Origin of the sequence: Streptomyces sp. NPDC005202 (genome assembly GCF_040608235.1) — a bacterium.
Classification (GTDB): Bacteria; Actinomycetota; Actinomycetes; order Streptomycetales; family Streptomycetaceae; genus Streptomyces.
This window is the reverse complement of record NZ_JBEXHW010000012.1, coordinates 1-56830: the sequence shown is the minus strand read 5'-3', so window position 1 is coordinate 56830 and position 56830 is coordinate 1. Positions and strand designations below refer to the sequence as shown.

The following is a 56830-nucleotide window of genomic DNA, read 5'->3' as shown; positions in this document are numbered from 1 at the left end:
CAGCCAGGCCTGACCGTCGGCGCCCCACAGCACGTTGCCGTTCCACAGGTCGCCGTGCAGCCGTGCGGGCGGTTCGGCGGGGCCCGCCAGCTCGGGCAGCCGCTCCAGGACGCGTTCGACCACGGCCGCCTCGGCGGAGCGCAGGGTGCCGTCGTCGACCGCGCGGCGCAGGTAGGGCAGCACCCGGTGCTCGGCGTACCAGCGCGGCCAGTCGCTGCCGGGGGCGTTGCGCATCGGAGCGAGCCCGATGTACGCCTCCTCGGGGCCGCCGGGCGGCGGGGCGCCGAACGCGGGCGCGCCGGCGGCGTGCAGGGCGGCGAGGTCGCGGCCGAACCGGACCGCCGCCTGCGGACTCGGCCGGCCCGACGGGATCCGGTCGGTCACCAGCCACCGCCCGTCCTCGCCGTGGACCGCAGGGACCCGCACCGCGCCCGCGTCGGCGAGCCAGCGCAGTCCCGCGGCCTCGGCCCGCACCGCGCCGGGAGTGTCGCCGCGCTTGACGACCACCACCTGCCCGCCGTCGAGGGTGACCTCGGCGAGCGATCCGGACAGCGGGCGCTCACCCATCACCGGACGCCCGGTCAGCCGGGCCGCCGCGGCGCCCGGGCCCTTGCCGCGGCCGGTCACCGGACGGGCGGTCATGACGCGAGACGCTCGCGCACCCAGGCGAGCAGACCGGGCACCGCGGCTTCGATCATGGCCAGCACCTCGTCGAACCCCTCCGGGCCGCCGTAGTACGGATCGGGTACGTCCAGATCGCCCGTCGCGTCCGGATCGAAGGACCGCAGCAACCGCACCCGGGACGGGTCGTCGACGAGGCGGCGCAGTGCCTTCTCGTGACCGCGGTCCATGGCCAGGAACAGATCGGCGTCCAGATGCTCGGCACCGACCTGCGCGGCGAGGTGCTCGACCGGGTAGCCGTGCCGGGCCAGCACCTCTCCGGCCCGCTCGTCGATGGGCTCCCCGACGTGCCACGGGCCGATGCCGGCGCTGCTGACCCGCACCGCCCGGTCCAGCCCCGCCCGGCGCAGGTGCTCGGCGAAGACCAGCGCGGCGGACGGCGACCGGCAGATGTTCCCGCTGCAGACGAAACAGATGTGCACGGCCCCAGGGTACGAGTGCCGTCCGGACACCGCCCGCGCCGGGCGCCGGGGCGACCTCGGTCGGCCGGACGACGTCCTTTGACCACCTCGGGTGGCCCGGCCGGGACCCGGACCTGCTCCTGGCGACGAATGCCGGCCACGGTCGGCGTCACGATGTGACGGGCGCCGGTGTGGGGTGCGCCGGGGTGGGGGCTGGTGTGGCGGGTGCCCGTCGCCGGGGGTGGGGGCGGGTGTTGGGTGTGCCGTAGCCGGAGCGGGGGCCGGCGCGGGCCGAGTCCGACGTGCGAGCCCGCCCGAGGTTGCGGGTTGCCGGACGAATCTGCGCGACCTTGTGAGTGAGGCGGGTCACTCTGGGTCTCTGCCTTCACGCGGAGAGACAGCACCCGCCGGGCGAAGACGCGCGGCGCGAATTCGGTTGCCACGGGGTCGGCGGCTTGGGAGAAGATGCCCAAATCGGACGCGGTGAGTACGGCCGTCGCGGGCGAACCGCGGCTGATGGACCCCACCGTGCGGGCGTCACGGTCGATGGCCCGGGAGCTGCTGGACCCGGAGTTCGTCGAGGTCGGTGCCTCGGGGCGGCGATGGACCTATGACCAGATGCTTGCCGCGTTGCCGGAGATGGCGGGCAGTTCTGAGGACCGTCCCTGCTACGAGCCCTTGGACATCACCGGCGTCCTGCTGGCGCCCGGGCTGGTGCACCTCACCTACGGGACCACGATCAACGGCCGGCGGACACGCCGCAGTTCGCTCTGGCGCAGACGCAGCGAGGGGGCGGGCTGGCAGATGTACTACCAGCAGGCCACGCCCGTCCCGCCGGAGATGGAATAAGGCGGCAGAGCCGGACACGCCTCCCGAACCAAGGCCGTCAGTCGGTGAGTAGGACTCGGGCTGCTCCGCCGCGGCGGCCGTGAGCTTGGCGTCGAGCGGTGCGGGGAGCCGGGCGACGAGATGACCTCTCCCCGGACGCGCCGGCGGTGATCGGTCCACGCGCGTGCAGAGTGGCGGTCAGCCGGACCTCTCCCCGGACGCTCCGGACGCGCCGGCGGTGATCGGTTCACGCGCGTGCAGGTGGTAGAGGTGGAAAGCTCGCCCGATGACTGGTTGTGCGACGTTACGCACCCTCACGCCGCCGCTGGTCATGCCGTTCTCCGTGCCGGCGTGCGCGTGCCCGTGGACGGCGAGGTCGGCGCCGGCCGTGTCGATCGCCTCGGCGAGCAGGTAGCTGCCGAGGAACGGATAGATCTCCAGGGGTTCGCCCGCGAGTGTCTCGGGCACGGGGGAGTAGTGGGTGAGGGCGACCCGCACGTCGCAGCCCTGCTCCTCCAGCTGTTCCAGGGACGTACGCAGCGCGTCGGCGCAGCGGCGTGTGTACCGGACGAACTCTTTCATCAGCGGCTCGCCGAACTCGTCGGCGCTGCGGCCGACGAATCCGCCGCCGAACCCCTTGGTGCCGGCGACGCCGATGCGCTCGTCGCCACAGGCCACGACGGTTCCGCGCCCCTCCAGTACCTGTGCGCCGACGTCCTCGAGGATGGCGGTGACCTCCTCCGGCCTCTCGTGGTGGTGGTCGTGGTTGCCGAGGACCGCCACGACCGGAACCGCCAGGTCCTGGATCTCCCGTGCCACCACCCGGGCCTCTTCCGGCGTGCCGTGCCGGGTGAGGTCCCCGGCCAGCAGCAGGACGTCGGCGCACTCGGGCAGCGTCTCGAATGCGGGACGGAGCACACCCTGGCTCTCGGTGCCCATGTGGATGTCTCCGACGGCTGCGATCCGGATCATGCAAGGTCCTCCGCGTGATCGGGAGAGGAGGTGTCGCTGACCACGACGTCGCAGTGCACGGGGTGCCCGGCCAGTTCCTCGTTGACGATGCGGCAGATCTCGTCGCGGCAATGCGCGGAAGGAACCGTGCCGGTCAGCAGCACCGCCTCGCCGCGCACCTCCAGCCGTACGCCCAGCTCTCCCAGGGGTCCGCCGGCGATGCGGTCCCTGAGATGGGCGACGCGGTACTCCAGGTTCTGGGCCGGGGGAGCGGCCGGTGCGTGCTCTCCGCCGTGGTGGGTCATGGCTGCTCCTCTTGCGGGGCGATGACGTTCAGGCGTTCGAGAAGGAAGAAGAAGGCGGCGGGCATGGGCTCGTCCCCGCAGGCGTGTCGGACGCGGTCCCAGTCGACCTTCTCGCGCAGCGCGCGTGCGATGGGCAGGACGGCGCCGAAGTCGCAGTGGTGTTCGGAGAAGGCGGCGATCAGGCTCCACAGCAGGTCGGTGGGCGCCAGTACGGGCATGTGCACCGAGTCGACCGAGAGCTCCTCGGCCCGGTTGAGCATCGCCGGGGAGACGGGCTGGTGGGCCAGCTCGAAGATGATGTCGATGTCCTGGTCGAAGCACTTGGCCTTGAGCAGCCAGTCCTCCGGCGGCGTGTAGACCGTCAGGCCGCCTTCGCGAAGGGTGTCCGCCACCGCCTCGGCGTCCTCGGGCCGCACGCAGAAATCGGCGTCGTGCTGCAGGTTCTCGCTGCCGCCGTGGGCATAGACGGCGACGCTTCCGGCCAGTGCGAACGCGTGCCCCTTCTTCTTGAGGAAGGCGCCCACCTGCTTGGCGGCCTCCAGAATCGCCTGGTTGCGATCACGGGGCAGCGTCTGCCCCTTCGGCTGCGGTTCGTGCGGCGACGGTTGCTCGGCCCCGCCCGGCGCCAGACGAAGGTCGGGGAGTCCCGCTCGCCGGGCGGGCGCCGCGTCACCTTCGTTGCGTGCCATGACCACTCCGTTCACCGAACCGAACAGTCGGCTGCCTGTCGGGGCCTGGATGGCCTCGCATGCTCCCGTCGGGTACCCGACGCCCCCGCTTCGACACGGCACGGGACTGTGCGGCTGCCGTGATCGCTCGAGGGGCGGCGTGGCATGCCGTACTCGTGAGTCGGGGGCGGTTTTGCGGCTGTCGGTCCGGCGTTGCGGTGCACGAGATGACCCGCTCCCGGACCGGCCGGCCAGCCGGTTGCGGCCGACCTCGCTCGTGGCCCGGGCATGTGAGGGTCAGGCGGTGCGCAGGGTCTTCTTGGCGAGTTCGTAGGCGGGGAGCATCTGATCGTGTTCCTCGGTGTCCAGCCCGCCGAGGTGCAGGACGACCGGTCCCTGGGGAGTGGTGACGGCGAGGGCGCGTTCCTTCTTGGACTCGTCCAGGATCTTGCTCGTGCAGAGGTACTCGACCTCGACGCCGGTGAGGCTCCCTGTCCTGAACGTGCGGTACTTCTCCTGTCGCGTGGAGCCCTCGGCCGCCACGAAGGCCTTCAGCACCGTGCGCGAGTCGTCGCCGCTCCGGTCGCCGGTCCAGACGCGCAGGAAGCCGATGTGCCCGGCGGGTTTGGCGTCGATCTCGCAGGCTGCGGTGAGGAGCGCGTCCGCGACCTCTTCGGGCATTCCGGAGCCGTCGTCGGCGGCGGTGCCCTCGGCCGTACCGGAGTCGACGGCCTTCGCCTTCCAGTCCTCGGCGACGTCGAAGGTGACCGGGAGCTCACAGGCTGAATCGGAGGACCCGATGGTCCCGCCGCTCCTGGCGGCCTGGCCGGCCGCACCCGCTGCCGCCGTCGCCGACGCGCTCGTGCCCGCCGTCGCGCCTTCCTGCTGTGTCTGCGAGCAGCCCGTCAGCACCCCGCCCAGCACCACCACGGGGACCAGGCCCCGCCACACCGTCCCCGCCCCGACCCGCACGGCGTCTCTCCCCTCGCTGCAGGCGGATCACTGTAACCGAGGCTGGTTCTGCATGCCTTGAGTGCCCGGGTGTGGGTACGCGCAGGGGCGGTTGGAGCGGCCGGGCACGAGGGGAGGGGACGAGGTGACGACTGCGCCCCCGGCGCTGCGGAGCCCGGTGGGGCGGTACGACGGCTCCGCACGGGCCGTACCGGCTCGCCAGTTCACTCCCTCGTTGCGCCCTCACCATCGGGGCCTGGAAGGGCACCGAGGCCGCCCTCGAGGCCGCCGGCGTCCCCACCCGACGCGCCCGGCGTGATCCTCGGTGACACCGGGACCGCCACCCTGGAGCAGCTCACCGAGCTCCTGGGAGCCCATCGTGTCTGGGAACGCTTCACCGCCACTGCCTGACCGGCACCCACCGGCCACCTCGACACGCACTGTCACTCCGAGCCGCCTCTGCTCGATGTGGCCGAAGCCACGTCCCGGAGGCGGCTTGGGCCGTGTCGCTCGCCCCGGGGCGCGAGCTACCGTTTCACGAGCCCTTTTGTCCGTGTTCCAGTTTGTCCGTGTTCCAGCTCGAACGGCCCGGTAGTGCTCGAAGATCTCTCGCCGCTCATCGCTGCGACCGCCCAATGGCTGACCAGTGCGTACCCGTCGTCCGGTGGCGCGCTGGCCTCCGTCCTGTGTGAGGTGCAGGCGCGCCAGGCGGTGACGGTCGCGGCCTGGCTGCGATATCCGACGCCGATGGACGCCGCGCTGGTCGGGATGGCCGGCCCCGGGGGCTCCGCCCGCCTGGACTGGATCAGCGGCGCCGACGGCGTCGAGGGCGACGACCCGGACGCGTACGCATGGCGCACCTGGGTGGACGAGGTCGTGGCGAGCTGGGCCGCCTGCCTGCTCACCGACCCCGAACTGGTTGGCCTGGCGGTGGCCGCGGTCGCCGACAGCGCCCACACGGCGGGTACGCCGATCGAGTTCCGGCGCCTGGTCGAGCCCGACGAACGCGACCGGCGGGCGGCGGCGCTGCTGCGCCACCCCGACCTTCTCGCGCCGGTGGCCGCCCTGCACCGCGCCGAGCTGCTGGACCGCCTCAGTCCGGAGCAGCCGCTCGCCGCCTGAGACATGAAACGGCCGTTCCGCCCTGGGTTCGCGACCTCCGGCACGCGGTCCGACCCTCGGCTCGCGGCCTCCGGCTCGCGGTCCGACCCCCGGCTGGCGACCCCCGGCTCGCGGCCTCCGGCTCGCGGTCCGATCCCCGGCTCGCGGCCTCCGGCTCGCGGTCCGATCCCCGGCTCGCGACCTCCGGCTCGCGGTCCGATCCCCGGCTCGCGACCTCCGGCTCGCGGTCCGATCCCCGGCTCGCGGCCTCCGGCTCGCGGTCCGATCCCCGGCTCGCGACGTCCGGCGTTGCGGCCTGACCTTCGGCTTGCGACCTTCGGCTTGCGACTTCCGGCTCGCGGTCCGATCCCCGGCTCGCGGCCTCCGGCTCGCGGTCCGATCCCCGGCTCGCGGCCTCCGGCTCGCGGTCCGACCCTCGGCTCGCGGCCTCCGGCGTTGCGGCCTGACCTTCGGCTTGCGACCTTCGGCTTGCGACTTCCGGCTCGCGGCCCGATCCCCGGCTCGCGGCCTCCGGCTCGCGGTCCGATCCCCGGCTCGCGACCTCCGGCTCGCGGTCCGATCCCCGGCTCGCGGCCTCCGGCTCGCGGTCCGATCCCCGGCTCGCGGCCTCCGGCTCGCGACGTCCGGCGTTGCGGCCTGACCTTCGGCTTGCGACCTTCGGCTTGCGACTTCCGGCTCGCGGTCCGATCCCCGGCTCGCGGCCTCCGGCTCGCGGTCCGACCCCCGGCTCGCGACCCCCCGGGCTCGCGGCCTGCGCCGCGCGGGTACCAGGGCCGCCCCAGCGGTCACTACCAAGTAGCTCACCGGCGCCCCAGCGTCTCGCCCAACGCCTCCTGCGCGGCGTTCAGCGCCGCAGCGCGGTCGTCCGGGACCAGGCCGATGCGGGTGCGCCGGTCGAGGAGGTCGGCCTCGTCGAGCGCACCCTCGTGGCGTACGGCCCACACGAGTTCGGCGTGAGTGACGGGATGGCCCTCCAGGACGGGTTCGCGCAGGCGTGGATCGTGTGCGCCCAGGGCGTGGACGGCCGGCGCCTCGGTGCCGTAGCGCCGGATCAGGCGGCGCGGTGCCTCCAGGGCGGCGAGGACGTGCGGTGCTGCCGCGCCGACGAGGGGGACGGAGGCGGTGGGGGAGGGGCCCGCGGCGAGGCGGTGGGTGGCGACGGCGGCGTCGACGGCGTCCTCGGCCATGCGCCGGTAGGTGGTGAGCTTGCCGCCGACCACGGTGATCACGCCGTCCGGCGAGGTGAGCACCGCGTGCCTGCGGGAGATGTCGGCGGTACGGGGCGCCGCGCCGGAACCGGCCGTCGGCGTGGTGTCCAGCAGCGGACGCAGGCCCGCGAAGGCGCCCACCACGTCGTTGCGGTGGACCGGGACGTCCAGGGCGGAGCCGAGGACGTCCAGCAGGAAGCCGATGTCGGTCTCGGGCACCTCGGGGACGTCCGGGATGCCACCCTCGACGGGTTCGTCGGTGAGACCGACGTAGACCCGGCCGTCGCCCTGCGGCAGGACGAGAACGAAGCGGTTGGTCTCCCCGGGGACCGGGATGTGCAGGCCGGCGGGCAGGGGACCGAGGTGGTCCGACCGCAGGACGAGGTGGGTGCCGCGGGAGGGCCGTACCCGGATGCCGTCCACCAGGCCGCCCGCCCACACGCCGGAGGCGTTGATCACGGCGCGGGCCCGGATCTCGCCCTCTTCGCCGGTGAGTTCGTCGCGTATCCGGGCCCCGGACCGGGTGAGTTCCAGCGCCCGCACCCGGGTCAGGATCCGGGCGCCGTGTGCCGCGGCCGTGCGGGCGATCGCGGTGACCAGGCGGGCGTCGTCGGTGAGGCGGCCGTCCCAGGACAACAGGCCGCCGCGCAGGCCGGTGCCGCGCAGGGCGGGGGCGAGGTGGCGGGTTTCCACCGCGGACAGCCTGCGCGGCGCCGGCAGGGTGGCGCGGGCGGTGCGCGCCGACAGGCGCAGGGCGTCGCCCGCGCGGAAGCCCGCCCGGGCCAGGGCGGCCTGGCCGCGGGAGACCAGAGGATTCAGGGGCAGCACGAATGGCTGGGCGCCGACCAGGTGGGGAGCGGTGCGCTCCATCAGCACACCGCGCTCCACCGCGCTCTCGTGGGCGACATCCAGCTGGGCGGAGGCGAGGTAACGCAGTCCGCCGTGGATGAGCTTGGAGCTCCAGCGGGAGGTGCCGAAGGCCAGGTCGTGGGCGTCGACGGCGGCGACGGTCAGTCCGCGGGCCGCGGCGTCCAGGGCGACTCCGGCGCCGGTCGCGCCCAGGCCGACGACCAGGACGTCCACGGGCGGACCGCCGACGGTGCGGGCCAGTTCAGCTGAGCGGCGGGCGGCGGTCAGGGACGATCCCGGAGCCGGGTGCGCCGACGTGGCGGGGCTGCTGCCGGAGGTCATGGCGTCAGGGTCCTCTCCAGGATCGTCCGCAGTTCTGCGAGGAAGGCCTCGGTGGTCAGGTCGGGGTCGTCCTCGTCGGTCATCGTGCGCAGCGACAGGGTGAAGGACTGGACGATCAGGAGCAGGGAGCGGGCCTGTCGTTGGGGGTGGCCGGGGCGCACCGATCCGTCGGCGTGGCCTTCGCGCAGGGCGTCGGCGAGCAGGCCGAGGAGGGCCTCCTGGCTGGCCCCGCGCCGGTCCAGCACGTAGGGGAGGAGCAGCTCGGGGTCGACGTCCACGATCTTGCGGAAGAGCGGATGGGCGCGGAACGCCTCCACGCCGGCCACGAGCCCGTCGACGATCAGTGTGCGCGCGTCCGTCTCCGGGCGGCGCTCGGGCATCGACCCGGTGGCCACCGCGACCCACTCCCGGGTCATCAGGTCGCCGACCAGGGACCGCACGTCGGGCCAGCGCCGGTAGAGCGTCATCCGGGAGACGCCCGCGCGGCGGGCCACGTCGGTCAGGGTGGTGCGGCGGACACCCACGGCCAGGACGCAGTCGCGCACGGCGTCGAGTACGGGATCGCTGTCCGAGGTGTTGTGACGAATAGGCGTCATGTGTCACAGTGTAACGCCCCGTGGGGCTGTGCAGGAGAATCCCTGCGGAACGCCGCAGGAGCGGAACGGCGCAGGACACGGCGGCACCCTTCGACACGACCGGTGAGGAACAACCCCCATGGACATGCTGTGGAGCGGCTGGGGCGACCCGGCCAAGGCCACACCGCTGCCCGACACGGTGATCGGCCTGCTGCGCGATCTGCTCGGGGTCAAGCCCCGCGGCACCGAACCGGTCGCCCTGGACCAGATCCCCGTTCCGGAGTCGCCACTGGACCCTGCCGCCCGCCGGGCCCTGCTCGACGCCGTCGGCGACGAGGCGCACGTGCGCACCGACCCGGAGAGCCGGATCCGCCACACCCGCGGCAAGTCGACCCCCGACCTGCTGCGGATCCGCGGCGGCGACGTCGCCGACATCCCGGCGGCCGTGGTCCTGCCCGCGAGCCACGACGACGTACTCGCCGTCCTGAGGGTCTGCACCGAGCACGACCTGGCCCTCGTCCCCTTCGGCGGCGGCACCTCCGTCGTCGGCGGCCTCGCCCCCGAGCGGCGGCGCCCCTTCGTCGCGCTGGACCTGCGCCGCATGGACGGCCTGCTCGCCCTCGACCCCGTCTCCCGCACCGCCACCCTGCAGCCCGGGCTGCGCGCCCCGCAGGCCGAAGCGCTGCTCGCCGAGCACGGCTTCACCCTCGGCCACTTCCCCCAGTCCTACGAGTGGGCCACCATCGGGGGATTCGCCGCCGCCCGCTCCAGCGGACAGGCGTCCGCCGGCTACGGCCGGTTCGACGAGATGGTGCTCGGCCTCACCCTCGCCACGCCCGAGGGCACCTTCGACGTCGGCCGCGCCCCGCGCTCGGCGGCCGGACCCGACCTGCGCCAGCTCGTCCTCGGCTCCGAAGGGGCGTTCGGCGTCATCACCTCGGTGACCGTGCGCCTGCGCCCGGTCCCGCAGACCCGCGTCTACGAAGGCTGGCGCTTCGCCTCCTTCGACGAGGGCGCGGCCGCACTGCGCCGCCTCGCCCAGGACGGGCCACGGCCGACCGTGCTGCGCCTGTCCGACGAGACGGAGACGCTCATCGGCCTCGCCCAGCCCGACGCCATCGGCTCCGCGGGCGCGCAGCAGGCCGCCGGATGCCTGGCGATCGCCGGCTACGAGGGCACCGCGGAGGACACCACGTACCGCAGGGAGCGGGCGGCGGCCGTCCTGCGCGAGGGCGGCGGCACGTACGTCGGTGAGGAACCGGGAGAACGCTGGGCCCACGGCCGCTACTCGGCGCCGTACCTGCGCGACTCCCTCCTGGACGCCGGCGCGTTCGCCGAGACCCTGGAGACCGCCGCCTTCTGGTCCCGCATCCCCGAGCTGTACGCCTCCGTCCGCGAGGCGCTCACCGCCACGCTCACCGACGCCGGCACCCCGCCGCTGGTGATGTGCCACATCTCGCACGTCTACGAGAACGGCGCCTCGCTGTACTTCACCGTGGTCTCGGCCCAGGGCGAGGACCCCGTGGCGCACTGGGTGCCCGCCAAGCGTGCCGCCAACGAGGCGATCATCGCCGCGGGCGGCACGATCAGCCACCACCACGGTGTGGGCACCGACCACCGCGACTGGTACGTCCGGGAGGCCGGAGAGCTCGGCATCGAGGCCCTGCGGGCCGTGAAACGCCGACTGGACCCCGCGGGACTGCTCAACCCCGGCGTCCTCCTGCCCCTCGACTGACACTCCGCCACACCACCCGCCCACGACCCCGCTTTCCGCCCCGGAGGCTCACCGATGCGACAGTTCACCGCCATCGTCAATCCCACCGCGGGCGGATCCAGCGGGGCCGCGGCGCTGCTGCAGGTGGCCGGACTCCTCCGCGAGGCGGGGGCCGAGCTGGAGACCGAGTACAGCCGCAGCCTGGCCCATGCGCAGGACCTCGCCCGGCAGGCCGGAGAGCGGCAACGCGTTGTTCTCGCCGTCGGCGGCGACGGCATCGCCGGCGGCATCGGCGGGGCCCTCAGCGGCACCGGCACCCTCTTCGGCCTCGTCCCGGCCGGCCGCGGCAACGACTTCGCCCGCGCACTCGGACTGCCCGCCGACCCGTCCGCGCTGGCGCGGATCCTGCTCCACAACACCCCGCGCCTCGTCGACACCATCGAGGTGGAGTCGGCAGTCCACCGCCGCACCGTCGTCCTCGGCAGCGTGTACGCGGGCGTCGACGCGCTCGCCAACCGGCACGCCAACCACGCCAAGCTGCTGCGCGGCGCCGCCTCCTACTACGCCGGCGGACTGCGGGCCGTCGCCACATGGCGTCCGGCCACCTACCGCGTCACCGTCGACGGCGAGGAACACACGTACCGCGGCTACACCGTGGTGGCCGCCAACTCGGCCTATTACGGCTCCGGCCGCATGATCGCCCCCGGCGCCCGCCTCGACGACGGACTGCTCGACGTGGTGGTGATCCGTGAGGCGCCGCGCCGGCTCTTCTTCACCCTGATGAACGAGCTCAAGTCGGGCGCGCACATCGACCGGCCCGAAGTGCGGATCCTGCGGGGCAGGGAGATCCACATCGCGGCCGACCGCGACGTGCCCTACGGCGCCGACGGCGAGGTCGAAGCCGTCCTCCCCGTCACGGCCCGAGTACTCCCCGGCGCGCTCGCCGTGCTGTGCTGACCGCCGTGCCGCCACTGCGCCGGACGCACGGAGCCAACTCGCCGGGGCGGTGCTTCCGGAGGCTCGACCAGTCCGTGGCCGACGAACCCCACGCCCCGTTCGGCGGCGTCAAGGCCTCCGGGTACGGGCGGTTCGGCGGGTGGTGGGGCATCGAGGCGTTCTCCAGCACCCGTTGGGTGACCATCGCGACCCAGCAGGCGCACTACCCGTTCTGATCAACGGGGTGCGAGTCGGACTCAGGCGCAGGTCCAGGCCGACATCCCCTGGAGGGCGGCCAGCCGCCTGGCCACGGCGATCTGTTCGCCGCGGGTGGCCAGGTCCGGCCGTGGGGCGTACTTCAGGCCACCGGCTGCAACCCAGCTGGACTGGCGGAACTGCAGCCCGCCGTAGTACCCGTTGCCGGTGTTCGCCCTCCAGTTGCCGCTGGACTCACATGCGGCGATGGCATCCCAGTTGGGACGGACACCGCCGGACGGGAGCGCTGTTGCCGCCGGTCCGGCGGACAGCGCCGTGGCGGTCGTGAGCAGGAGCAGTGCCGTCCGGACTCCGCGGCGACGACCGTGACGGCTGGTGGCCATGCCGGTGTTCTGCTGCAAGATCATGTTCATACAGTTACATCGCATGAACAGGAAGTAGGGGAGTGACGCGCCGGATCCCGGGACCGTCCGAGGCGTGGGCGGGGGCCGTCGGCGTCGAGAGCGGGGTGAGGGTCGCGCATGACGTTCAAGAGTCCCGTTCACCGCGGCGGCCCCAGACGCGGCCGGTTCGAGCAGTTCGCCGAGTATGCCTCATGCTTCACCAGCTCCCCGGTCTTCTTCCTGGTCTGCCTGCTCCTGGTCGGCCCCTTCGCCGCCGCCTACATGGCCCACCTGCGCATCGAACTGCTGCTGCTGGCGGGCGAGTCCATGACCGCTGTCGCTGCTGCTGCTCGCGCTGTTGAAGAACGCCGAGATGCGCGCCGAGCACGCGATACAGCGCAAGCTCGACGCGATCTCCCGAGCTCTGCTGGAGATGAACAAGGACGACAGCAGCAGCGCCTTCGAGAACCTGAAGAATTCGATCCGGATGGAGGAAGAGACCTGACGGAGGCGGGCGAAACGCCGTCGCGGTCCTTCCCGGCCCCCACCGAACCGGCGAACATGCCGCGTCATGGACATTCTGCTCGTCGCCAGCGCTTTCAACAGCCTTTCCCAGCGCGTCCACGCCGAACTGTCGGACCACGGGCACCGGGTGGACGTCGTGCTCGCCCCGCACGGCGCCGAGGCGATCCGTACCGCCGCACGCGAGAGGCGCCCGGAGCTGATCATCGCGCCGATGCTGAAGACGGCGCTGCCCGAGGACGTGTGGCGGGAGCACACCTGTCTCATCGTGCACCCGGGGCCGCCCGGCGACCGCGGCCCGTCGTCCCTGGACTGGGCGATCGCCGAGGAAGCAGCGTACTGGGGCGTGACAGTGCTACAGGCCGAGGCGGCCATGGACGCGGGCGACGTCTGGGCGGCGGTGCCGTTCGAGGCGGCCCCGGTGGGCAAGAGCGACCTGTACCGCAACGAGGTCTCCGACGCCGCCGTGGCCGCCGTGCTCGTGGCCGTGCAGCGGTACGCCGACGGCTCCTTCAAACCGCAGCCGCAGAGCGGTCCCTCGATCCGCGTCGTGTGGCGCGACGTCCTGCGCCAGGAGCAGCGGCGCATCGACTGGGAGAGGGACAGCACCGAGACGGTGCTGCGCCAGCTCCGCGGGGCCGACTCGCAGCCGGGGGTACTGGACGAACTCCTCGGCCGGGAGGTGTTCCTGCACGGCGGCCACCCCGAGGACCAGCTGCGCGGACGCCCCGGCGAGCTGCTCGCCACGCGGGCGGGAGCGGTGTGCCGGGCCACCCGGGACGGCGCCGTGTGGATCCCGGAACTCCGGCCGCGGAAGAGCTCCGGCGACCCGGCGCCCTTCAAACGCCCGGCCGCCTCGGTCCTCGCCCCGCTGTCCCTCCCGGAGGCGCCCCTACCGCTCGAACTGCCCGCCCAAAGGCGCACCTGGTCCGACATCCGCTACCGGCAGCGCGGCGACGTCGGCTTCGTGATGTTCTCCTTCCCCGGCGGGGCGATGAGTACCGACCAGTGCCGCAGGCTGCTCGCCGCCTACCGCTATGCGCTCACCCGCCCCACCTCGGTGCTGGTGCTCGGCGGAGCCCGGGACTTCTTCTCCAACGGCATCCACCTGAACGTCATCGAGGCGGCCCCCGATGCGGCCGCGGAGTCGTGGACCAACCTCAACGCCATGAACGACCTGGTGGAGGCGGTGCTGCGCACCACCGACCGGCTGGTGGTCGCCGCGCTCGGCGGAAACGCGGCGGCCGGCGGCGTCATGCTCGCGCTCGCCACGGACGAGGTGTGGTGCCGCACGGGCGCCGTCCTCAACCCGCACTACCGGAGGATGGGCCTGTACGGCTCGGAGTTCTGGACGTACAGCCTGCCGCGCCGGGTCGGCGCCCGGACGGCCGAGCGGCTGACGACCGAGGCCCTGCCGGTGAGCGCCGCCGGCGCGGCCGCCCTCGGACTGGTGGACCGTCTGGTGCCCGTCCCGGCACGGGAGTTCACCGCCGAGGTCGACCGCATGGCGGCCGCGCTCACCGAAGCTCCGGACCTCGGGCGGCGCATCGCGGCCAAGGCGGCGGCGCGCGAGCGGGACGAGGCGGTACGGCCCCTCGCGGAGTACCGCCGCGCCGAACTCGTCCGCATGCACGAGATCTTCTTCGACCCCCGGGCCCCCTACCACGCGCTGCGCTCGGCGTTCGTCCGCAAGGTGCCGAGCGGCTCCGCCCGTCCCCTGGCCCCGGCCGACGCGCCGCTCACCGGGGGCACCCGGTGACCCCTCCGCCTCCCACGCGTCTGCTGGTCGCGGGCGTCGGCAACATCTTCCTCGCCGACGACGCCTTCGGCCCCGAAGTGATCCGGGCCCTCGACTCCCGCCCCCTGCCGGCCGGGGTACGGGTGAGGGACTTCGGCATCCGCGGCCTGGACCTCGCCTACACGCTGCTGGACGGATACGACACCGCCGTCCTGGTCGACGCCGCACCGCGCGGCCACCAACCCGGCACCCTGTCCCTGATCGAGCCGGAACTCCCTGACGGCACGGCCGCTGCGGCCCCGCCGGAAGCCCACGGCATGGACCCGGCCAAGGTGCTCGCCCTGGCCGCGCACCTGGGCGACGGGCCGCTGCCGCGCGTCCTCGTGCTCGCCTGCGAGCCCCAGGTGCGGCCGCGGGGCGACGAGGACGTCGTCGCCGGGCTCAGCGCGCCCGTGCGGGAGGCCGTGGACCGGGCCGTGGAGGCGCTGCACACCATGGTGCCGGTCCTGCTCTCCGACCCCGCGGCCACACCGCCGTTGGGCCACCCGAAGGAATCCGCACAGCCGCACACGGCTCGTCTCCCGTACCTCGCGGCCGACGGACCCGAGGATCCGTAGAGGGCGGACATCCGTTCGCCCCGAGCCGACTACGAGGAGCAGCCCATGTGCCGGTCCGTCGACGTGCAGCAGGCCGTCCTGGCGAAGAACGACGACCTGGCCGCGACCCTGCGCAGCGACCTGGCCCGGCAGGGCGTGACCGTGGTCAACCTGCTGTCCAGTCCCGGCAGCGGCAAGACCGAACTCCTCGGACGGGTCCTGGCCCGCGCGGTCGAGCGGGGCGTCCCGGTGGCCGCGCTGACCGCGGACCTGGCGACCGAGAACGACGCCCGCCGGCTGGCCCGTTCGGGGGCGCCGGTGCAGCAGCTGCTGACCGACGGACTGTGCCATCTGGAGGCCCGGCAGCTGCGCGGCCGGCTGGAGGGCTGGCTGCCGGCCGGCACCGCGGTGCTGTTCGTGGAGAACGTCGGCAACCTCGTCTGCCCGGCGTCGTACGACCTCGGCGAGACCCTGCGCATCGTGCTCATGGCGGTGACCGAGGGCGAGGACAAGCCGCTGAAGTACCCCACCGCGTTCGGCTCCGCCCACCTGGTCGCGGTGACCAAGACCGACCTGGCCGAGGCCGCCGGCTTCGACGAGGCCGCCTTCCGGGACCATGTGCACCGGGTCAACCCCGGGGTGGAGATCGTACGGTCCTGCGCCCGCACCGGCGACGGCGTCGACACCGTCCTGGAACGGGCGCTCGCCGCCCGGAGCGGGGCTCCGCCGCACCGGCCTCCCCTCGCGCCGCACCCCCACGGCCACGTCCACGGGCCCGCGGACGGGGACGCCGGGAGCGGCCACGCCGAGCACCCGCAGTCGGCCGCCACCCGCGCCTCATGACCGCACCCACCGCCGGTGTCGTACGCCGCCGGCTCACCGTGCACGGCACGGTGCAGGGGGTGGGCTTCCGGCCGTACGTGCACCGGCTGGCCGCCGACCTCGCGCTCGCCGGGTTCGTGAGCAACACCGCGAGTGGCGTGCTGATCGAGGTGGAGGGCCCGCCGGACGGCGTCGCACGGTTCTGCGACCGGCTGGCCGAACAGCCGCCGCCGCTGGCCGCCGTGACCGGCATCGGACTCGAGGACGTCCCTGCCACCGGTGCCACCGACCCGTTCACCATCCGGCCCTCCGAGCAGACCACGGGGCGCACGCAGCTCCCGCCCGACACCGCGACCTGCGCCGACTGCCTGCGGGAGTTGGCCGATCCGGCCGACCGCCGCCATCGGCATCCGTTCATCACCTGCACCCACTGCGGTCCCCGCTTCACCATCGCCACGGCCATGCCGTACGACCGGGTGGCCACCACCATGGCCGGCTTCCCGATGTGCCCCGCCTGCGCCCGGGAGTACGGCGACCCCGCCGACCGGCGCTTCCACGCCCAGCCCGTGGCCTGCCCCGACTGCGGCCCCCGGCTGCGCCTGGTGCCCGCGGACGGCAGCGGCGTACGCCCGGCCCGGGACGCGGACGCCCTGGCGGCGGCCCGGGCGCTGCTGGCCGCCGGACGGATCGTCGCCGTCAAAGGCATCGGCGGCTACCACCTGGCCTGCGACGCCACCGACGCACGGGCGGTCGCCGCGCTGCGCACCCGCAAGGCGCGGGGCGGCAAGGCGTTCGCCGTGATGTGCGCGGACCTCGCCACCGTGGAGCGGATCGCTGTCCTCACCGACGGCGAACGGACCGCGCTCACCAGTCCCCGGCGGCCCGTCGTGCTGCTGCGACGGCGCGCGCGGGAGGGCGGCCTCCGGCTGGCCCACGAGGTGTGCCCGGGCAGTCCGCACGTCGGCGTGATGCTGCCCTACACCCCGGTGCACACCCTGCTGTTCGGGCTGCCCGGTGACCCCCCGGGCCCCCGCGTGCTGGTCATGACCAGCGGCAACCGCTCCGGGGAGCCCATCGTCACGGACGACGAGGAGGCGCTGACCCGGCTGGCCGGGCTGGCCGACGCCTGGCTCGCCCACGACCGTGCCATCGCCTCGCCGTGCGACGACTCGCTGCTGCGGGTGCGCCCCGACGGCACCGAGCAGGTGCTGCGGCGCTCCCGCGGTTACGTACCCCGCCCGCTGCGCCTCCCGCTCGCGGTGCGTCCCGCGCTCGCGGTGGGCGGCGACCTGAAGAACGCCCCGTGCGTCGGCGACGGCGACCACGCCTGGTTCGGACCGCACATCGGCGACATGGGCGACCTGGCCACGCTGGAGGCAGCCCGGCGCGCGGAGCGGCAGCTTCTGCGGCTGACCGGGGTCGACCCCGTACTCGTCGCCGCCGACCGGCACCCGGGCTACCACTCGGCCGGGTGGGCGCGCCGGCGCGCCGCCCGGCTGCCCGCTCCGCGGCCCGTGTTCGTCCAGCACCACCACGCGCACATCGCCTCGGCGATGGCCGAGCACGGCCTCGACGGCACCGTGCCCGTGATCGGCGTCGCGTTCGACGGCACCGGGTACGGCGACGACGGCACCGTCTGGGGCGGCGAGGTGCTGCTCGCCGACTACGCCGGCCACCGGCGCTTCGCCCACCTGACCCCGGCCCCGCTGCCCGGCGGGGACGCGGGAGTTGCCAACCCCTGCCGTCTGGCGCTGGCCCGGCTGTGGGCCGCCGGCCTGCCGTGGGACTCGGACCTGCCCAGCGTCGCAGCCTGCGCACGCGAGGAACTGCCGGTTCTCGAGCGGCAGTTGACGCGCCAGGTGGCGTGCGTGCCGACCTCCAGCATGGGACGGCTCTTCGACGCCGTGTCCTCCCTCGTGGGCGTGTGCCACCGCGCGGGATACGAGGCGCAGGCCGCGCTGGAACTGGAGGCCGCGGCCGCGGCGGCGTGGGATGCGGAGACGGCGGCGTACACCTTCGGCATGACCGTCGGGGCCACCGGCCCGGGCCCCCTGGGGTGCGACCCGGCACCGGTGCTGCGGGCGCTCGTCGCCGATCGGCGCCGCGGCACCCCGGCGCCCCTACTCGCGGCCCGGTTCCACCGGGGTGTCGCGCGGGCCGTCGTGGAGATCTGCCGACGGGCGCGCCGGGCCACCGGCCTGACCACCGTGGTCCTCAGCGGGGGTGTCTTCGCCAATGGCCTGCTGGAGGAGGAGTGCACGGCGCTGCTGGCCGCGGACGGCTTTACGGTGCTGCGCCACGGCGAAGTCCCGCCGAACGACGGCGGGCTGGCGCTCGGGCAGCTCGTGGTCGCCGCCCACGAGCGACTGGACGGGCGGCGCCTCGGGGCCGCCCGGTGAGCCGGCGGGGCCGACCGGTGAGTCGGCGGGGCCGACCGGTGAACTGCCCGGCCGCAGACAGCACCGATGGGAAGGGCCGGCGGACCGCAGACAGCGCCAATCGGGAGAGCCGGCGGACCGCAGAAGCGCCGATCGGGAGAGCCGGCGCAACCCAGACAGCGACGAGACGGAGTGACCCATGTGTTTGGCAGTGCCCGGCAAAGTCGTGGCCATCGACCACCGCGCCGACCCGCTCACCGGACTGATCGACTTCGGTGGGGTGCAGAAACAGGCGTGTCTGGAGTACCTGCCCGACGTGCGGGTCGGGGAGTACGTCATCGTCCACGTCGGGTTCGCCCTGCAGCGCCTGGACGAGGAGTCGGCCCGCGCGTCCCTGGAGCTGTTCGCGCAACTGGGGCTGCTGGAGGAGGAGTTCGGCGACGCCTGGGAGCAGGCGGCGCAGCAGGCCGGGAGCGCCGCGCCGCACGCCCGCGCGGCGGCGGAACGCGAAGAGAGCGGGAGTGAGGCTTGATGAAGTACATCGACGAGTTCAACGACCCCGGTCTGGCACGCCGGCTGCTGGACGAGATCCGCGCGACGGTCACCCGGCCGTGGGCGCTGATGGAGGTCTGCGGCGGCCAGACCCATTCGATCATCCGGCACGGCATCGACCAACTGCTGCCGGAGGAGGTAGAGCTGATCCACGGCCCCGGCTGCCCGGTGTGCGTCACCCCGCTGGAGGTCATCGACAAGGCGCTGGAGATCGCCTCCCGTCCCGGGGTGATCTTCTGCTCGTTCGGGGACATGCTGCGGGTGCCGGGCACCGACCGGGACCTGTTCCGGGTCAAGGGCGAGGGCGGTGACGTACGGGTGGTGTACTCCCCGCTCGACGCCCTGCAACTCGCGCGCAAGCACCCCGACCGCGAGGTCGTCTTCTTCGCCATCGGCTTCGAGACGACCGCACCCGCCAACGCCATGGCCGTGCACCAGGCCCGCCGCATGGGCCTGGCCAACTTCAGCCTCCTGGTGTCCCACGTACGGGTGCCCCCTGCCATCGAGGCCATCATGACCGCCCCCACCTGCCGGGTGCAGGGCTTCCTCGCCGCCGGCCACGTGTGCAGCGTGATGGGCACCGCCGAATACCCGGAGCTGGCCGAGCGGCATCGCGTCCCCGTCGTGGTCACCGGCTTCGAACCGCTGGACATCCTGGAGGGTATCCGCCGCGCCGTCCACCAACTGGAGCGCGGCGAGCACCGGGTGGAGAACGCCTACCCCCGCGCCGTGCGCGAGCAGGGCAACCCGGCCGCCCTGCGCATGATCGAGGACGTGTTCGAGGTCACCGACCGGTCCTGGCGCGGCATCGGACGCATCCCCGCCAGCGGCTGGCGGCTGACGGACGCCTTCCGCGCGTACGACGCCGAGCACCGCTTCGACGTCACCGGCATCCGCACCGAGGAACCCGCCGTCTGCCGCGCGGGCGAGGTGTTGCAGGGACTGATCAAGCCCACCGAGTGCTCCGCGTTCGGCACCACCTGCACCCCGCGCACCCCGCTCGGGGCCACCATGGTCTCCAGCGAGGGCGCCTGCGCGGCCTACTACCTGTATCGCCGGATGAACGGCCCGGCGCCGCAGGGCTCCCGGGCCCCGCACGAGGAGATGAACCCCGTTGGCTGAACTGGCTTCCGCGGCGGCCACGGCCCCCGTCGACCCCGCGAACTGGACCTGCCCCGCCCCCTTGCGCGACCAGCCGGTCGTGGTGATGGGGCACGGCGGTGGCGGCGCCCTGTCGGCCGAGCTGATCGAACACATCTTCGCCCCGGCCTACGGCAACGCCACCCTCGCCGCGCTCGGCGACTCGGCGGTCCTCCACCTGGGCGGCGCCCGGCTGGCGTTCTCCACCGACGGCTACGTCGTCAGGCCGCTGTTCTTCCCCGGTGGCAGCCTCGGCGACCTGGCGGTCAACGGCACCGTCAACGACCTGGCGATGAGCGGCGCCCGGCCCGCCTACCTGTCCGCGGCCTTCGTGCTCGAGGAGGGCGTGGAGCTGGCCGTGGTGGACCGGATCGCGCGCGCCATGGGTGCGGCGGCCGAGGCGGCGGGGGTCACCGTGGCCACGGGCGACACCAAGGTGGTGGAGGCCGGACACGGAGACGGCGTGTACGTCACCACCGCCGGGGTGGGGCTGGTACCCGACGGGGTGGACATCCGCCCGCAGCGTGCGCGGCCGGGGGACGTCGTCATCGTCAGCGGTCCGATCGGCCTGCACGGCGTGGCCATCATGAGCGTCCGGGAAGGCCTGGAGTTCGACGTCGAGGTCGCCAGCGACACCGCGTCCCTGGCGGACCTGGTGGCCGCCATGCTCTCCGTCACCCCGGACATCCATGTGCTGCGCGACCCCACCCGGGGCGGGCTCGCTGCGTCCCTCAACGAGATCGCCCGCGCCTCCGGCACCGGCGTCCGGCTGCACGAGCGCGCCATCCCGGTCCCGGACGCGGTCGCCAACGCCTGCGGATTCCTGGGCCTGGACCCGTTGTACGTCGCCAACGAGGGCCGTCTCGTCGCCTTCGTACCGCGCTCGGAGGCCGAGGCCGTCCTGGCGGCGATGCGCGCCCATCCGCAGGGCGCCGACGCCGCGCTCATCGGCGAGTGCGTCGCCGAACACTCCGGCATGGTCGTGGTCTCCACCGGCCTCGGCGGGACCCGGGTGGTGGACCTGCCGCTGGGGGAGCAGCTGCCGCGCATCTGCTGAGCCGGACATGAAAACCCGCCCGTGTACCGGACATGAAAACCCGCCCGTGTACCGGACATGAAAACTCGCCCGTGCACCGGACGAAGACCCCGCCTGTGCACCGGGCATGAAGACCCCGCCGGCGCGTCGGGCGCCGACGGGGTCGGCCTTTGCCGGGCGGCCCGTCAGTGCGGTGGCCGTGCCTGCGCGGGCTCGACGGCAGTGATCTGCAGTTCCCGTCCGCTGCGCAGCTCCTGTGACGGGCGGTCACAGCGCGGGCACCAGAAGAACGGCGGCATACCCACCGGGAACTCCTCGGCGCACGGGTCGCAGTAGGCCCGGGCGGTGACCTGCTCGATGACGAGGCGGGCCGAGGCGAGGGCGGTGCCGTCGCGAGCCACCTCGAAGGCGAAGCTCAGGGCGTCGGGTACGACGCCCGCCAGCTCGCCGACCCGGACGGTCACCGCCGAGACGGCGTCCGCCCCGTCGGCCCGTGCGATGTCGTCGGCCTGTTCCACAATCGCGGTCGCGATCGACAACTCGTGCACGGTCGGCTCAGGGGTACCGGTGGCCTGCGCGGAAGCCCCCGGTCATGCGCCAGATCCGGATCTCGCGCACCATGCCGGGGATCTCCCAGACGAGCAGTGCCAGCGCCAGGCCGGCCACCGCGGCGGCCTGTGCCTTGAGCACCCTCCGTGTCGTCGTCCCGGCTCCCACGCCTGCGCCCGCGGCGGCCGCCGCGGCCTTCCTTCCTGCTGCTTGGACCTTCATTCCGGCCACTCCCTGCTGTCTGTCATCCCGGCTGTCTGTCATCCCGGCGAGATGTTCGGCATGATCTTCAGGAGCGTGTCATGCCGCTTCCAATGGATCCCGGTGGAGCGGCGCGCATCCGCTGTGCCGTCCTCGTGGTGTCCGGTCTGGTGGTGGTACGGCCCTTTGTTGCCCTGGTGCAGACCGGGCACGTGCGTGGGCGTGTCCGGCTTCGCCTGAGGCCGGCCGACTCTGATGCTGCCCATGGGGTGCTCTCCTTCCTCGCCTCCGCCCGCCCCGCCCTCGGGGCGGTCCGGTGGAGTGCGTGCTCATGGCCGCTCGGTGAGGTCCGCGAAGAACCGCTCGACGGCCGGCCACACCCGGCCGCCACCGGACAGGCCCTGCCACTCCCGGCGTACGACGGCGACCATCCGGAAACAGTCGTCGATCGGCGCGATCCAGTGGTGGTCGAGGCCGCGGACGGTGTTCACCAGCAGCGCCTCCACCTCGGGTTCCACGGAGGCGAGCGCCGGACACCCGGCGACCGCCTGCTGCCAACCGGCCGTGTCCACCTCCCATCGCATCGCCCCCGCGGGGCTCGGGCCCTGGGCGGTGACCGTGCCGTCGTCGTGCGGCACGAAGAACACCAGGCCGACCGGTACGCCCAGGGCTTCGGTGTCGACCCGGGGGAGCCGGATCCGACGCCGGGGGACGAGCCGGTACCGCCCCTCGCCCGCCCCGTCCTCGGCGAACAGCACCGAGCAGGGGCCGCAGGCGCACTGCACCTCCTGCTGCCCGGTGTCGTACAGGTGGGCGTGCTCGTCGGGCACGGGTGCGGCGCACAGGTCGCACACCTCCGCCTCGGCCGTCGCCGTCCCGTCGGCAGAGGAGCGGATGACGCGGGCCAGCGCTCCTCCGTCCACGGTCACCGCGCCTTCTGCGGCTGAGGTGCGCCCCGGCGGGCCAGCGCGTCCAGCGGTACGAACGCGGGAGCCGCCCGCCGAGCGGGCGCGCTCGGCACCGGCTCCACCGCCTGCAGCTCCGGAGCGACCGCGAGGACCGCTTCTCGGACCGCCTCGGTGACGTCGGACGTCCCGCCGCCACACCCGGAGCCGCACCCGCCGGCCGCCGTCAGGCGCACGCGGGCCACCTGTCCGTCCACGCCGACCCACTCCACGTCGCCGCCGCGTTCGCGCACCGCGGGACGCAGCCGTTCGACCGCGCGCGCGGCCCGGCGCTCGGCGGGCTCGGGATGGATCGCATGCAGCACCAGCAGGTGCCCCAGCAATTCGTCGTCGGCCAGGCATTCGGCCAGCTGCCCGTCCGCGTGGTCCGTCACTCGGGCCAGCGCCTCGCCGTAGACCTCGGTCAGGAGCCGCACCGCCTCGATCGCGGCGCGTCCAGTCGGACCGGGCCTGGACTCCAGCCCTTCCAGCAGCTCGTCGAGACGGGCGAGCCGCGCCTCGACGGCACGGTCCGCGAGCCGCCCGGTGGGGCCGGCCTGTCCGGCGTCAGCCATGGTTCGCTCCGTACGTCGGCGAGTGCAGGGTGGTCAGCGTCTTCCCCTTGCCGACGTACATGTGCACGCCGCACGGCAGACAGGGGTCGAAGCTGCGCACGGTGCGCATGATGTCGACGCCCTTGAAGTCGTCGGGCCCGTTCTCCTCGAAGATGGGCTGGCCCTGCACGGCGTCCTCGTACGGTCCGGGGGTGCCGTAGATGTCGCGGGGGCTGGCGTTCCACGGGGTGGGCGGGTACGGGTGGTAGTTGGCGATCTTCTTGTCCTTGATCACCAGATGGTGGGACAGGACGCCGCGCACCGCCTCGTGGAAGCCGCAGCCGATCGCCTCGTCGGGCACCTCGAAGTTCTCGAACACCTTGGTGTCGCCGGCCCGTACCAGCCCCATGGCCTCTTCCAGGAACTGCAGGGCCATGGCGGCCGCGTAGGCGACGAAGTACGGCCGCGCGCGGTCCCGTTCGATGGTGTTGCTCCACTGCGGGATCCGCCACTCCAGCGTGGTCTCCGGCAGCCTCTCGCCCTTGGGCAGCGAGATGCGCACGCTGTTGCCGGTGGCCTTGACGTACGGGGTGTCGACCAGCCCGCTCAGCGCGGTCGACCACAGGCGGGCGAGCGGGCCGCCGCCGCTGTCGAGGGCCAGGAGTTGGCCGCTGGTCCTGTCGTGCCAGCGCGGGCTCATCACCCAGCTGTACTTGTCGTCGAAGTTGCGCTTCTGCGGCACCGGGACGGTCGTCTGGTTCCACGGGTGACGCATGTCGATGGGGTTGCCGAGCGGGTCGTGGGTGACGAAGGGCTGCTCGTTGACCCAGTCCTCGTAGTACGAGCTGCCGAGCAGGATGCGCAGGCCGAGGTTGATGTCGATGAGGTTGTTGGTGACCAGTTCGCCGTCGACGATGACGCCCGGGGTGACGTACATCGCCTTGCCCCACTCGTTCATCGTCTCGTAGCGGTAGTCGACGACGTCGGGGTTCTGCCAGGCGCCCCAGCAGCCCAGCAGGATGCGGCGGCGGCCGACCTCCTCGTAGCCGGGCAGCGCCTCGTAGAAGAAGTCGAAGACGTCGTCGTTCATCGCCACGGCCTTCTTGACGAAGTCGATGACGCGCAGCAGCCGGCTGAGGTAGTCGGTGAAGGTGTTGGGCTGCGGCATCGTGCCGACGCCGCCCGGGTACAGCGTCGACGGGTGGACGTGCCGCCCCTCCATCAGGCAGAACATCTCGCGGGTCACCCGGCTGACCTTCAGGGCCTCCTTGTACACCTCGCCCTCGAAGGGGTTGAAGGCCCGCATGATGTCGGCGATGGTCCGATAGCCGTGGATCTCGCCGCGGGGTGCGTCGGTGCGCTCGGCGCGGGCCAGCACCCCGGGGTTGGTGGCCTTGACCATTGCTTCGCAGAAGTCGACGAACACCAGGTTGTCCTGGAAGATCGTGTGGTCGAACATGTACTCGGCCGCTTCGCCGAGGTTGACGATGTGTTCGGCCAGTCGCGGCGGTTTGACGCCGTAGGCCATCTGCTGGGCGTAGTCGGAGCACGTGGTGTGGTTGTCGCCGCAGATGCCGCAGATGCGCGAGGTGATGAAGCCCGCGTCGCGTGGGTCTTTGCCCTTCATGAACACCGAGTAGCCGCGGAACAGCGACGAGGTGCTGTGGCACTCCACGACTTCCTGGTTGGCGAAGTCGATCTTCGTGTAGATGCCCAGGTTCCCGATGATCCGGGTGATCGGATCCCAGGACATGTCCACGATCTGTGGGGGCTTGCGCCCCGTGGGCCGGGCCTCGGTTGTGGTCATCGGCGTTGCTGCCCCTTGCTGTCCGTGTTCCGTGGGTCTGTGGTGGAGTGGTGCGCGCCGCGCGGCATCAGGGCCGCCAGTGCGGGTCGTAACCGCTGGTCAGCTTGCGTTTGTTGTGGCGCCATTTGGGCTCGTGGTTCACCATGTTGTTCGTCAGGCCGCGCAGGCGGCGGATGACGGCCCCGTACGGCTTGATGGCCAGCGACGACAGCGTTCCGCCGGGCGGCTCGTCCATGAACGGCATGAAGGTGTCGGGGAAGCCGGGCATCGTGCATCCGATGCAGATGCCGCCGACGTTCGGGCAGCCGCCGATGCCGGCCATCCATCCGCGCTTGGGCACGTTGCAGTTGACGACGGGACCCCAGCAGCCCGTCTTCACGAGGCACTTGGGCGAGTTGTAGTCCTTGGCGAAACTGGCCTGCTCGTAGTACGAGCCGCGGTCGCAGCCCTCGTGCACCGTCTTTCCGAACAGCCACTGCGGGCGCAGCATGTGGTCCAGCGGGGGCGGGGGAGCGGAGCCGGCCGCGTGGTGGAGGACCCAGACCAGGGTCTCCATGAAGTTCTCGGGCTGGATCGGGCAGCCGGGCACGTTCACGATGGGCAGGCCGCCCTGGGACTTGTAGTCCCAGCCCAAGTAGTCCGCGAGGCCCATGCATCCGGTGGGGTTGCCGGCCATCGCGTGGATGCCGCCGAAGGTGGCGCAGGTGCCGGCGGCCACCACCGCCCATGCCCTGGGGGCCAGTTGGTCGATCCACCAGTTCAGGGTCTGGGGCTCCCCAGTGTCCGGATCGTTGCCGAAGGACGTCCAGTAGCCGTCGCCCTTGATGATGTTCTGGTTGGGGATCGAACCCTCGATGACGAGGATGAACGGCGACAAATCACCCCGCGCCGCAGCCCGGTACGGGGCGAGGAAGTCCTCACCGCCCAGGCTCGGCGAGAGCACTTTGTTGACCAGGTTCACCTTCGGCAGGCCCGGGATCAGGCCGAGCACCAGGTCCTCGATGGAGGGCTGGGCGGCGGCCGTCAGTGAGACGGTGTCGCCGTCGCAGCTCATGCCTTCGGAGATCCAGAGGATGTGGATCTCGTCGAATCCCTTCCGCTCCTCGGCCCGGCTGGGTTCGCGGCTTACGTCGGTGGTGCCGCTCTGAGTGGTCATGTCATCGGCCTCCGCTGCAGGTGGTCTCGGAGTCGGTCGTGTGTCGCGCTCGAAGGTGCAGCGGGAGCCGGTGCCTGCGGCTCCTCCGGTGCGTGAGCGGGCTCCAGCGGCTCGACTTCGTCGGGCCGGAAGTAGTGGAAGCGGCCGTACCAGCCGTTCAGTTCGGACGCGGGATCGTCGTCGAGGGTGACGGCGAGATGCACGCTGCCGTCGACGTCGTGGAAGACGGCGGCGACCTGTGCGGTCCGCCCGGCCAGGAACATGTCCTGGGCGTCGGCGCCCCGGCCCCGCGGGCAGAGCCGTACGCGGCTGCCACCCCCGACGGGCACGCCGTCGACGAGCACCGTGTCGGTGGTCGGGGACAGGCCGTCATCGGCGCCTTCCTGCCACCAGGCGGGTCGCTCCACGGTGGGGGCGGAAGGTGTGACCGGGGCCAGCGAGCGAATGGCGCCGTGCAGCCGGGCGAAGACCTCCGACGGCATGGTCTCGACGCGGTCGAGGATCTGGGCGGCCCGCGGGTCGGTGGCGCGTGCCTCGCGCTTCTCCTCGTCGGTCAGCAGCAGCGTGCGCAGCGTCAGGATCTCGTCGATCTCCGCGGCGTCGTGCAGATCCCCGGGGCTCTCCGGCGCCACCTGGGGGTGGTCGGGAAGGATGATCGGCGAGGAGAGCAGGACGGGTCCCGTTCCGCCGTCCTGCGGGCCCGGGGCGTCACCGGTGCCGGTCCGGCCGGTGGGCGGGTCACCGCCGAGGACCGGGAAGGTGAACGCGTTGCGACACGCGCGGGCGGGCTCGTGCAGGTCCGCGGGCGGGTCGATCAGCGACACGAACTCCACGTCCTCGCCGCCGATGAGCGTGTGCGTGGCGATGAGCGCATGGCGCAGGGCCTCGTCGCGGGCGGCCTGCGGGTCCGGCGCACGCCCCGTGTTCTCGGTCCGCACCCGGAGCCGGCAGACGTCCTCCGTCAGCCGCTCGGTCACGAGCGCGACACGCGCCCGGACCTCCGTACGTCGCCGCACCACCCGCCCGTCGCCGCCGGGCAGCGACTCGGTCTCCTCACCGGCCGCCGCTCCCACCGGAACGGTGAGCTCGCGCCGCAGGAGGTCGTCCAGCCCTACGACGAGGTCGGTCTCGCGCGGCACCGCCTCGTCGAAGGTCAGATGCGCCGCGCCGTCGCCCGTGTGCAGTGACTCGACCGCACGGTGCCGACCGTCCTGGCCGGTCTCCTCCACCTGCTTGTGCTGCATCTGCAGGTAACGCACCGTCACCCGTACGACCGCACCGGGCCGCCGGATCCGCAGCAGGCACTCGGTCTGCTGGTACCAGGAATCGGCGGAACCGGACACACCGGGCGCGACGGGGCCGTCGCGCTCCACCCAGTTCTGGGGCAGAAGCACCCCGAACTGCCACCGGACCCGGTTCTTGGGCGACGACCGGCGGTACGGGTAGAGCAGGTAGCCCTCGTAGAGGACGGCGTCGGCAACCGCGCTCAACTGCTCGAACGGACGCCCGTATCGGCCCGTGGGTACGGCAGCGTCGTCCACGGCAGCAGCGCAGCGAACGCCACCCTCGACCACAGCCTCCGGCATCCCGCCTCCTCACGATCGCACGTGCGTCATCCCTTCCACCACAGTCACACCAGTCACGCTTCCTCGCCCCTCCGGCCCACTCGGGTTGGGCCGTCCAGGGGAACGAGGGCGTCGGCAGGCGGGAATGCGGGCCGGCGGGGGCAGCAGGCCGGCGACGGCGACCGGGGATCGCCAGGCGCGGGCGCGTGCCACGAGCAGCGGCTGGAAGAAGCCCGTGTCCTCGGGCGTGCGCCACTCGGTGTTGACGAACCCCGCGTCGGCCGCGAGGCCGGTCAGCCGGTCCCGGCCGAGCGCCCAGTACGTGGTGCGGCGGACCTGGACGTGCCACTCCCCGTCTGCCGGACGGAGTTGGAAGAGCTCCAGGTCGTTGTGCTCACCGTCGTCGTGCCAGTGCCAGAGCTGGAAGGTGATGGTGCGTTCGGCGCTGCTGCCGGCCGGCTGGTGCACCTGCGGGGGCGTCGAGGCGGGGCGGTCGCGCAGCAGCTCGTCGTAGGGACGGGTGCTGACCAGCAGCCGGCTGGCGGAACGCAGCACGCGGTGCATCTCGGCCGGCGCGGTGTGCACGTCGTGCTCGGTCACGAGGTGGGGCAGCGAGGTGGGGCAGCGAGTTGTCGGCGCAGACGACGGCGTTGAACCGGCCGTCGCGGAACGGTAGGCGTCGCATGTCGGCGGCGGCCGTGGGCAGGGTCAGGCGGCGGCGGGCGGCCTCCCGGGTGGCGCGGACGGCAGCGCGCGGGCTGAGGTCGCTACCGGTGACGCGGTGTCCGCGCAGGGCCAGGCCGATCGCCTGCGTGCCGATGCCGCAGGAGCAGTCGAGCACCGCTGCCCGGTCCTGGCCGATGAGGGCGTCGAGCGCGGCGGCCTGCCGACGGATGCTCGCGTCCCAGCCCGCGTGGACCAGGTGTAGTTGTTGGCCAGTTCGTCGTAGAAGCGCGCCACCGATGCCTCCGGCACGGGCCGAGGCTACCGTGCCCGATTCCTGAGGGAAATGGCGACCATGCTGGTCACTGTCGCCCTTCGCGATCCTGGCCTGCCGCGCACCTCGTGGGCAGGCAACGGGTCGGTGAACCGGGAGGGAACTCTTGGGCATCGGTTTCTTCGGATGGCTGTTCGGGCGGATACCCCTGCCTAGCATGAGGTGATCACGCGCGGTACGACTCCCGGGAGGTCCGGAATGCTGTTGTCCGGCCTCAGGCGTCGGCCACTTCGCCTGTGGGGCGGGGTCTGTCTCGTCCTCCTTCTCGTCACGGCGGGCGTGTTGGCCGCCGCACAGGGGTCACACCGAGCGGCCGCGCCCACGGACGCACTGCCGCGCACCACCGTCGAGGTCTCGCCGAGCCACTGCGGCCGCGGCTGGAACAACCCGATACCCGGCGTTCAGGTCTTCGACCTGCGCAACACCTCCGACGAGCCGGCCGAGGTGTACCTCGAAGACGCCGGGAGCCAGGCCGTGTACGGCGCCGTGGAGGACGTCGGCCCCGGCACGACACGGCCGTTGACCGTCCGCCTCGGCGAAGGGGCGTACGCCTTCATGTGCGTACCGGACGACGCCGACGCGGTCACCGGGCCCACGGTCCGCGTCACCCGTGGACGCAGCGGCCCGGCGGCGGCACCCGTCACCGAGCACGACCTGATCCCCCCGACGCTCGGCTACCAGAAGTGGGTCGGCCACGGCCTCGACGAGGCGGTGCGGCTGGCCGCGAAACTGCGGGACGCCGTCGACCACGGCGACCTCGCCGGGGCCCGCACGGCCTGGTTGCCGGCACACCTGCAGTACGAGCGGCTCGGCGCGGCCTACGGCGCCTTCGGCGATGCGGACGGGCGGATCAACGCGACGGACGCGGGCCTGCCCGGTGGTGTCCACGACCCGTCCTTCACCGGCTTCCACCGCATCGAGTACGGGCTGTGGCACGGCCAGTCCGCCCGCACCCTGCGCGCCCCTGCTGCTGCCCTCGTCAAGGCGCTCACCGCTCTGCGCGACTCGTGGTCGCAGACCCGGATGGACCCGGCCCAGCTCGGCCTGCGGGCGCACGAGATCCTGGAGAACACCGTGCAGTTCGAACTGACCGGGCGCACCGACTACGGCAGCGGCACCAACCTCGCCACCGCCCGCGCCAACCTCGACGGCACCCGCGAGGTTCTGTCCCGGCTGCGTCCCCTGCTCACCACCCGCTACGCCGACCTGCCCGGACTGGAAGGGGACTTGGGACGGGCACAACGCACCCTCGACGGCTTCCGTCACGGCGGTGTGTGGACCCCGCTGGACCGACTGAGCCGTGCCCAGCGGGAAACGGTCGACGCGGTGCTGGGCGATCTGGTGGAGCGGCTGGCGTCGGTGGCGACCCTGTGCGATCCACGGAGGACGGTATGAGCGCGACCGAGAAGACCGGGGGAGTGGGCCGGCGTGGTTTCCTGCGCGGCGCGGCCCTCGCCGGCGCCGGGCTCGCCACGGGCGGTGCGGCGGCTCCCGGTACGGCAGCGGCTCCCGGCACGGCCGCGACCCCCGGTACGGCAGCGGCTCCCGGCACGGCCGCGACCCCGATCGCCCCGTTCCACGGCAGGCACCAGCACTCGGTGCTCGCGCCCCCGCGCCGGGTCACCGCATTCACCGCCTTCGACGTCACCGTCGACAACCGCGCCGAGCTGACCGACCTGCTGCGCACGCTCACCGAGCGCGCCCGCTTCCTCGCCACCGGCGGGATGCCGCAGCCCGTGGGCATAACCGGCCCGCCCGCCGACTCGGGCATCCTGGGCGACCGGCTGCCCTCCGGCGCGCTCGCGGTGACCGTCGGCGTCGGCGCCGCGCTCTTCGACGACCGCTTCGGACTCGGCGGGCGCGCACCACGCCGTCTGACCACCATGCCGGTCTTCCCCGACGACGACCTCCAGCCGGACTGGTGCCACGGCGACCTCAGCGTGCAACTGCACGCCGACGAACCGGACACCGTGCTGCACGCCCTGCGCGACATCGCCCGGCACACCCGCGGCGGCATGCAAGTCCGCTGGCGCCTGGACGGCTTCACCAGCCCGCCGCGCCCGTCCGGCACCCCGCGGAACCTGATGGGCTTCAAGGACGGCACCGCCAACCCGGACGCCACCAGCGCCCGCGAGATGAACCGCCTGGTGTGGGTGGGCAAGGGCATGGGCGAGCCGGACTGGGCGGTCGGCGGCAGCTACCAGGTCGTCCGTCTGATCCGCATGCTCGTGGAGTTCTGGGACCGGGTCTCCCTCAGCGAGCAGGAGCGGATGTTCGGCCGGGCCCGGGAGTCCGGCGCACCCCTGGACGGCAACGCCGAGCACGACACCCCGAACTACGCGGACGATCCCAAGGGGGACGTCATCCCGCTGGACGCGCACATCCGGCTCGCCAACCCGCGCACGCCCGCGACCGCCGGCCAACGGATCCTGCGCCGCGCCTACAACTACGACCGGGGCACGGACAGCAACGGCAACCTTGACATGGGGCTGCTGTTCTGCTGCTACCAGCAGGATCCGGCCCGGCAGTTCGAGACCGTCCAGCGGCGGCTGGCGGGGGAGCCGCTCACCGACTACATCACGCCGTTCGGCGGCGGCTACTTCTTCGCCCTGCCCGGTGTACAGGACGCGACGGACTGGTACGGACGCTCTCTCCTCGGCTGAACCCTCAGCCGAACCTGTATGGACAACCCGCGCACACCATTGGTCAATACACGGTCAAGATTTGGCCCGACCTTCCTGACCCGGTGTTCATCCCGGCGCCACCATGGCTCCGCCGAAGTGCCGCCTGCCCGGCGAAACATCGCTGACCGTACGGCGCACCAATGAACCGCCCGGAGGGTGAACCAGCATGGCCAGCAGGGGAAGACGAGCACCAATAAAAAGCCTGGGCGCCCTCGCGGGGGCCGCCGCGCTCACGGTCCTCGGCGGGAACGCGCCCACCTGGGCCGCCGTGTCCGCCGGCCACGGCCACTCGTCGACGGCCACGCCGATCAAGCACGTGGTCGTCCTCTTCGACGAGAACATCTCCTTCGACCACTACTTCGCCACGTACCCGAAGGCCGCGAACACCGACGGCACGAAGTTCACGGCATCCAAGAAGACCCCGAAGGACATCGACACCCTCGCGCACGCCGGGCTGCTGACGAAGAACCCCAACCAGTACGCGCCCAAGCGGCTCGGCCCCGCGCAGGCCATGACGTGCGACCAGAACCACTCCTACGGGCCCGAGCAGTACGCCGCCGACGGCGGCAAGGCCGACAAGTACGTGGAGAACACCGAGGTCGACAAGTGCAGCGGCGGCCTGTTCGGCGAGCCGGGCCTGGTGATGGACTACTACGACGGCAACACCGTCACCGCGCTGTGGAACTACGCCCAGCACTACTCCCTGGCGACCGCGCCTTCAGCTCGGTCTACGGCCCCTCCACACCCGGCGCCCTCAACCTGGTCTCCGGCCAGACCCACGGCGTCGTCTCCGTCGACCCGGCCTCCGGCACCGAGAACCCGAAGCAGACCCCGACGCCCGACGCCTACGCCGTCAAGTCGCCCGACGCCAAGGGCGTCGGCACGGTCGTCAACGACCCCGACCCGGCCTACGACGACTGCTCCGGCAAGGACCACACCAGCAGCAACGCGCTTGCGGCGATGCAGGGCCGCAACATCGGCGACCTCCTCAACGCCAAGCACGTCACCTGGGGCTGGTTCCAGGGCGGCTTCCGCCCGTCCACCGCCTGGGACGGCAAGCAGGGCCACTATGCCAAGTGCGACACGGCGCACACCAATGTCGGCGGGGCCGCGGTCGTCGACTACAGCCCGCACCACTCGCCGTTCGAGTACTACAAGTCGACGTCCAACCCGCACCACCTGCCGCCGAAGAACGTCGACGAGATCGGCCACAGCGGCCAGGCCAACCACAACTACGACCTGACCGACTTCGACGCGGCCCTCAAGGCGGGCAAGCTGCCGGCCGTCAGCTTCGTCAAGGCGCCCGAGTACCAGGACGGTCACGCCGCCTACTCCGACCCGATCGACGAGCAGCACTTCCTCGTCAGCCAGATCAACGCGGTCCAGAGCTCGCCGCAGTGGAAGTCCACGGCCGTCGTCGTCGCCTACGACGACTCCGACGGCTGGTACGACCACGCCTACGCCAAGCCGCGCAACGGCTCCACCGACACCTCGCTCGGCTCCAACGGAAAGACGACCGACAGCCCGGCATGCCAGGCCGGCCCCGCCCCGTCCGGCGGCTACCAGGACCGCTGCGGACCGGGCACCCGGCAGCCGCTGCTGGTGATCTCCCCGTACAGCAAGGTGAACAAGGTCGACCACACGCTGACCGACCAGTCCTCGATCATCCGTTTCGTCGAGGACAACTGGCACACCGGCCGCATCGGCGACCACTCCTTCGACGCCACCGCGGGCTCCCTGGCGGGCATGTTCGACTTCCGCCACCCCAACAACAAGCAGGTCCTGCTGAACGCGGACGGCTCGGTCAAGTCGGTGGGGCCCATCCACCACGTGAACCCGGTCGCCACCAGCATCACGCCGGGCCCGGCGATGCAGAACACCGCAGCGTCCACGGACACCTCGTCGTTCCCCGCACTCCCGGTGGGCATCGGGGTGGGCGCACTCGTGGCCGCCGGCGCCACGGGCACGTACCTGACCCTGCGCCGCAGGGCGCGTGGCACCGCCTGACGTCACGGGCGCACACGGCTCGGCACGGTCGTCCCGGACCGCGCCGAGCCGCTGTGCGTACGCTGGTGCCCAGGGTTGTCCGGTGCCGTCGCCCCCCGTTCTCGGCGCCGGTCCACGCCGGCGGCCGCCCTGAGATCCGCGCGCACGGCCCATTCCGCTGGACGCCCCGGTCACCGGGTCCTCAAGCGGCAGGCACCACGGCCGTCCCCGCCTCACCTCGTCCGCGCCCTCGCGGCGTAGCGCGGTCACCAACTTTCCGAAGCAGCGCGGGCTCAGCCCGGTGAACGGGCCTGTCCAGGAGGATGGCTCCGACGCCGTAATCACACCAGCCACCGCAAGATCATCTCACCCGTGACCTGCAAAGAAGGCCGGACCGCGGCAGCGGGGGCACTGCCATGGAAGGAGCCGGTCGTGGCGGGGGAAGAGAAAAGAAGACCGTTTTGCAGGGGCGACGGGCTCAGGCGTCGCGACCGACGGAGCCTTCGATGCGGGTGAGCTGTCGGTCGATGTCCGTCATCCACACTTCCAGATCGACGACCGTGGGAAGGGCCGGATGGTGCTCCGGCGGCGGTGGGGTACCCGGACGCCGGCTGGGGACGGGGCGCTCGGCACGGGTGAGGAGCGTGGCGATCCGGTCGGCGTCCGTCGCCAGCTCGGCTGCCGTCCTGCGGGCCCATGCGCTCGCGTCCGGCGGAGCGTCGCCCGCCGGCAGCTCGAAGCGGGGAAGCCGCTGCGCGCCCAGCACGCTCTGGTACGCCACGATGAGGACCCCGTGCCAGTCGGCCTGAACGCCCTCCCCGGCAGTGTGCGGCTCGCTGCGGAACTGCAGATCCGGCGGGTCGCAGCGCCGGCCTGGGCCAGAGCCCGGTCCGTACGCCCCGGGCCGGCCGGGCGCTCACCGGGCGCCACCTGCGACAGCCGCAGCCCCTCGCTCCGCTCACGCAGCTGTGTGACCGGGGAGTGGGCGGATTCGGCCGCTGCTGCGGCCGCCGTCTCCAGCGCGTCGGCGAGCCGTTCCCGGTAGTGCGTGGCGGGCCGGGCAGGAGGAAGGCCTGGGCCAGCGCGAGGAGTACGACGCCCACGGCCAGCCCCGTCAGCCGGGCGCCCAGCGTCTGGGCAGCGTACGGCGGGAAGCACGCCAGGATGTACAGGAGTTGCAGACCGGGTGCGGCACCCGCCGGACGGGGTCCGGCCACCGCGGCGAAACTCAGCAGGAAGCCGGTGACGAGCATGCCGGCCACGGCGCCCGCCGTGCTCGCGGCGAGTCCCGTGCCCAGGGTGATGAGCACCACCCCGATCGGCAGGGTCCGCAACGTGACAGAGGCCTGCTGCCGGCCGGCCCTGGGGGTGAAGAGTGCGTACAGGCCGAGACCGGCTGCTCGAAGCCGTACAGGAACGTGTAGAAGCCGGCACTCGCCGCGCCGGTGACCTGGATCGACCGTCGTACGGTCACAGTACGGTCCGGGCGGCTCATCATGCCCGCTCGCCACCCGTGCCGGTGCGTGCACTGTGCACGGCTCCTGACGGCGATGGCGGCTGTGCGCACATGGAGGCGTTCCTCTCGGCATACGCCGCGCGTCCTCGGCGCCCCGACCTGTGCTCATTGTCGATCCACCGCACGCCCGGCGCATGTGGTCAGGAGGCGCGGCGCGCGGTACGTCGGTCTTCCACTGACTGGACGCGCGCGGGAGCCCTGGCCGAGTGGTCAGTGCCGCTCGTCGCCGGTCCGGGCAGGTGCTCGGGGTCGGCGAGGATCACGTTCCAGAGGCCGTCCTTACGCTGCACCGCCGCCCCTTACGCGGCACCGCCGCCGCGGCCCGCACCGGCCGGGTGAGCGTCCGGCAGTATTCGGCGGTGTGCCGCTCCCCTGGGGGCAGCGCCTTGAGGGTCTTGGTGTGTCCACCGGCCACCCAGCCGTTGCCGCGCGACCACACCACCGGCCTGCCCGAGGGCGAGACGATCCCGCCGGGGAGGAAACGCTTGTCGCGGTACCAGAGCCCGGTGGCGTCGTCGTTCTGCACCCGGTGGTCAGTGTTCTGCACCCGCCGGTGGCCGGAGTCGGGGAGCGCGGGAGTACACGGCCACCACGCATGTCTCGAGCAGTGTGACGGCGACGATGGCGGGCCCGGGGCCGAGGCGCAGCGACGGCCCCGACGACTCCGCCGACGAACATGCCGAGGACGGTCGCGGTACGACGCACCCGCGTCAGAGGCGAGGAAGAGGTACGGGAAGCGGCCGAACGCAACGACAGGACGTCCGCCAGTGCCTGGACCAGCGTGATCTGCACCACTGTGGTGGGCATGTCCGGAATCCCCGCCTCGATCATCGCGCGTGTGCGCCATGCCATGGCGCACGCCGGCAGCGCGACGGTGACGGCCATGGCGTGCACGGCAAGGGCGTCCGTCCCGCTGGTGGCGACGGCGTACAGGCCGGCGGCACTCAGCACCACGACCTCGGCAGCGAGTGCGATCACGAACCAGCGCCGTCCTCGACGGTTCAGCCGCGCGATGACGAGGTGGGAGGCGGCGGCTCCGACGACGAAGGCGGCCAGAGCCTCTGCCGGCCGGGCGACGGGAATCCCCGGCGCCCTCGCGGCCCCGAAGCCGAGCAGCAGGGGTTTCCGGTGGCGAGGGCGGCGAAGGCATGCCCCAGGCCGAGAAACGCGATCGCATCGCCCGCGCCGGAGGTCACGGTCAGGGCGAACAATGCGATGCTGACGCGCATCTCGCTCGCGTCCGGTCGGCATTCACCTGGTCAGCCTGGCGCAGGGGCCGAAGCGGGCAGACGCGTGACACGCGGTCAACCGCTGCCGGCCGGTGCGCCACGTCCGGCGGGCGGGGCACCCATGGGGAGGTGCGCCCCGCCCATCCGGGCCGGTCGGGCCGTCAGCAGGCGCCCTCGTCCTGCCAGGGGCCCCACTCGGCGGCGCCGGGGACCTCGTTCTGGGTCCACCACTTGGCCTTCCAGTTGTGCTTGTTGTACGAGACCTCGTTGCCGACGGTGTAGACCGCGGTCGAGCTCCAGGCCGGCTTGCACGAGGTGCCGGGAGGTGTGGGTGTCGGGGTGGGGGTGGTGGAGGGCGGGGTGGCCCCGGCGAAGTTCACCGAGTACTTGGCGAAGTCCCACGAGTTCTGGCTGACGCTGGAACAGGTGCCCGACGTGCGGCCGCCGTTGTCGGGCGGGGTGCACTGGCGGTCGCGGTTGAGCGACCAGAAGGTGAAGCGGTCCATGTTGTGGCTGGTGGCGTAGTCCAGCACGGTCTGGAAGTCGGCCTGCGTGAAGGTCTCGCCGGTGTCGCTGCGTCCGTTCATCCCGGAGAAGCCCTCGTGGGCGTAGGCGGTTGCCTGGTCCCAGCCGAAGGTGGACTGCAGGATCTGGTTGAAGTTGGTCAGCGCGCCGGTCTGGGAGGCCGCGCCGTTGAAGCCGCCGTCGAACGGCATGATGGAGAAGTTGTTCGGGGTGAACCCCTGCGTCTTCGCCTCCAGCAGCATCTGCTTGCCGAACCAGCCGGTGCCGTCCGCCGTGCCGGCCGTGGTGACGGAGACGTAGAGGCCGGGGTTGTTCTGCTGGAGGATCTTGGCGGCGCCGATCTCGTTCTTGATGGCCGCCGCGTTCTCGTACTCCGGCTCCTCCAGGTCGAAGTCGATCGCGTGCAGGCCGTACTTGGTGATGACCTGCTGGTACGCCGCCGCGGTGGCGGCCGCGTCCGAGCACACCTGGCCGAGCTTGGTACCGCCGTACCCGCCGATGGAGACGGAGACGTCGCCGCCCTTGGCGCGGATGGTGTTGATGACCGACTGGACGGCGGTGTCCGAGGAGACCGCGGCCGTGCCGCCCCAAGTGGGCGAGCAGCCGCCGCCGTTGGGGGCGAGGATGAAGGCTAGTTGGAACGCCTTCAGACCGGTGGCGTCCATGATGGCGGCCGGGTCCGGCGGGTCGTTGTCGAGCGGCATCAGGTAGGGGGCTGCGGCGTACCAGCGGTTGCTCAGCGCGCTCGTCGCGCCCGAGGCGTTGCCCGCGACCAGCGCGGTCGTACCGGCCGCGGCGAGCCCTACGGCGGCGGCCGCGCCCAGACATGCGCGAAGACGTCTCACTACGTGCCTCCAGTGGGGTGGGGAGTCGTCCCAGCTTCTTGACGCTGTCGCGCTCACGTCAACCGATTGGCCTAGACCATATAATTCTTTGGACTAGACCATACGATTGCTTTACCTCACCTGCGGCCCTCGGGCGTCGCTGCGCCGCCCGGCGTCCGCGAGGAAACGCGCCATCTCGCGGACGCCGGGGTGCGCGACCGTCAACGGTGCTGCGCGACGCTCCGACGGTGCGCTTTCGGGCCCGCGCGGCGCACCAGCGCCTGCCTCTCTGTCCCTGCCTCTGTCCCTGTCCCTGTCCCTGTCCCTGTCCCTGTCCCTGTCCCTGTCCTTGGACGAGCCGTCAGCGCACCGGCAGCGCCTGCGTGTGCTCGATGCGGACGGCGTCGAGGTCACGCGGTTCCAGGCCGAGCAGGCGCAGGATCGTCGGGGCGATCTGCGTGGTCCGCACCGGGACGCCGATGCGCACACCGTGCTCGGCCCCGGCGCCCGAGACGACGAGGGGGACGTCGAGGTCGTCGGCGTGGGCGCCGCCGTGCTCGGCGATCTTGCTCTTGCCGCCGGTGTAGACGACGCCGTACTGGGCGATGCCGAACAGGTCGGGCACGCGGGCGTCGCCCGGCCGGACGTGGAAACAGCGGGCTGCGGCCGCACCGGCGTACAGGGTCTTCAGGCCGCTCGCGGTGAAGGGCTTGGCCTTGCCGTCGATGCCGTTACCGGTACCGGACTGGGCCAGCAGGTACGCCTTGGCGAAGTCGGTGGCGGCCCGGGAGCGGTCGGTGAGCCAGAGGAGCATGGCGTCGTCGTCCACGGCGTGCGCGACCAGGTCGCCCGCGCCCGGGTGGGCGGCCTTCCAGGCGGCGTTGAGGCCGTCCAGCAGGGCGCCGTCGTCGACGCGGGTCAGTGCGCTCGGGTCGGTCGGCGACTGCCCGTGCTTGGCCGACAGGATGATCGTGGTACTGCCGTCGAGGTGTCGCTTGCGGAGTTCGGTGACGAGCGCCCCGACCTCCTTGTCGACAAAGGCGAGGTTTTTCGCCAGCAGCGGGCCGGGCACGCCCTTCGCCGCGTAACCGCCCGTCAGTCCGTCGGAGGCGGGCAGTTTCTGGGCGGTCGAGACGGACTGGAAGTTCATGCCGAAGACCGCCGGTGTGCCGACCTTGTGCGTGCGGCCGTGGTCGTAGCCGTCGATCTCGTTGAGGACGGCCTGCACCTTGTAGCCGTCGTACTGCTCGGTCGCCGCGTTGTCCTTGGTCCAGTCGTCGCCCGCCGCGTAGCCGGTCGCCTCGCTGTTGATCTCGGGCGCAAACAGGTCCTGAATGCCGCTGCCGGAGGGGCCGTTCAGGATCTCGTACGCCACGTGCTTGTCGGACCAGGCGGTGCGCAGCCCGGCCTTCCGGGCCACGTCGAAGACCGTGTTCACCTTCAGGTACGCGTGCGGGTAGACCGGCTTGCAGGTCGCCGGGTCGACCGGCAGCTTCGACGGGTCGATCAGGCTGCGGGCGTCGCCGGTCATGTTCAGGACGCTCCCGGGCAGCCCGCTCAGGCCCTGGCCGGCGTCGAGGGAGTCCTTGTTCCTGTCGAGGTCCTCGGTGAGATCGACCTCGGCACCGGGCCTGACGCCGGTGCAGCTGGTCGTACCGGCCGGGAGGAGGGCGTGGCTGTAGGTGTCGTCGTAGTAGACGCCCGTGGTGCCCGGGTTGCCGCCCGTGAGCTGACCGACCATGCCGGGGAACGAGTCGGAGGGCACCGTGGTTCTGGCGCGGGTGTACTCCACACCGCCGGCGGCGAGCCGCGCGAGTGCCGACTGCGGGTGGCGCGCGACGTACCAGGCGAGGTCGGACTGGTGCAGCCCGTCGACCGACAGCAGCAGGACGTGCCGAGCGGAGGTGCGCGGGTGTGCGGGTATGTGCGCCGAGGCCGGCGCGGCGGCCGTGGCGGTGAGGGCCCCGACGGCGGCGAGCGCGGCGGCGGCCGCGGTGGCGGGGCGGGCAGGGCGGACGGAAGGTTGGAACACGGATTCTCCTCCGGCTGTGCAGAGCAGGGCGGCCTCTGAGAGGCGCACCGACATACGAGAGGGAGAACATGTACGGAAGGGGACTTCCGTTCCGTGTCATGCCCAAGAAAAGCACCTGTGCCCGCAAAGACCGTCGTCGGACGTGATCCTGCGACACTGCCGGGCCTTCGGCCGTCAGCGGTCGACGTCGTGCCCGTGGGTGTGACGGTCACCGACATGCGCCTCTCTGCGACCGGGTACGGAGCGGAGCCCTCGGGCGGCGTGGCGTTGAAAGGAGTGGGTCCGCGGCGCGGTGAGTATGGCAGTCCACCCGCGAGTTGATGTCCGGAGGCAGGCGTGACGGTACGTCGTATCGGCTTGGTCGTTCACGGAGGACGCACGGAAGCCGCGGATGCCGCCCGCACCGTCCGTGCATGGTGCGACGACCACGCCGTGCAGTGCACGGACATCGACGTATGGCGTGACGGCGGGCGCCGCAGTGCCGGAGAGGAAGTCGAGTCCGCGGGCAACCCCGACCTCATCGTCACCCTGGGAGGCGACGGAACCTTCCTGCGAGGCGCCCGGCTGGCCGCGGAGAACGACGCCCTGGTCCTCGGAGTCGATCTCGGGCGGCTGGGTTTTCTGACGGAGGTGCCCGTCACGGTGGTGGGCCCGGCGTTGGACGCCGTGAGTGAGGGGCGGCACACCGTCGAAAGCCGCATGCTGCTCACCCTGCGCGCCTCATGCCGCCTGGAGGTGCCCCCGGGCATGGAGGAACTGATGCGCTACGGCCGTGGCCCCCTCCTGCCGCCTCCGCGGGTGCGCACCGAGTGCGAGGCCGGTGGCGAGTGGGGCATCGCCCTGAATGTGACCGCGTTGAACGACGTCGTCCTGGAGAAACTGGCACGAGACCGGCAGGTGTCGGTCGGCGTCTACCTCGCCGGCAGGCTCCTGGCGTCCTACTCCGCCGACGCGCTGCTGGTCGCCACACCGACGGGGTCCACGGCCTACAGCTTCGCCGCCGGCGGCCCTGTCGTCTCGCCCCGCGCGGACGCCCTCATCTTCACGCCGGTCGCCCCGCACATGGCGTTCAACCGGTCGGTCGTGGCCGCGCCGGACGAACCCATCGCTCTGCGCGTGCTCGAGCGCTCGGGCCAGGCCGCCGTCAGTATCGACGGCCAACTGCGGGGCGTGCTCGACCCGGGGGACTGGATCGGTGTGTACATGGCCCCACGCCGGCTACGGGCCGTCCGGCTGGGACCGATGGACTTCTACGGCCGTCTGCGCGAGCGCATGAAGCTGACCGACGCTCCGGCCGCGATCGCCGACGGAACCCCTGCCCCGCTCTGGCCGGTGACGAGTCCCCCTCCCGGAGACCTGGCGCACCTGGCGTTGCCCGCGGGCCCCGGCGACGCGACGCGGGTTCCACGGGGCGGTGCCGACGAGGAGCGCTAGGGAAGAGACCGTCCCCGTCAGCCCGACGCCGGTGATCACCCGTAGGCCTGAACGGCACACACATCGGCCCTCGGCGACCGGGAAGCCGGCGTCCGCCTCGAGCCGTCGAACGGGAGCTGCTCGTCCTGACCCAGCCCAGGGCCAAGGCGGACACCATCTGGGGCCGTCCCGTCCCTGGGGGACCATGGGGGACATGGCCGAGCAGCGGTTTGAGGCATGGACGGTCGGGGCCGCCCACGAGCGCTACATGGGGCGCTGGAGCCGACTCGTCGCGGACGAGTTCGTCGCGTGGCTCGACTGTGCCGACGGTCTGCGGTGGCTGGATGTGGGATGCGGTACCGGTGTGCTTGCGGCAGTGGTGGCCGCCGGGCGCCGGCCCCGCGTGGTGGTGGGCATCGACCGGTCCGAGGCGTTTGTGCGTGCGGCCCGGACCGCGGCCGCCGACTCGACGTGCTGCGTGGTGGCGGACGCGATGGCGCTGCCGGTGCGCGACGCTTCGTTCGACGTGGCCGTCAGCGCTCTGACGTTGAACTTCCTTGCCGAGCCCGCCGCGGCCGTGGCCGAGATGGCCCGGGTGGTCCGGCCGGGCGGCCCGGTCGCGGCGTACGTGTGGGACTATGCCGACGGCATGGGCTTCCTCCGCCGGTTCTGGGACGCCGCCGCCGAGGCGGAGCCGACCGCGGCCGCGGTCGACGAGGGACGTCGTTTCCCCGTGTGCCGTCCGGAGGCGTTGCACGCGGTGTGGGCCGACGCGGGACTCGCCGACGTGTCGACCGTCCCCATCGAGGTGCCGACCGATTTCGCCGACTTCGACGATCTGTGGGAGCCCTTTCTGGGACAGGGGCCCGCACCGGGCTACGTCGCCGCTCTCCCCCCGTCCGACCGCGACCGGGTACGTGACGCGCTCAGCGCGGCTGTCCCCAGGCGGTCGGACGGCTCCATCCGGCTCACCGCTCGTGCCTGGGCGGTGAGCGGCGGCAAGCCGGTCCGCGCCCCGATGAGCGAGGCACCGTCCCGTCCGTAGGCACAGGCACCGTTCCGTCTCAGTTGTCGGGAGCGTCGTCTCCGGCTGGGCCACCGACTGCGGGGGACCCCCGGTCGACTCCTCGGCGCCTTCTTCCTCCTCCACGGTCTTCTGCCGGCCGCCCTGCTCCTGATCGTGCCGCCGTCAACCCGCCCATCGTCCGACGGACCTGGTGCGGCCGTCGTCGTGTACGGTTCCGGCGCGGTCGCGGAGGGCAGGGCCACCACCGTGCCCGGTTCAGCCCCGGGCCGGAGTCGAACCGGCCGTCGCGCCGAGCGCGTGGTCGATGAAGCGCTGTGGGGCCGGTGGCAGGGTGCGGCCGGAGAGCCAGGCGATACCGATGTCGCGGGCACCGTGCACGTCGGTGATCTCCAGGTAGCGGATCGGGAAGGCGGGGGTCGCCGCGGCGTCCGGCGACGACGGGATCAGGGACACGCCCAGGCCGGCCGCGACCAGGCCGCGCAAGGTGTGGACCTCTTCGCCCTCGAAGCCGATGAGCGGAGTGAAGCCGGCCTGGCGGCACAGCGTTTCGGTGACGCTGCGCAGCCCGTAGCCGGGTTTGAGCAGGATGAAGGGCTCTTCGGCGACCTCGGCCAGCCGGACCCGGCGGTGCTGGGCCAGGGGGTGCTGGGTGGGGACGGCGAGCCAGAGGGGTTCGACCAGGAGCCGCCGCCAGGTGATCAGCGGATGGCCGGGGTCCCCACTGGTGATGATCAGGTCGGCGGTGGCGTCGAGGAGGTGCTGGACGAGGCCGTTCTCCCCGTGCTGGTGAAGCTCGAACCGGACCTTGGGGAACGCCTGCCGGAACCCGGTGACGAGCTTCGGCACCAGCCAGGTGCCCAGGGTGTGCAGGAAGGCCAGCGACACCAGGCCCGCCTCGGGATCGACGACCTCGGCCACGGCCCGCCGCCCCGGTCGTAGCTGTCGAGGACGGCATCGGCGTACTCCTTGAACACCCGCCCGGCCGGAGTCAGCCGCAGGACGCGGCCGACGCGCTGGAAGAGCTCCGCGCCCACCTCGTCCTCGAGCCGGTTCAGCGCCCGCGACAGGGCGGGCTGGGTGATACGGGCCTCCGCGGCGGCCTCGGTCACCGTCAGGCCCTCGGCCACCGCCTGGAAGGAGCGCAGTACCTGGAAATCCATCGCCCCTATTCTCGCACCGCATCGGATCGGGGACACCAAGGCGTTGGGGGCATGGACGGCGGGTCGGCGGCCAGGGACTGTGCGGTCACGGCGTCGCAGAGCTGCTCGGCCGCGGCGATGGCGTGCTCCCAGTCCGGCAGCCCCCGGCCCGGGCGGCTCGGCTCGCCGTGGGCGTGGGCGACGGCCTGCCGTGCCTCGGCGAGCCGGTGGTAGGCGGCGCGGCGCAGCGCGTGCCGCTCGGCCGGGGCCGCACTCGGGGCCAGGTCGCGGTAGCGGTGAGCGGCGGCCAGGGCGGCTTCGGTCTGCCCGGCGGCACGGCCGGCCGCGGAGTCGGGCCACAGGGCGAAGTGCGCGAGGAGGACGATGGCGGCGGCCAGTGCGGTGTCGAGGATGCGCGCCGTGTACAGCGCCCGGTGGTCGCCGAGCAGATCGACGAGGACGAACACGATCGCGGTCAGGCCGGTCGTGGCGAGCGCGTAGTGGTGCCGTACGCCGACGGCCATCAGGGCGCCGAAGACCGCCACGGCGCCGATGAGGGCGTAGGTGTCGGTCGTCAGCAGCGTCACCGCACCAATGGCGGCCACGCCGACGACCGTGCCGGCGCAGCGGTGGAGGGCCCGCCGGAACACGGGCCCGAAGTCGGGCTTGTAGACGAAGGCCACGGTCATGGGGAGCCAGTATCCGCGCGGGCCGTGCAGCACTTCGGCACACAGCTGCGCGACGAGCACGCAGGCCGCCAGCAGAACGGCGTACCGCAGGTGGGCCGACCGCCCGTGCCACGGTCGGGCCGGGAGGTGCAGCGCCACCTCGTCCACGCGTTCGGCCTCGGTCGCCGCGTACAACGTGGCGAGTGCGCGCAGGCCCGGCGAGTCCGCGCGGGCATCGGGACTCACCTGGGCTGCCGTGTCCAGGGCCGAAGCGGGAACCCTGCCGCCGTCCGGCAGCAGACGCTCGGCCATCACCAGCGGTACCCGCGTCACGGCCCGGGGGAGCGGACGCGCCTCCCACACCAGCGCCGACGCCACCTCGCCCAGCTGCACCGCCACGTGGAACGCCCTGAGCAACGCACGCAGCTCCGTCTCCGCCCGGCCGCGGGGTGTCAGGTGGCGGCCCATCACCTGGTGGGCGTGGTCGAGGGCGACCGTCAGTCGCCGCCTCGCGTCTTCGGCAGCAGAGGTCCCTGCTGCCGACAGTGCCTCGGAAGCGGCCCGGTACACGGCCAGGACGGCGGCCCGCTCGATGTGGTGCCGCCGCCACAGCCACGGGGTCGCGGACAGCGCGATGACGAGGCCCACCCCGGCGAGCAGCGCCACGGGCGACTGCCACCACGGCCCGGGCACCGGGATGCCGCTGCCGACCGTGACGCCGAGCAGGAGGTGCATGCCGGACACGGAGGCGACTCGGCCGCGCAGGCTGATCGAGCCGGCCAGCAGGGCGGCGGCGACCAGGCAGACCGTCACCGCCGCCGACTGCCCGCTGCGGAGCGAGAGTTCACCGGCGAGCAGGCCGAGTGCGGCGGCCAGGCCCATGCAGCCCAGCCGTCGGACGCGCAGCCGGTAGGGGTCGGAGCCGTCCTGGCTCACGCCCCACAGGGCACCGATCCCCGCCATCACCGAGGGGATCACCGCCCCGGTCCGCACGCCGACGAGGAGGGGCAGGGCGAGCGCGACGGCGCCCCGCGCCGCTGCCGCCAGGGGCAACGGGGTGAGCGGGATGCCGAGCGCGCGGCGCAGCCGTGACGGCGGAGCGCCGCGCGAGGAGCGCCCCGGTCGTGCGCGGGCTGCTGAAGTCATACGGCTGTGTCCTTTCGCGTGCCGGGAGGTCGCAGTCGGGCAGGCGGAGCCTCGCCGCCGAACGGTCCTGGGCGAGGTCCTGGGCGAGCCGGATCGGCGGATGAGGGCCGGGCCCGGCTCGCCGTCGTGGCGGTGGCACGGGTAGCCGTGCCGGTCCGTCTCCGGCGGATCCGGTGGCGCGCGTCGTTGCGGCCGACCGCCGAGGACGATTCCCGGGTGCTCGCAGCCGGTCGGCCCGCCGGCCGTTCCGAAGGAGTGAGCGCGGCTCAGACGGCCTTGATCGGCGCGTAGACCGGCTGCCACATCGCGGCGCGGACACGTTCCTCGACGCCGTCGTCGACGACCTCGCGGGCCACCCCGTCTTCCGCGGCGGCACGGGCCACGGCGACGGCGACGGCGACGGAGGTGTCGCGGAGCCGGTCGATGAGGGGCAGGACGGGGGCGCCCGGGGAGGTGGCGTCGGTCTGCCGCGCCACGGCGTGTGCGGCGGCGACCAGCATGCCGTCGGTGACGCGGTCGGCTCCGGCGACGATGGCCCCCAGGCCCAGGCCGGGGAAGACGAGCGCGTTGTTGGCCTGCGCGATCCGGTAGGTGACGCCGTCGTATTCGACGGGCGCGAAGGGACTGCCGGTGGCGATCAGGGCGCGCCCGTCCGTCCAGGCGAGCAGGTCGGCGGGGACCGCTTCGGCCAGATCGGTCGGGTTCGACATGGGCAGGATGATCGGGCGCCGGGCGTGGGCGGCCATCGTACGGACGATCTCCTCGGTGAAGGCGCCGCCCTGGCCGGAGGTGCCGATCAGGACGGTGGGACGCACACGCTCGACGACCTCGGCCAGCGGGATGCCGCCGAGTTGTCCGTCGCGCCGCCAGTCGGCGACCTCGGCGGGGCGGCGGGCGTAGCGGACTTGGAAATCGCGCAGCCCTTCCTGGCCCTCGGTGAGCAGACCCTGGCGGTCGACGGCCCAGATGCGGGCGGTGGCTTCCCGAGCGGTCAGCCCGTCGGCGACGAGGGCGTCGCGGAGCTGGTCGGCGATGCCGATGCCGGCGGTCCCGGCGCCGAAGACGACGATGCGGTGGTCGCGCAGCGGAACGCCACTGGCCTTCACACCGGAGAGCACGGCGGCGAGGTTGACGGCACCGGTCCCCTGGACGTCGTCGTTGAAGGTGAAGACCTGGTCGCGGTAGCGGTCCAGGATGCGGCGGGCGTTGGCCGGGCCGAAGTCCTCCCAGTGCAGCAACGCGCCCGGGAAGAGCTTCGTGGCGGCACGCACGTAGGCGTCGATGAAGGCGTCGTAGGTCGCCCGGTCCACGCGCGGGTGCCGGGTGCCCAGGTAGAGCGGGTCGTCGAGCAGTTCCCTGCGGTTGGTGCCGACGTCCAGCATCACCGCCAGCGTGCGGCGCGGGTCCACTCCCGCGGCGGCGGTGTAGACGGCGAGCTTGCCCACCGCGATGTCGATGCCGCCCACGCCCCAGTCGCCGATGCCGAGGATCGCATCGCCGTCGGTGGCCACGATCAGGTCCACGTCGTCGGGGCCGAGACCGCTCGCACGCAGGGAGCGTTCGATGTCCTCGGGGGCGTCGACCGACAGGTAGACACCACCGGGGCGCCGGTACTCGTAGCTGTAGCGCCGGATGGCGGCGCCCACGGTCGGGGTGTAGACGATCGGCAGCATCTCGGCGAGGTGGTCGCCGAGCAGCCGGTAGAACAGCACCTCGTTGCGGTCGTGCAGCGCCGTCAGGTAGACGTTCTTGGCGAGGTCGTTCGGCTGCGCCGCGTGCTGCTGGTACGCCCGCTGCGCCTGCTGGTCCTGGGTCAGCACCTGCGGCGGCACGAGGCCCACCAGGTCCAGCTCGCGCCGCTCCTCCTGCGTGAAGGCGGTACCCCGGTTCAGGTGGGGGTCGTTCAGCACGGCACGGCCCCGGGCGGTCGTCTCGATGGGTGCTTCGGCCGCGTTCCGCTGCCTGTTCATGATCGACTCCTTGTGGGCCGGTGGAATCGGCTGTGCCCTTCAAGGGTCGATGACGGAGATACATGCGTCCAATGCCTGAAGAATCGCTGATCCATGCGATCGGGTCATGGATGCCGTTCTACCTGCGCTTTACGGCGATGGAGAGGGGCCGACCCGGGACGCAGCTGTGACTGAAACCGCGGCTGACCGGCTGGAATCATTACGCACATGCATCGTTGGGCGGGTGGGTCGAGGTGGTGCGGCACCCGGCAGTCGCGTTCAGCCCTGCCCACGATCACCCGATTGGTGCAGTGTGCGGCCGCCGGGCCGGGGAAGTCGCAGGCCATACCGGGGCGTGTTTCCCTCCTTCCGCGCCCCGGCAGTGGGATGTGCCGCGGTCGGATTTCCGAGCCGGCTGCGGCACTACCCCCTGGCCGCATCCACCCCCGGGCGCCCGGGCAGCCGCCCCGCCTCGGCGCGGCGCTCGGGTCGCCAGGTGGCCACCAACGCGGCGGCCAGCAGCAGTTCGGCGACGTCCCCGCCGTAGTACATGATCTCCGCGCCCTGCTGGACCTGGCCGACGGGCGCGTGGATGTCCACGAAGAACCCGCCGTACATGGCCTGCGCGACCAGCGCGTGCACGGCCACGGCGATGCCCAGGTACACCAGCCGTGCCCGCACGGTCGGCCGGCCGGGCGCAGGGTCGGGCCCGGCGATGACGTAGGCCCACAGACACCCCGAGGCCAGGAAGTGCGCATGCAGCAGCCAGTGCCCGACAGGGTGCTGCATGGAGGCATTGAACAGCGGGGTGAAGTACAGCAGGCCGAGCGTGCCGGTGCTCAGTGCCAAGGCCATGGCCGGGTGGGCCAGGACCCGCGCGTACCGACTGCGCAGCAGAGCGGTGAGCCGGCGGGCGCGAGCCGGCGGAAGGGCCCGCAGCAGCAGGGTGACCGGCGCGGACAGCACCAGCGCGAGGGGTGCGTACATGCCGATGAGCAGGTGCTGGAGCATGTGTCCGCGGAAGTCGGTGTGTGCTGCCGGGGCCAGCGGCGGCAAAAGTGCCAGGGCCAGCAGGGCCAACCCGGCCACGAACGAGGCCGAGCGCCGGCCGCTCCAGCCCGGGGCGGCGTTACGGCGTACGGCTCGCCGCACGAGAAGGAGATGCACGCCGCCGGCAGTCAGGAGGGCGAGCACGGTCAGTCCCACCCCCGGCAGGCCGCCGCCGACCGCGCCGTGGTCGTGCATCGGGTGCCCGCCGCCCATCAGGCGTTGCCTCCGGCGCCCTCGGCGCCGACAAGGGGACGACCGCTGCGCTGCAGCAGGTGGCCCGCGGCCAGGAACAGCGCGCCCAGGACGAGGAAACCGGCGTCCCACCACGCCCGATACGGTCCGCCGTGCACGTGATGGATGCCCAGGATCTGGTGGTCCACGATGCCCTCGACCAGATTGAACAGGCCCCAGCCGGCCAGGATCCATCCCCACAGAGCCCGCGACGCCCATACCGCCCGCCGGTTGTCCGTGACCCGCGCGTTCAGGATGCCCAGGCCCGCGATCACCGCGATCCAGCACACCGCGTGGAAAATGCCGTCCCACACGGTGTTCATCTCCAGCCCGGAAACGGTGTGAGGGTTGTAGTACTTGACGCCGATGCGGTCGTGATTGGTGCTGGACAACATGTGGTGCCACTGCAGGAGTTGGTGCAGCAGGATGCCGTCGACGAATCCGCCCAGCCCCACCCCGAGCACGATCCCCGGCAGTCGAATGCTGCCCGACACGGGACGGGCTGCGCCTGCGTTCGTCATCCTGCGCTCCCTCTCCTGACCAGTGGCCGAAGCACGCGTTCCACTGCCGCGACGGGTTGCCCGATACCGGCCCCCCACTCGCCCGACCGTCCACCCAACCACCGTCCGTCCCGCCGCGGTGCCCACCGAAATGGCCAAACCCCACCGCGCCCGCGCCGCGCCCCCACCTGACCGCCGGCCGGCGCAGACTCTCAGGAACCCCGCTTGTGCCGGGGGACGTGGCGCCGGTTGTCCTGTTGGACGACCAGCAGGAGGGCGAGCAGCAACGGCCCTGCGGTGCACAGCGTGAAGATCACGGCGATTCCTCTCGCTCCACTGACGTTGTCGGTCCGGTACCCCTGCCTCCCTTTCGTTGCGCGTGAGTTCCCTCTTTCGGGTGCTTCGTCCGGGGCCGGATGCTCCGGTGCCGTCGGCCGCACAGGCCCGATCGAGAGTGCGGCACGGCAGCGGAGTGCGCCCGGCGGGGCCCTGTCCGTCGCCCTCCCCGTCAGGGGAAAGGCAAAGCAGTTGTGCACTCTCTGTCCGTGTTCAGTCATCGACCGTACACATGACGACCTACTACGCGACGGTCGGTGCCGCGTACGAGCAGAAGAAGTACTGCGATGCGGTGGCACCGCTGACGTACTTGCGCACGGTCCCGCACACCCTGCCGAAGAAGGACCTCGGTGCTCTGGCCACATGGCCCGACCAGCGTCTGGCCACGTCCTTGTACGAGTGCGCGTCGGACGGACTGGCGAGCGGCGATGCCGGCTGGCCGACGCTGTTCGGTGAACTGCTCACCACCTTCCCCGGCTCGGAGCAGGCAGCCCAAGTCGAGCCGGCCGTCAAGTCCGCCGTGGACAGGACCGCGCGGGGCGTGCGCGGCGGTGAACCCTGTGCGGCAGTGGAGCGCTTGCGGAGCCTGAGTGCGCAGATCACGAGCGTGTCGGGCGGCAGGGCGGACATCACCGAGGCCCTCGGCGAGGACGCTGACCGAGCGGGCAGGAGCGCTGACTCGGGGGCGTATGCCTGCGGCGTGGACCAGTACAAGGACGGCGACTTCGACGCGGCCCTGACGACCATGAACGGGTTTGTCGCCAAGAACGAGCACGACAAGAACCGGGCTGGCGCACGGAAGATCGCCATCGCGGCGGAGATCGCCAAGACGGTGCGCCCTACAACGTCACCGTGGCCCCCGGAGCGTCCACCACCCTCGGCTTCCATGCCACACACACCGGCGACACCGGCAGGCCGCGGCCTTCAGCCTCAACGGCGCCGCCTGCCAGACCAGTTGAGACGCTCGCCACCCGGGGGACCGCGGCTCGCGCAGCCGTCACCCACACCTGCCGGGGCACCCCCCTCGTCCGTGGGAGTCGGCAGCGACCGCCGGCGCGTTCATCGCCGAGTCCTCCAGCAGCCTGCCTGTGCCGGGCGCATCCGCTCGGCCGGCACAGGCAGGCGGCCGCGGCACACGCCCTCGTGTCACCGGTCCGGTTGGGGGCATCCGCACTGCACGACACGGAACGGCTTCACCCATCCGGAAGGACGGCCATCGTGTCGGCCATCGTGCCGGTCATCGTCTCGGCGGTCCTGTTTTTCGTCGCTTTCCTGATCAACGCGGCTGAGGTCTCGACCGACGACACCTTCACCTTGACCAACGTCATGCTCATCGGGCACCTCGACCAACGTCATGCTCATCGGGTTCGCCCTGCCCCGACCCCGGGTTCTTCGGGCGGCAGGAGAAGCAGGGGAAGAGGAACGTCCGGGCGGCCGTGTGCCTGATCTGCTCGATGCCTGATCGGATGCCGCACGCGCCCACCACCACGCCGCGAGGTCCGCTACCGTCCGTTGCGGTGCATCTGTACCGCGTCCCGGAGGAGGCCTCCGGCCCCGGTGACCGATCCGAACCCCGCTCGCGCCCACACACGAGGTGAACACCGCCCCGTGCTCCTCATGGGCAGGCGGGTGATCCGACCATGCGCCACGGCGATCGCGGGAAGCGTGAACGTATGAGGCTGACGAAGACAGCGAACCGGCCAGAAACGAATCCCCGCTGGATGCCCTACGCGGCCGGCGCAGCGGCGGTCGCGACTGCCGCGGTAGTGGGGTCGCGCGCCGTGGACCCGAACACCGACTGGTACCAGCGGCTGGACAAACCGGCATGGCAGCCTCCGCCATGGGCCTTCGGCGCGGTCTGGACGCCGCTGTATCTGTCGATCGCCTGGGCAGCCGGTCATGCCCTGCAACGCACGCACGGCCGACAGCGCCAGGCCCTGGCCACCACCCTGGGTACGAACCTGGCCCTCATCGCGGCGTGGAACTGGATGTTCTTCGGCTGCCGCAGCCCGAAGGCCGGTGTCCTGGGAACCCTCCTGCTCGACGCCAGCAACGTGCTGCTCATCCGGCGCACCGCGCGCGCCGACGCGGTGGCCGCCCAAGCCCTTGTTCCCTACGCGGGATGGTGCGCCTTCGCCACGGCGTTGAACTGGTCCATCGCCCGCCGCAACCGTTGACGCATCGGGAGGTTCGAAGGAAGCCGCTCGGGCAGACAGAGCAGCGGGCAGGGCCCGACCCTGCGCGCCGTGTTCGTCCGCCCCGGCCGCGGCCGCCTGCGGGGCCTGCCGCAGACCCGACCCCGCCGCGACGCACAGAGCGGGGCCGGGTACCGCAGCCGGGCTACCTGGTGCTCGGCACGACCACCGCACGGTGACCGCCGCGACAACGCAAGTGGACTTGCATTAGGGTGGGGAGGATGACTTCCTCAGGGCCTGCCGTACCACCACTGCGCCGACGAGGAGAGCGCATGCGGCAAGCCGTGCTCACCGCCGCGGTGGAGCTCCTGTCGACCGAGGGGCTGGCGGGCGCGACCGTCGCCGCCGTCGCCCGCTCCGCCGGAGTGCACGAGACGTCGATCTACCGGCGATGGAAGACCCGCGAGAACCTGATGCTCGACGCGTTGACCACACAACTGGACACCGCGCTGCCGATCCCGGACACCGGCAGCGTGCGAAGGGATCTGGTGCAGTTCTTCACCTCGCTGGTCCAGTTGCTCGGCACTCCACAGGGCCAGGCCCTGCTGCGGCTGAGCGTCGAGCGCGACGACACGCTCGACGACCGCCGGGGCCCCTACTGGAGCGATCGCCTGGAGCGTGCCGCGGTCATGGTCCGGCGGGGTATCGAGCGCGACGAACTGGCCGCGGACACCGATCCGGGCCTGCTCGTCGAAGCCATCAGCGGACCGCTCTTCGCCCGCGTCGTGCTGAGTGGGGCACGGCTCGACGAGCCCCTCGCGCAACGGCTGGTCGATCTCGCGCTGGAAGGCGCCAGGCCCCGGCCGGGCCGGGAGACGAAATCCGGCGCGGACGCATGAAGTCCGGCTCCGTCCGGACGGCGTCCGGCTCCGCTCGGACGGCGCGATTGCGAATCTCGATCACTGACAGTGATGCGCCCCGGCTGCTCAGGGAAGTCGGGGCGCAGGGTCGCCGGTCTCCCCGGTCTCAACGGGAAGGACCGGCGTCTCCTGGCTGGATGCGTCCGCGCCAGGCCCCGGACTCGTTCCCACGGTCCTCGACGTACTGCTTGAAGCGCCTCATGTCGCCCTTGACGCGCCGGTCAATCGTTCCCAGCATGTCCGCGGCCCTCTCCGTGACTCCACGGGGCTCGACGTCCATCACCAGCTCCACCCGCGTGTGCGTGTCGTCCAGGCGCTGGAAGCTGACCATGCCCTTCTGCCTCACGTCGCCGGTGGTGGTGCGCCACGTGATGCGCTCGTCGGGGAGCTGATCGACGATCTCGGTGTCGAACTCCCGCCGGACGCCACCGACCTTTGTGGTCCAGTGGTTGTGGCGGTCGTCCAACTGCCTGACTTCCTCCACTCCCTCCATGAAGTTCGGAAACTCCTGGAACTGCGTCCACTGGTTGTAGGCGGTGTGGACGGGGACGTCGACTTCTACTGTTTCCTTGACCTTGCTCATCTGCGCGTCTCCCAGTTCGCTGATTGACCGCGGCGGCCCACCGGCCTGCCACGTGATCTCGGCACGGTGCGACGAGTACCCGAAGACCGCCCGCTCACGACTCCTGTTTTTGGCAGCGCCGCGATCCGACCAGGCTGTACCGCGTTGGGGAACTCCCGATGCGGTGGTGAGCGGTGGACGTGCGCTATCCTTGATCTTGAGCAGGCCGCCGGAACTCCTGGCGGCTGTGCGTTGGTGGTCCAAGGAAAGACGCCCCGCTTCCTGCGGGGAGATGCAGGTGCAAGGCCTGCCCGGCGCTCGTATCCGAACCCCCACCCCTGTCACAGGGGTGGGGGTTCGTGCGTTGCATCGCCCACCATGGTGCCGGTCTGCGGCAGTGCGGCAGCCACAGCGTGCCGCGCTCTCCAGGTCGCGGCGGACCTCCCTGTCCGACTTCCGTCTTGACGGCACGTCAGCCACGGCTTCACGATCCAGGCACCCCATGAATGTGGACATGACATGCGGTGTCGTGGAACCGCCACCGGCGCCGCACGAGTCCACCCCGGAAGACGGAGCCCCCACATGAAGCTCTCCGTTCCCGTCCGCGTGTCGACGTGCCTCACCGTCGTCGCCGCCGCACTGCTCACCAGCGGTTCCACAGCCGGGGCGGCTCCTGTTCCCCGGGCGGCCGCCGCGCCCGACATCTCCGTGGCCAACGTGAAGGCCCACCTTGCGCAACTGCAGTCCATCGCCACCGCCAACGGCGGCAACCGTGCGCACGGCCGCGCCGGCTACAAAGCCTCGCTCGACTACGTGAAGGCCAAGCTAGCCGCGGCCGGGTTCACCATCACCGCCCAGCAGTTCACGTCCTCCGGCCGCACCGGCTACAACCTGATCGCCGACTGGCCGGGCGGGTGACACCAACCAGGTCGTCATGGCCGGCTCCCACCTCGACAGCGTGACCGCAGGTCCCGGCATCAATGACAACGGTTCGGGTTCGGCGGCGGTCCTGGAGACCGCGCTCGCCGTGTCCCGGGCCGACTACCAACCCGCGAAGCACCTGCGGTTCGCCTGGTGGGGCGCGGAGGAGCTCGGCATGGTCGGCTCCCGCACCTACCTCAACGGGCTCTCCTCGGCGAACCGTGCGAAGATCAGCGCCTATCTCAACTTCGACATGACCGGCTCGCCCAACCCCGGCTATTTCGTCTACGACGACGACCCTGCCATCGAGAAGACGTTCAAGGACTACTACACCGGGCTCGGCATCGCGACGGAGCCGGAGACCGAGGGCGACGGCCGCTCCGATCACGCGCCCTTCAAGAACGCGGGCATACCCGTGGGCGGCATCTTCAGCGGGGCGGACTACATCAAAACCGCCGCGCAGGCGGCCAAGTGGGGTGGCACGTCGGGCCAGGCGTTCGACCGCTGCTACCACGCGTCGTGCGACACGTCGTCCAACATCAACGACACGGCTCTGGACCGCAACGCGGACGCCGTGGCGCATGCGGTGTGGGCGCTGTCGTCCTAGCATCCCTGGCCGCGCTGCTCGAGCGGGGCCCGAGGTCGTGAGGCGGCCGATGTTCGTGGAGCCGGGAAGGACAGCCGTACGCCGTAACGCCGCAGCACTCGCGATCGGCGGCGACACCCCTGATGTCATGAGGTTTCTGTGAATCCGTGAGGCGTTTGAACGCGCCGGGGCTCAACTCCGTATGGACGGGGGGATCCCCATGCCCGGCCGGTCTCGACGTCTAGGAGTTCTTCCTTGAGACGCAACACGCGCAGACGACCCACAGGTCCACGACGCGCCACCTTCGCGGCGATTGCGCTGATCCTGGGCGGAGGTGGGCTGGTGGCGGCCAACGTGTACGCTTCGGCCACCGAGGGCCCTTGGGCCGGGGGGTCGACCGAACAGTCGCACCCCGACGGGGCCGGAGCCGCCACGATCGACTGCCCGGACGTCGGCACTCGGCTCACGACGGTGCCGGACGAGGCGCGGGCAGCTGTCGACGAACAACTCGCTGTTCTGGACAAGCAGATAGCCGACGCCTACCAGCAGTGGCAGAACTCGATGCAGGCCGGACAGCAGGACAGCGGTTCCGCAGCGAGCGCGATCATGGATCCGCTGAAGGAGAAGCGGACCGCGACGATCGAGCGCATCGCGGACGCCATCGACCGCGTCGGCGACCGTCCGGAGGGACTCGAAGCCCTCGCGGCGTGCTCGCTGCGTCCTTCCGGCAACCAGGACGACGGGGGCAAGAACGCCGGTCAGGACCAGAACGGCGACGGCCAGGACCAGAGTCAGCAACAGAACCAGAACCAGGGCGGCGGTCAGCAGCAGGGCCAACAGCAGGGCGGAAACGGTGGACAGGCCGGCAACGGCCCCGTGGCCGCGGACTACGCGGACATCACCACCGTGCAGCCCAACGTGCCGAGCCCGCGTGAAGAAGCGGACGCCTCTCGCGGCAGTTTCTCCTCCAGTTGCGGGGTGAACGCAAACGGCCTGTTCAACTCCGACAACGTGATCGTCGCCCCCGGCGTCACCAACGGAGCCCACCACTTCCACGACTACATCGGCAACCAGGCCAACAACGCCTTCGCCAGCGACGAGGACCTGGCGAACGCCGACACGAGCTGCGAGGACAAGGGCGACAAGTCCACCTACTACTGGCCCGTGTTGCGCCTGCAGAACGGAACGCAGGAGCGGGACGCCGGCGCCCCCGGCGGCGGCATCGAGGGCAACGCCGGCCAGATCGTCACGCCGAAGCAGGTGACGCTCACCTTCGAGGGCAACCCGCGCAGCAAGGTCACGGAGATGCCGCGCCTGTTGCGCATCATCACCGGTGACGCCAAGGCCTTCGTCAACGGCCCCGCCAACGCCAACGCCTCCTGGAGCTGCACCGGGTTCGAGGACCGGCAGCTGAAGGACAAGTACCCGCTCTGTCCGCAGGGCAGCGACGTGGTGCGCACCTTCCGGTTCCAGAGCTGCTGGGACGGGCGGAACATCGACAGCGCAAACCACCGCACCCACGTGGCGTTCGCCGACGCCGACGGCAACTGCCCGCAGGGCTTCAAGGCCATCCCGCAGCTGGTGCAGCGCATCGTCTACGGCGTCGACGCCCCGAGTCTCCAGGACGGCGGCCGGACGACCCCGCTGTTCGCCGTGGACTCCTTCCCCGAGCAGCTGCACAAGCCGGTCACGGACCACGGCGACTTCATCAACGTCTTCGACGAAGACCTCATGCGCGAGATGGTCGACTGCATCAACAGCGGTCGGCAGTGCGGATCCGGGGCCGACCAGGGCTCCGGCTCCGGTGAGCAGCCGCAGCAGCCGCAGCAGCCGCAGCAGCCGCAGCAGCCGGAAACGCCGCAGGGACAGCCGACGCCGAGCCCCACCGCATCGACCGGCGGGAACGGCGATGGTGCGGGCACCGGCAACCCCCGCACCGGCAACCCCGGGGGCGAGGAGTCCTCGAAACCGACGACCGCCGCGCCCGAGACGCAGTCGGCGAACGACGGCTCCTCCGCCGCCCCCGAAACGGCGCAACCCAAGCTCTACGCAACTGCTTCCGCCGTGCAGAGCGCCAAGGCCGCTGCGTCGCACAGCAGCGGCTCGGGTGACGACAGCGGCGCCGAAGTGGGCACACCCGCGCAGACGCCGCCCCCGACCGGCGGGAACGATCAGTCCGGCGGCGCGCAGACGGAACCGCAGGCGGTCAACGGCGGTCTGGCCGAGACGGGCACGCAGCTGTGGCCGGCCGCGGCCGGAGCCATCCTCGTGATCGCGGGCTTCGTACTGCTTCGCCGTATCAAGCGCGGTTCCCTGTAACACGGCCGTCGGCCGACGCATGAGCGGCGGCAGGACCTGCCCTGCGGGTCCTGCCGCCGTCTCGTGTCGGGCGGTGAAGCATCTGCCGGACAGGGGCCTGCGGGCAGACGGCTGGGGAGTGACAGGAGCCGGCAGCGCGCCCCTGGTCGGAACGCCAGGAACAGGCGGCCACGCCCACGGTCGCCTTCCCCAGCCGCAACGGCCCTGTTCGGTCATCACCGACGCACGCGGCGCACCCCTGTGCGCGCGAGTCGTGCCCCCGGCCGTCGCCTGGACCGCGGAACCGGTTGATCGGTAGCGGTGCGTAGCCGTTCGTCGAGCGCCGGCGGCGGGAGCATTAGTGCGCTAGATGTTCTGTCCACGGAGGTTGGTGACAGCGATCACTGACGTGTGATCTTGAAATGGGTGAGGGCCTTCTGGCCTGGTGTGGATTGCGACATCTACC

Annotated in this window: 48 protein-coding genes and 7 pseudogenes (1 of these 55 cut by a window edge); 22 read left to right on the top strand and 33 right to left on the bottom strand. The window is 72.1% G+C overall.

Going from position 1 to position 56830, the window contains the following annotated elements:
* Both ABZV31_RS19405 and ABZV31_RS19400 read right to left on the bottom strand, forming a co-directional pair.
* Positions 1-642, bottom strand: the 5' portion of a protein-coding gene (locus tag ABZV31_RS19405) for a fructosamine kinase family protein (RefSeq protein ID WP_355895164.1). The gene continues 237 nt to the left of window position 1, outside the view; 642 of the gene's 879 nt are visible here — the first part of the coding sequence; it begins with the start codon at positions 640-642; its stop codon lies off the left edge, out of view.
* The gene (locus ABZV31_RS19400) at positions 639-1103 is read right to left on the bottom strand and encodes a low molecular weight protein-tyrosine-phosphatase (protein ID WP_355895162.1); all 465 of its coding nucleotides are present in this window, start codon (positions 1101-1103) and stop codon (positions 639-641) included. Before ABZV31_RS19400 ends, ABZV31_RS19405 begins: the two co-directional genes overlap by 4 nt.
* Before the next feature lie 444 nt (positions 1104-1547).
* Between ABZV31_RS19400 and ABZV31_RS19395 the strand changes: the two genes are divergently transcribed.
* Positions 1548-1931, top strand: a complete 384-nt coding sequence (locus ABZV31_RS19395; protein WP_355895160.1) for a DUF4440 domain-containing protein — start codon at positions 1548-1550, stop codon at positions 1929-1931.
* Between the two features lie 177 nt (positions 1932-2108).
* On the opposite strand, the gene ABZV31_RS19390 is transcribed toward ABZV31_RS19395, so the two are convergent.
* From ABZV31_RS19390 to ABZV31_RS19375, 4 genes are all read right to left on the bottom strand, one after another.
* Positions 2109-2882: a metallophosphoesterase gene (locus ABZV31_RS19390; RefSeq protein WP_355895157.1), complete on the bottom strand. Its 774-nt coding sequence runs from the start codon at positions 2880-2882 to the stop codon at positions 2109-2111.
* Entirely contained in the window at positions 2879-3166 is a 288-nt protein-coding gene (locus ABZV31_RS19385) for a hypothetical protein (RefSeq protein WP_355895155.1), read from the bottom strand. Before ABZV31_RS19385 ends, ABZV31_RS19390 begins: the two co-directional genes overlap by 4 nt.
* Entirely contained in the window at positions 3163-3855 is a 693-nt protein-coding gene (locus ABZV31_RS19380; RefSeq protein ID WP_355895152.1) for a hypothetical protein, read from the bottom strand. The genes ABZV31_RS19385 and ABZV31_RS19380 overlap by 4 nt, the downstream gene beginning before the upstream one ends.
* 276 nt (positions 3856-4131) lie before the next feature.
* The gene (locus tag ABZV31_RS19375; RefSeq protein ID WP_355895150.1) at positions 4132-4806 is read right to left on the bottom strand and encodes a lipoprotein; all 675 of its coding nucleotides are present in this window, start codon (positions 4804-4806) and stop codon (positions 4132-4134) included.
* Between the two features lie 573 nt (positions 4807-5379).
* Here ABZV31_RS19375 and ABZV31_RS19370 point away from each other — a divergent pair.
* Positions 5380-5907, top strand: coding sequence for a hypothetical protein (locus ABZV31_RS19370; protein WP_355895147.1), 528 nt, complete (start codon positions 5380-5382; stop codon positions 5905-5907).
* An 800-nt stretch (positions 5908-6707) separates the two neighbouring features.
* Here ABZV31_RS19370 and ABZV31_RS19365 read toward each other — a convergent pair.
* Together ABZV31_RS19365 and ABZV31_RS19360 are read right to left on the bottom strand one after the other, a co-directional pair.
* Positions 6708-8306: a glycerol-3-phosphate dehydrogenase/oxidase gene (locus ABZV31_RS19365; RefSeq protein WP_355895144.1), complete on the bottom strand. Its 1599-nt coding sequence runs from the start codon at positions 8304-8306 to the stop codon at positions 6708-6710.
* Positions 8303-8902 carry a TetR/AcrR family transcriptional regulator gene (locus ABZV31_RS19360; RefSeq protein ID WP_355895142.1) on the bottom strand — a complete coding sequence of 200 codons (600 nt, stop codon included), beginning with the start codon at positions 8900-8902 and terminating at the stop codon, positions 8303-8305. The genes ABZV31_RS19365 and ABZV31_RS19360 overlap by 4 nt, the downstream gene beginning before the upstream one ends.
* A gap of 118 nt (positions 8903-9020) precedes the next feature.
* Between ABZV31_RS19360 and ABZV31_RS19355 the strand changes: the two genes are divergently transcribed.
* The 3 genes and pseudogenes from ABZV31_RS19355 to ABZV31_RS19345 all read left to right on the top strand — a co-directional run.
* A complete protein-coding gene (locus ABZV31_RS19355) occupies positions 9021-10616 on the top strand; it encodes an FAD-binding oxidoreductase (protein WP_355895139.1) in 1596 nt (531 codons plus the stop codon).
* 54 nt (positions 10617-10670) lie between these two features.
* Complete coding sequence (locus ABZV31_RS19350; RefSeq protein ID WP_355895136.1) at positions 10671-11552, top strand: YegS/Rv2252/BmrU family lipid kinase; 882 nt, start codon at positions 10671-10673, stop codon at positions 11550-11552.
* Between the two features lie 65 nt (positions 11553-11617).
* Positions 11618-11767: pseudogene (locus ABZV31_RS19345) on the top strand (aldehyde dehydrogenase family protein); the annotation flags it as partial.
* A gap of 21 nt (positions 11768-11788) precedes the next feature.
* On the opposite strand, the gene ABZV31_RS19340 reads toward ABZV31_RS19345, so the two are convergent.
* Positions 11789-12154 carry a transglycosylase family protein gene (locus tag ABZV31_RS19340; RefSeq protein WP_355895133.1) on the bottom strand — a complete coding sequence of 122 codons (366 nt, stop codon included), beginning with the start codon at positions 12152-12154 and terminating at the stop codon, positions 11789-11791.
* Positions 12155-12488: 334 nt separating this feature from the next.
* On the opposite strand from ABZV31_RS19340, the gene ABZV31_RS19335 reads away from it, so the two are divergent.
* The 8 genes from ABZV31_RS19335 to hypE all read left to right on the top strand — a co-directional run bounded on the left by ABZV31_RS19335 (position 12489) and on the right by hypE (position 20935).
* A complete protein-coding gene (locus tag ABZV31_RS19335) occupies positions 12489-12635 on the top strand; it encodes a hypothetical protein (protein WP_355895130.1) in 147 nt (48 codons plus the stop codon).
* A gap of 66 nt (positions 12636-12701) precedes the next feature.
* On the top strand, positions 12702-14411 hold the full coding sequence (locus tag ABZV31_RS19330) for an enoyl-CoA hydratase-related protein (RefSeq protein ID WP_355895128.1): 1710 nt from the start codon (positions 12702-12704) through the stop codon (positions 14409-14411).
* Positions 14408-15007: a hydrogenase maturation protease gene (locus ABZV31_RS19325; protein WP_355895125.1), complete on the top strand. Its 600-nt coding sequence runs from the start codon at positions 14408-14410 to the stop codon at positions 15005-15007. The genes ABZV31_RS19330 and ABZV31_RS19325 overlap by 4 nt, the downstream gene beginning before the upstream one ends.
* A 45-nt stretch (positions 15008-15052) precedes the next feature.
* The gene (hypB, locus tag ABZV31_RS19320) at positions 15053-15829 is read left to right on the top strand and encodes a hydrogenase nickel incorporation protein HypB (RefSeq protein ID WP_355895122.1); all 777 of its coding nucleotides are present in this window, start codon (positions 15053-15055) and stop codon (positions 15827-15829) included.
* Positions 15826-18207 carry a carbamoyltransferase HypF gene (gene hypF, locus ABZV31_RS19315; protein ID WP_355895119.1) on the top strand — a complete coding sequence of 794 codons (2382 nt, stop codon included), beginning with the start codon at positions 15826-15828 and terminating at the stop codon, positions 18205-18207. Before hypB ends, hypF begins: the two co-directional genes overlap by 4 nt.
* 178 nt (positions 18208-18385) lie before the next feature.
* Positions 18386-18718 (top strand): HypC/HybG/HupF family hydrogenase formation chaperone, encoded by a 333-nt coding sequence (locus tag ABZV31_RS19310; RefSeq protein WP_355895117.1) that lies wholly within the window; start codon positions 18386-18388, stop codon positions 18716-18718.
* Positions 18718-19860, top strand: coding sequence for a hydrogenase formation protein HypD (gene hypD, locus ABZV31_RS19305; RefSeq protein ID WP_355895114.1), 1143 nt, complete (start codon positions 18718-18720; stop codon positions 19858-19860). Before ABZV31_RS19310 ends, hypD begins: the two co-directional genes overlap by 1 nt.
* Complete coding sequence (gene hypE / locus ABZV31_RS19300; protein ID WP_355895111.1) at positions 19853-20935, top strand: hydrogenase expression/formation protein HypE; 1083 nt, start codon at positions 19853-19855, stop codon at positions 20933-20935. The genes hypD and hypE overlap by 8 nt, the downstream gene beginning before the upstream one ends.
* A 164-nt stretch (positions 20936-21099) precedes the next feature.
* On the opposite strand, the gene hypA is transcribed toward hypE, so the two are convergent.
* From hypA to ABZV31_RS19255, 9 genes and pseudogenes are all read right to left on the bottom strand, one after another.
* On the bottom strand, positions 21100-21462 hold the full coding sequence (hypA, locus tag ABZV31_RS19295) for a hydrogenase maturation nickel metallochaperone HypA (RefSeq protein ID WP_355895109.1): 363 nt from the start codon (positions 21460-21462) through the stop codon (positions 21100-21102).
* A gap of 7 nt (positions 21463-21469) precedes the next feature.
* The gene (locus ABZV31_RS19290; protein WP_355895106.1) at positions 21470-21685 is read right to left on the bottom strand and encodes a hypothetical protein; all 216 of its coding nucleotides are present in this window, start codon (positions 21683-21685) and stop codon (positions 21470-21472) included.
* A gap of 38 nt (positions 21686-21723) precedes the next feature.
* On the bottom strand, positions 21724-21930 hold the full coding sequence (locus ABZV31_RS19285; RefSeq protein ID WP_355895103.1) for a hypothetical protein: 207 nt from the start codon (positions 21928-21930) through the stop codon (positions 21724-21726).
* Between the two features lie 63 nt (positions 21931-21993).
* Positions 21994-22593, bottom strand: coding sequence for a DUF5947 family protein (locus ABZV31_RS19280; RefSeq protein ID WP_355895101.1), 600 nt, complete (start codon positions 22591-22593; stop codon positions 21994-21996).
* Entirely contained in the window at positions 22590-23183 is a 594-nt protein-coding gene (locus tag ABZV31_RS19275; protein WP_355895098.1) for a NifU family protein, read from the bottom strand. Before ABZV31_RS19275 ends, ABZV31_RS19280 begins: the two co-directional genes overlap by 4 nt.
* Positions 23176-24969, bottom strand: a complete 1794-nt coding sequence (locus ABZV31_RS19270) for a nickel-dependent hydrogenase large subunit (protein WP_355895096.1) — start codon at positions 24967-24969, stop codon at positions 23176-23178. Before ABZV31_RS19270 ends, ABZV31_RS19275 begins: the two co-directional genes overlap by 8 nt.
* 67 nt (positions 24970-25036) lie before the next feature.
* Positions 25037-26125 carry a hydrogenase expression protein HypE gene (locus ABZV31_RS19265; RefSeq protein WP_355895094.1) on the bottom strand — a complete coding sequence of 363 codons (1089 nt, stop codon included), beginning with the start codon at positions 26123-26125 and terminating at the stop codon, positions 25037-25039.
* Positions 26122-27711 carry a hypothetical protein gene (locus ABZV31_RS19260; protein WP_355895092.1) on the bottom strand — a complete coding sequence of 530 codons (1590 nt, stop codon included), beginning with the start codon at positions 27709-27711 and terminating at the stop codon, positions 26122-26124. Before ABZV31_RS19260 ends, ABZV31_RS19265 begins: the two co-directional genes overlap by 4 nt.
* A 180-nt stretch (positions 27712-27891) precedes the next feature.
* Positions 27892-28665, bottom strand: a pseudogene (locus ABZV31_RS19255) (class I SAM-dependent methyltransferase); the annotation flags it as partial.
* Positions 28666-28885: 220 nt separating this feature from the next.
* Between ABZV31_RS19255 and ABZV31_RS19250 the strand changes: the two are divergent.
* The 3 genes and pseudogenes from ABZV31_RS19250 (at position 28886) to ABZV31_RS19240 (ending at position 33378) form a co-directional block, all read left to right on the top strand.
* Positions 28886-30082: an EfeM/EfeO family lipoprotein gene (locus ABZV31_RS19250; protein WP_355895090.1), complete on the top strand. Its 1197-nt coding sequence runs from the start codon at positions 28886-28888 to the stop codon at positions 30080-30082.
* The gene (efeB, locus tag ABZV31_RS19245) at positions 30079-31350 is read left to right on the top strand and encodes an iron uptake transporter deferrochelatase/peroxidase subunit (RefSeq protein ID WP_355895088.1); all 1272 of its coding nucleotides are present in this window, start codon (positions 30079-30081) and stop codon (positions 31348-31350) included. Before ABZV31_RS19250 ends, efeB begins: the two co-directional genes overlap by 4 nt.
* A gap of 187 nt (positions 31351-31537) precedes the next feature.
* A pseudogene (locus tag ABZV31_RS19240) lies at positions 31538-33378 on the top strand (alkaline phosphatase family protein).
* 177 nt (positions 33379-33555) lie between these two features.
* Here the strand turns inward: ABZV31_RS19240 and ABZV31_RS19235 are convergent.
* The 6 genes and pseudogenes from ABZV31_RS19235 to ABZV31_RS19210 form a co-directional block, all read right to left on the bottom strand.
* A pseudogene (locus ABZV31_RS19235) lies at positions 33556-33711 on the bottom strand (IS5/IS1182 family transposase); the annotation flags it as partial.
* Between the two features lie 124 nt (positions 33712-33835).
* The gene (locus ABZV31_RS19230; protein ID WP_355895085.1) at positions 33836-34138 is read right to left on the bottom strand and encodes a hypothetical protein; all 303 of its coding nucleotides are present in this window, start codon (positions 34136-34138) and stop codon (positions 33836-33838) included.
* Between the two features lie 994 nt (positions 34139-35132).
* Positions 35133-35420: a glycoside hydrolase family 88 protein gene (locus tag ABZV31_RS19225; protein ID WP_355895083.1), complete on the bottom strand. Its 288-nt coding sequence runs from the start codon at positions 35418-35420 to the stop codon at positions 35133-35135.
* 101 nt (positions 35421-35521) lie between these two features.
* A pseudogene (locus tag ABZV31_RS19220) lies at positions 35522-36124 on the bottom strand (YoaK family protein); the annotation flags it as partial.
* A 139-nt stretch (positions 36125-36263) separates the two neighbouring features.
* On the bottom strand, positions 36264-37472 hold the full coding sequence (locus tag ABZV31_RS19215) for a carbohydrate-binding protein (RefSeq protein WP_355895081.1): 1209 nt from the start codon (positions 37470-37472) through the stop codon (positions 36264-36266).
* A gap of 340 nt (positions 37473-37812) precedes the next feature.
* Positions 37813-39483 carry an alkaline phosphatase family protein gene (locus ABZV31_RS19210; RefSeq protein WP_355895078.1) on the bottom strand — a complete coding sequence of 557 codons (1671 nt, stop codon included), beginning with the start codon at positions 39481-39483 and terminating at the stop codon, positions 37813-37815.
* Positions 39484-39819: 336 nt separating this feature from the next.
* Here ABZV31_RS19210 and ABZV31_RS19205 point away from each other — a divergent pair, with 336 nt between their 5' ends.
* Both ABZV31_RS19205 and ABZV31_RS19200 read left to right on the top strand, forming a co-directional pair.
* Positions 39820-40917 carry an NAD(+)/NADH kinase gene (locus ABZV31_RS19205; protein ID WP_355895076.1) on the top strand — a complete coding sequence of 366 codons (1098 nt, stop codon included), beginning with the start codon at positions 39820-39822 and terminating at the stop codon, positions 40915-40917.
* Between the two features lie 193 nt (positions 40918-41110).
* Positions 41111-41941, top strand: a complete 831-nt coding sequence (locus ABZV31_RS19200) for a class I SAM-dependent methyltransferase (protein ID WP_355895074.1) — start codon at positions 41111-41113, stop codon at positions 41939-41941.
* 237 nt (positions 41942-42178) lie between these two features.
* On the opposite strand, the gene ABZV31_RS19195 is transcribed toward ABZV31_RS19200, so the two are convergent.
* The 8 genes and pseudogenes from ABZV31_RS19195 to ABZV31_RS19160 all read right to left on the bottom strand — a co-directional run bounded on the left by ABZV31_RS19195 (position 42179) and on the right by ABZV31_RS19160 (position 50270).
* Positions 42179-42841: a LysR substrate-binding domain-containing protein gene (locus ABZV31_RS19195; protein ID WP_355895072.1), complete on the bottom strand. Its 663-nt coding sequence runs from the start codon at positions 42839-42841 to the stop codon at positions 42179-42181.
* A 116-nt stretch (positions 42842-42957) separates the two neighbouring features.
* A pseudogene (locus ABZV31_RS19190) lies at positions 42958-43083 on the bottom strand (LysR family transcriptional regulator); the annotation flags it as partial.
* Between the two features lie 5 nt (positions 43084-43088).
* Positions 43089-44876 carry an FUSC family protein gene (locus ABZV31_RS19185; RefSeq protein WP_355895071.1) on the bottom strand — a complete coding sequence of 596 codons (1788 nt, stop codon included), beginning with the start codon at positions 44874-44876 and terminating at the stop codon, positions 43089-43091.
* A 266-nt stretch (positions 44877-45142) separates the two neighbouring features.
* On the bottom strand, positions 45143-46846 hold the full coding sequence (locus ABZV31_RS19180; protein WP_355895069.1) for an NAD-dependent malic enzyme: 1704 nt from the start codon (positions 46844-46846) through the stop codon (positions 45143-45145).
* Between the two features lie 402 nt (positions 46847-47248).
* Positions 47249-48088 (bottom strand): cytochrome c oxidase assembly protein, encoded by an 840-nt coding sequence (locus tag ABZV31_RS19175; protein ID WP_355895067.1) that lies wholly within the window; start codon positions 48086-48088, stop codon positions 47249-47251.
* Entirely contained in the window at positions 48088-48627 is a 540-nt protein-coding gene (locus tag ABZV31_RS19170; protein ID WP_355895065.1) for a DUF2243 domain-containing protein, read from the bottom strand. Before ABZV31_RS19170 ends, ABZV31_RS19175 begins: the two co-directional genes overlap by 1 nt.
* 558 nt (positions 48628-49185) lie before the next feature.
* On the bottom strand, positions 49186-49407 hold the full coding sequence (locus ABZV31_RS19165) for a hypothetical protein (RefSeq protein WP_355895063.1): 222 nt from the start codon (positions 49405-49407) through the stop codon (positions 49186-49188).
* A 728-nt stretch (positions 49408-50135) separates the two neighbouring features.
* Complete coding sequence (locus tag ABZV31_RS19160; protein ID WP_355895445.1) at positions 50136-50270, bottom strand: hypothetical protein; 135 nt, start codon at positions 50268-50270, stop codon at positions 50136-50138.
* Between the two features lie 345 nt (positions 50271-50615).
* Between ABZV31_RS19160 and ABZV31_RS19155 the strand changes: the two genes are divergently transcribed.
* Positions 50616-51119, top strand: coding sequence for a TspO/MBR family protein (locus ABZV31_RS19155; protein ID WP_355895061.1), 504 nt, complete (start codon positions 50616-50618; stop codon positions 51117-51119).
* A 290-nt stretch (positions 51120-51409) separates the two neighbouring features.
* Positions 51410-51976, top strand: a complete 567-nt coding sequence (locus tag ABZV31_RS19150; protein ID WP_355895058.1) for a TetR/AcrR family transcriptional regulator — start codon at positions 51410-51412, stop codon at positions 51974-51976.
* Between the two features lie 127 nt (positions 51977-52103).
* On the opposite strand, the gene ABZV31_RS19145 is transcribed toward ABZV31_RS19150, so the two are convergent.
* Positions 52104-52580 carry an SRPBCC family protein gene (locus ABZV31_RS19145; RefSeq protein ID WP_355895056.1) on the bottom strand — a complete coding sequence of 159 codons (477 nt, stop codon included), beginning with the start codon at positions 52578-52580 and terminating at the stop codon, positions 52104-52106.
* 561 nt (positions 52581-53141) lie between these two features.
* On the opposite strand from ABZV31_RS19145, the pseudogene ABZV31_RS19140 reads away from it, so the two are divergent.
* Positions 53142-54087 (top strand): annotated as a pseudogene (locus tag ABZV31_RS19140) (M28 family metallopeptidase).
* A gap of 234 nt (positions 54088-54321) precedes the next feature.
* Entirely contained in the window at positions 54322-56385 is a 2064-nt protein-coding gene (locus tag ABZV31_RS19135) for a DUF1996 domain-containing protein (protein WP_355895054.1), read from the top strand.
* Positions 56386-56830: the final 445 nt, after the last annotated feature.

Excerpts from the sequence above, each read along its gene's own strand:
- ABZV31_RS19395 (WP_355895160.1), top strand. The coding sequence starts at position 1,548 with ATGCCCAAATCGGACGCGGTGAGTACGGCCGTCGCGGGCGAACCGCGG.
- ABZV31_RS19390 (WP_355895157.1), bottom strand. The coding sequence starts at position 2,882 with ATGATCCGGATCGCAGCCGTCGGAGACATCCACATGGGCACCGAGAGC.
- ABZV31_RS19385 (WP_355895155.1), bottom strand. The coding sequence starts at position 3,166 with ATGACCCACCACGGCGGAGAGCACGCACCGGCCGCTCCCCCGGCCCAG.
- ABZV31_RS19380 (WP_355895152.1), bottom strand. The coding sequence starts at position 3,855 with ATGGCACGCAACGAAGGTGACGCGGCGCCCGCCCGGCGAGCGGGACTC.
- ABZV31_RS19365 (WP_355895144.1), bottom strand. The coding sequence starts at position 8,306 with ATGACCTCCGGCAGCAGCCCCGCCACGTCGGCGCACCCGGCTCCGGGA.
- ABZV31_RS19360 (WP_355895142.1), bottom strand. The coding sequence starts at position 8,902 with ATGACGCCTATTCGTCACAACACCTCGGACAGCGATCCCGTACTCGAC.
- ABZV31_RS19355 (WP_355895139.1), top strand. The coding sequence starts at position 9,021 with ATGGACATGCTGTGGAGCGGCTGGGGCGACCCGGCCAAGGCCACACCG.
- ABZV31_RS19350 (WP_355895136.1), top strand. The coding sequence starts at position 10,671 with ATGCGACAGTTCACCGCCATCGTCAATCCCACCGCGGGCGGATCCAGC.
- ABZV31_RS19340 (WP_355895133.1), bottom strand. The coding sequence starts at position 12,154 with ATGATCTTGCAGCAGAACACCGGCATGGCCACCAGCCGTCACGGTCGT.
- ABZV31_RS19330 (WP_355895128.1), top strand. The coding sequence starts at position 12,702 with ATGGACATTCTGCTCGTCGCCAGCGCTTTCAACAGCCTTTCCCAGCGC.
- hypB (WP_355895122.1), top strand. The coding sequence starts at position 15,053 with ATGTGCCGGTCCGTCGACGTGCAGCAGGCCGTCCTGGCGAAGAACGAC.
- hypF (WP_355895119.1), top strand. The coding sequence starts at position 15,826 with ATGACCGCACCCACCGCCGGTGTCGTACGCCGCCGGCTCACCGTGCAC.
- ABZV31_RS19310 (WP_355895117.1), top strand. The coding sequence starts at position 18,386 with ATGTGTTTGGCAGTGCCCGGCAAAGTCGTGGCCATCGACCACCGCGCC.
- hypD (WP_355895114.1), top strand. The coding sequence starts at position 18,718 with ATGAAGTACATCGACGAGTTCAACGACCCCGGTCTGGCACGCCGGCTG.
- ABZV31_RS19290 (WP_355895106.1), bottom strand. The coding sequence starts at position 21,685 with ATGAAGGTCCAAGCAGCAGGAAGGAAGGCCGCGGCGGCCGCCGCGGGC.
- ABZV31_RS19285 (WP_355895103.1), bottom strand. The coding sequence starts at position 21,930 with ATGGGCAGCATCAGAGTCGGCCGGCCTCAGGCGAAGCCGGACACGCCC.
- ABZV31_RS19275 (WP_355895098.1), bottom strand. The coding sequence starts at position 23,183 with ATGGCTGACGCCGGACAGGCCGGCCCCACCGGGCGGCTCGCGGACCGT.
- ABZV31_RS19270 (WP_355895096.1), bottom strand. The coding sequence starts at position 24,969 with ATGACCACAACCGAGGCCCGGCCCACGGGGCGCAAGCCCCCACAGATC.
- ABZV31_RS19265 (WP_355895094.1), bottom strand. The coding sequence starts at position 26,125 with ATGACCACTCAGAGCGGCACCACCGACGTAAGCCGCGAACCCAGCCGG.
- ABZV31_RS19260 (WP_355895092.1), bottom strand. The coding sequence starts at position 27,711 with ATGCCGGAGGCTGTGGTCGAGGGTGGCGTTCGCTGCGCTGCTGCCGTG.
- ABZV31_RS19250 (WP_355895090.1), top strand. The coding sequence starts at position 28,886 with ATGCTGTTGTCCGGCCTCAGGCGTCGGCCACTTCGCCTGTGGGGCGGG.
- efeB (WP_355895088.1), top strand. The coding sequence starts at position 30,079 with ATGAGCGCGACCGAGAAGACCGGGGGAGTGGGCCGGCGTGGTTTCCTG.
- ABZV31_RS19200 (WP_355895074.1), top strand. The coding sequence starts at position 41,111 with ATGGCCGAGCAGCGGTTTGAGGCATGGACGGTCGGGGCCGCCCACGAG.
- ABZV31_RS19185 (WP_355895071.1), bottom strand. The coding sequence starts at position 44,876 with ATGACTTCAGCAGCCCGCGCACGACCGGGGCGCTCCTCGCGCGGCGCT.
- ABZV31_RS19180 (WP_355895069.1), bottom strand. The coding sequence starts at position 46,846 with ATGAACAGGCAGCGGAACGCGGCCGAAGCACCCATCGAGACGACCGCC.
- ABZV31_RS19175 (WP_355895067.1), bottom strand. The coding sequence starts at position 48,088 with ATGGGCGGCGGGCACCCGATGCACGACCACGGCGCGGTCGGCGGCGGC.
- ABZV31_RS19170 (WP_355895065.1), bottom strand. The coding sequence starts at position 48,627 with ATGACGAACGCAGGCGCAGCCCGTCCCGTGTCGGGCAGCATTCGACTG.
- ABZV31_RS19160 (WP_355895445.1), bottom strand. The coding sequence starts at position 50,270 with ATGACGTTGGTCAAGGTGAAGGTGTCGTCGGTCGAGACCTCAGCCGCG.
- ABZV31_RS19155 (WP_355895061.1), top strand. The coding sequence starts at position 50,616 with ATGAGGCTGACGAAGACAGCGAACCGGCCAGAAACGAATCCCCGCTGG.
- ABZV31_RS19150 (WP_355895058.1), top strand. The coding sequence starts at position 51,410 with ATGCGGCAAGCCGTGCTCACCGCCGCGGTGGAGCTCCTGTCGACCGAG.
- ABZV31_RS19145 (WP_355895056.1), bottom strand. The coding sequence starts at position 52,580 with ATGAGCAAGGTCAAGGAAACAGTAGAAGTCGACGTCCCCGTCCACACC.